This is a genomic window from Gordonia cholesterolivorans (assembly GCF_039531975.1).
Lineage (GTDB): Bacteria > Actinomycetota > Actinomycetes > Mycobacteriales > Mycobacteriaceae > Gordonia > Gordonia sihwensis.
Window position 1 is genome coordinate 1 of record NZ_BAAARB010000003.1, and the last position, 57,366, is coordinate 57,366.

The 57,366-nt window shown below is 68.4% G+C and carries 50 protein-coding genes, 3 tRNA genes and 1 other RNA gene (1 of these 54 only partly in view); 22 read left to right on the forward strand and 32 right to left on the reverse strand.

From position 1 onward, the window contains the following. Positions 1 to 633: 633 nt before the first annotated feature. From ABFX36_RS03345 to pgm, 3 genes are all read right to left on the reverse strand, one after another. Positions 634 to 706, reverse strand: a tRNA-Ala gene (locus ABFX36_RS03345). 110 nt (positions 707 to 816) lie between these two features. After that, positions 817 to 1,545 (reverse strand): DsbA family protein, encoded by a 729-nt coding sequence (locus ABFX36_RS03350; protein ID WP_222111166.1) that lies wholly within the window; start codon positions 1,543 to 1,545, stop codon positions 817 to 819. A 30-nt stretch (positions 1,546 to 1,575) separates the two neighbouring features. Beyond that, positions 1,576 to 3,216, reverse strand: coding sequence for a phosphoglucomutase (alpha-D-glucose-1,6-bisphosphate-dependent) (pgm, locus tag ABFX36_RS03355; RefSeq protein ID WP_346074901.1), 1,641 nt, complete (start codon positions 3,214 to 3,216; stop codon positions 1,576 to 1,578). A 42-nt stretch (positions 3,217 to 3,258) separates the two neighbouring features. Here pgm and ABFX36_RS03360 point away from each other — a divergent pair, with 42 nt between their 5' ends. Continuing rightward, on the forward strand, positions 3,259 to 3,918 hold the full coding sequence (locus ABFX36_RS03360; protein WP_062367800.1) for an alpha/beta hydrolase: 660 nt from the start codon (positions 3,259 to 3,261) through the stop codon (positions 3,916 to 3,918). A gap of 33 nt (positions 3,919 to 3,951) precedes the next feature. Further along, positions 3,952 to 4,308 carry a DUF488 domain-containing protein gene (locus ABFX36_RS03365; protein WP_062367801.1) on the forward strand — a complete coding sequence of 119 codons (357 nt, stop codon included), beginning with the start codon at positions 3,952 to 3,954 and terminating at the stop codon, positions 4,306 to 4,308. Between the two features lie 33 nt (positions 4,309 to 4,341). Here the strand turns inward: ABFX36_RS03365 and ABFX36_RS03370 are convergent, their stop codons facing one another. Next, complete coding sequence (locus ABFX36_RS03370; protein WP_045538586.1) at positions 4,342 to 5,109, reverse strand: SDR family NAD(P)-dependent oxidoreductase; 768 nt, start codon at positions 5,107 to 5,109, stop codon at positions 4,342 to 4,344. 19 nt (positions 5,110 to 5,128) lie between these two features. Continuing rightward, a complete protein-coding gene (locus ABFX36_RS03375; protein ID WP_006898296.1) occupies positions 5,129 to 5,707 on the reverse strand; it encodes a TetR/AcrR family transcriptional regulator in 579 nt (192 codons plus the stop codon). A gap of 148 nt (positions 5,708 to 5,855) precedes the next feature. On the opposite strand from ABFX36_RS03375, the gene ABFX36_RS03380 reads away from it, so the two are divergent. Both ABFX36_RS03380 and ABFX36_RS03385 read left to right on the forward strand, forming a co-directional pair. Next, positions 5,856 to 7,502, forward strand: coding sequence for a long-chain fatty acid--CoA ligase (locus ABFX36_RS03380; RefSeq protein WP_346074905.1), 1,647 nt, complete (start codon positions 5,856 to 5,858; stop codon positions 7,500 to 7,502). Positions 7,503 to 7,597: 95 nt separating this feature from the next. After that, positions 7,598 to 8,620, forward strand: a complete 1,023-nt coding sequence (locus tag ABFX36_RS03385) for an alpha/beta hydrolase family protein (protein ID WP_231875756.1) — start codon at positions 7,598 to 7,600, stop codon at positions 8,618 to 8,620. Between the two features lie 195 nt (positions 8,621 to 8,815). On the opposite strand, the gene ABFX36_RS03390 is transcribed toward ABFX36_RS03385, so the two are convergent. The 11 genes from ABFX36_RS03390 to ABFX36_RS03440 all read right to left on the reverse strand — a co-directional run bounded on the left by ABFX36_RS03390 (position 8,816) and on the right by ABFX36_RS03440 (position 17,612). Next, on the reverse strand, positions 8,816 to 10,552 hold the full coding sequence (locus ABFX36_RS03390; RefSeq protein WP_346074907.1) for a penicillin-binding transpeptidase domain-containing protein: 1,737 nt from the start codon (positions 10,550 to 10,552) through the stop codon (positions 8,816 to 8,818). A gap of 105 nt (positions 10,553 to 10,657) precedes the next feature. Beyond that, entirely contained in the window at positions 10,658 to 11,179 is a 522-nt protein-coding gene (locus ABFX36_RS03395) for a hypothetical protein (RefSeq protein WP_346074909.1), read from the reverse strand. An 81-nt stretch (positions 11,180 to 11,260) separates the two neighbouring features. Continuing rightward, positions 11,261 to 11,633: a transfer-messenger RNA gene (ssrA, locus tag ABFX36_RS03400) on the reverse strand. Between the two features lie 95 nt (positions 11,634 to 11,728). Continuing rightward, on the reverse strand, positions 11,729 to 12,484 hold the full coding sequence (locus ABFX36_RS03405) for an alpha-amylase family protein (protein ID WP_062367803.1): 756 nt from the start codon (positions 12,482 to 12,484) through the stop codon (positions 11,729 to 11,731). Between the two features lie 3 nt (positions 12,485 to 12,487). Beyond that, positions 12,488 to 12,961, reverse strand: a complete 474-nt coding sequence (gene smpB, locus ABFX36_RS03410; protein WP_006898290.1) for an SsrA-binding protein SmpB — start codon at positions 12,959 to 12,961, stop codon at positions 12,488 to 12,490. 29 nt (positions 12,962 to 12,990) lie between these two features. After that, positions 12,991 to 13,896: a permease-like cell division protein FtsX gene (gene ftsX, locus ABFX36_RS03415; protein WP_006898289.1), complete on the reverse strand. Its 906-nt coding sequence runs from the start codon at positions 13,894 to 13,896 to the stop codon at positions 12,991 to 12,993. Positions 13,897 to 13,934: 38 nt separating this feature from the next. Then, on the reverse strand, positions 13,935 to 14,621 hold the full coding sequence (gene ftsE, locus ABFX36_RS03420; protein ID WP_006898288.1) for a cell division ATP-binding protein FtsE: 687 nt from the start codon (positions 14,619 to 14,621) through the stop codon (positions 13,935 to 13,937). Positions 14,622 to 14,649: 28 nt separating this feature from the next. Further along, positions 14,650 to 15,153, reverse strand: a complete 504-nt coding sequence (locus ABFX36_RS03425; RefSeq protein ID WP_006898287.1) for an Rv3103c transmembrane domain-containing protein — start codon at positions 15,151 to 15,153, stop codon at positions 14,650 to 14,652. Further along, positions 15,143 to 16,072 carry a mechanosensitive ion channel family protein gene (locus ABFX36_RS03430; protein WP_045538593.1) on the reverse strand — a complete coding sequence of 310 codons (930 nt, stop codon included), beginning with the start codon at positions 16,070 to 16,072 and terminating at the stop codon, positions 15,143 to 15,145. Before ABFX36_RS03430 ends, ABFX36_RS03425 begins: the two co-directional genes overlap by 11 nt. Before the next feature lie 25 nt (positions 16,073 to 16,097). Continuing rightward, the gene (gene prfB, locus ABFX36_RS03435; protein ID WP_006898285.1) at positions 16,098 to 17,210 is read right to left on the reverse strand and encodes a peptide chain release factor 2; all 1,113 of its coding nucleotides are present in this window, start codon (positions 17,208 to 17,210) and stop codon (positions 16,098 to 16,100) included. 42 nt (positions 17,211 to 17,252) lie between these two features. Next, positions 17,253 to 17,612 carry a hypothetical protein gene (locus tag ABFX36_RS03440; protein WP_051999706.1) on the reverse strand — a complete coding sequence of 120 codons (360 nt, stop codon included), beginning with the start codon at positions 17,610 to 17,612 and terminating at the stop codon, positions 17,253 to 17,255. 129 nt (positions 17,613 to 17,741) lie between these two features. Here ABFX36_RS03440 and hisN point away from each other — a divergent pair, with 129 nt between their 5' ends. Together hisN and ABFX36_RS03450 are read left to right on the forward strand one after the other, a co-directional pair. Next, on the forward strand, positions 17,742 to 18,500 hold the full coding sequence (gene hisN / locus ABFX36_RS03445; RefSeq protein ID WP_346075156.1) for a histidinol-phosphatase: 759 nt from the start codon (positions 17,742 to 17,744) through the stop codon (positions 18,498 to 18,500). Between the two features lie 114 nt (positions 18,501 to 18,614). Further along, positions 18,615 to 18,968, forward strand: a complete 354-nt coding sequence (locus ABFX36_RS03450; protein ID WP_346074915.1) for a VOC family protein — start codon at positions 18,615 to 18,617, stop codon at positions 18,966 to 18,968. 32 nt (positions 18,969 to 19,000) lie between these two features. On the opposite strand, the gene ABFX36_RS03455 is transcribed toward ABFX36_RS03450, so the two are convergent. Beyond that, positions 19,001 to 19,660 carry an MBL fold metallo-hydrolase gene (locus tag ABFX36_RS03455; protein ID WP_006898281.1) on the reverse strand — a complete coding sequence of 220 codons (660 nt, stop codon included), beginning with the start codon at positions 19,658 to 19,660 and terminating at the stop codon, positions 19,001 to 19,003. Positions 19,661 to 19,778: 118 nt separating this feature from the next. Here ABFX36_RS03455 and ABFX36_RS03460 point away from each other — a divergent pair, with 118 nt between their 5' ends. From ABFX36_RS03460 to ABFX36_RS03480, 5 genes are all read left to right on the forward strand, one after another. Further along, entirely contained in the window at positions 19,779 to 21,146 is a 1,368-nt protein-coding gene (locus ABFX36_RS03460) for an acyl-CoA dehydrogenase family protein (RefSeq protein WP_045538594.1), read from the forward strand. Between the two features lie 29 nt (positions 21,147 to 21,175). After that, positions 21,176 to 22,396, forward strand: a complete 1,221-nt coding sequence (locus tag ABFX36_RS03465) for an acyl-CoA dehydrogenase family protein (protein WP_006898279.1) — start codon at positions 21,176 to 21,178, stop codon at positions 22,394 to 22,396. A gap of 501 nt (positions 22,397 to 22,897) precedes the next feature. After that, positions 22,898 to 24,283 carry a lipase family protein gene (locus ABFX36_RS03470; protein ID WP_346074919.1) on the forward strand — a complete coding sequence of 462 codons (1,386 nt, stop codon included), beginning with the start codon at positions 22,898 to 22,900 and terminating at the stop codon, positions 24,281 to 24,283. A 37-nt stretch (positions 24,284 to 24,320) separates the two neighbouring features. Beyond that, positions 24,321 to 24,944 carry a TetR/AcrR family transcriptional regulator gene (locus ABFX36_RS03475; protein WP_062367805.1) on the forward strand — a complete coding sequence of 208 codons (624 nt, stop codon included), beginning with the start codon at positions 24,321 to 24,323 and terminating at the stop codon, positions 24,942 to 24,944. Positions 24,945 to 24,998: 54 nt separating this feature from the next. Further along, the gene (locus tag ABFX36_RS03480; protein ID WP_346074922.1) at positions 24,999 to 26,717 is read left to right on the forward strand and encodes a lipase family protein; all 1,719 of its coding nucleotides are present in this window, start codon (positions 24,999 to 25,001) and stop codon (positions 26,715 to 26,717) included. Here the strand turns inward: ABFX36_RS03480 and ABFX36_RS03485 are convergent, their stop codons facing one another. After that, complete coding sequence (locus tag ABFX36_RS03485) at positions 26,718 to 28,595, reverse strand: propionyl-CoA synthetase (RefSeq protein WP_222111170.1); 1,878 nt, start codon at positions 28,593 to 28,595, stop codon at positions 26,718 to 26,720. Positions 28,596 to 28,861: 266 nt separating this feature from the next. Between ABFX36_RS03485 and ABFX36_RS03490 the strand changes: the two genes are divergently transcribed. Both ABFX36_RS03490 and ABFX36_RS03495 read left to right on the forward strand, forming a co-directional pair. Further along, positions 28,862 to 29,185 (forward strand): transglycosylase family protein, encoded by a 324-nt coding sequence (locus tag ABFX36_RS03490; RefSeq protein WP_006895487.1) that lies wholly within the window; start codon positions 28,862 to 28,864, stop codon positions 29,183 to 29,185. 142 nt (positions 29,186 to 29,327) lie between these two features. Further along, positions 29,328 to 30,695, forward strand: coding sequence for an MBL fold metallo-hydrolase RNA specificity domain-containing protein (locus ABFX36_RS03495; RefSeq protein ID WP_045538993.1), 1,368 nt, complete (start codon positions 29,328 to 29,330; stop codon positions 30,693 to 30,695). A 37-nt stretch (positions 30,696 to 30,732) separates the two neighbouring features. On the opposite strand, the gene ABFX36_RS03500 is transcribed toward ABFX36_RS03495, so the two are convergent. Then, the gene (locus tag ABFX36_RS03500) at positions 30,733 to 31,167 is read right to left on the reverse strand and encodes a hypothetical protein (RefSeq protein WP_346074927.1); all 435 of its coding nucleotides are present in this window, start codon (positions 31,165 to 31,167) and stop codon (positions 30,733 to 30,735) included. 83 nt (positions 31,168 to 31,250) lie between these two features. On the opposite strand from ABFX36_RS03500, the gene ABFX36_RS03505 reads away from it, so the two are divergent. Both ABFX36_RS03505 and ABFX36_RS03510 read left to right on the forward strand, forming a co-directional pair. Next, a complete protein-coding gene (locus tag ABFX36_RS03505; RefSeq protein WP_045538995.1) occupies positions 31,251 to 31,958 on the forward strand; it encodes a DsbA family protein in 708 nt (235 codons plus the stop codon). Between the two features lie 15 nt (positions 31,959 to 31,973). Beyond that, on the forward strand, positions 31,974 to 32,804 hold the full coding sequence (locus tag ABFX36_RS03510; RefSeq protein ID WP_346074930.1) for a cytochrome c biogenesis CcdA family protein: 831 nt from the start codon (positions 31,974 to 31,976) through the stop codon (positions 32,802 to 32,804). Positions 32,805 to 32,828: 24 nt separating this feature from the next. Here ABFX36_RS03510 and ABFX36_RS03515 read toward each other — a convergent pair whose 3' ends face one another. From ABFX36_RS03515 to ABFX36_RS03530, 4 genes are all read right to left on the reverse strand, one after another. Then, complete coding sequence (locus tag ABFX36_RS03515; protein ID WP_006895496.1) at positions 32,829 to 33,404, reverse strand: TetR/AcrR family transcriptional regulator; 576 nt, start codon at positions 33,402 to 33,404, stop codon at positions 32,829 to 32,831. Between the two features lie 70 nt (positions 33,405 to 33,474). After that, positions 33,475 to 33,548, reverse strand: a tRNA-Met gene (locus tag ABFX36_RS03520). A gap of 224 nt (positions 33,549 to 33,772) precedes the next feature. Further along, positions 33,773 to 33,846 (reverse strand) — tRNA-Met (locus tag ABFX36_RS03525). 86 nt (positions 33,847 to 33,932) lie between these two features. After that, on the reverse strand, positions 33,933 to 35,180 hold the full coding sequence (locus ABFX36_RS03530; RefSeq protein WP_062368004.1) for an MCE family protein: 1,248 nt from the start codon (positions 35,178 to 35,180) through the stop codon (positions 33,933 to 33,935). A 215-nt stretch (positions 35,181 to 35,395) separates the two neighbouring features. On the opposite strand from ABFX36_RS03530, the gene ABFX36_RS03535 reads away from it, so the two are divergent. Further along, positions 35,396 to 35,686 carry a hypothetical protein gene (locus ABFX36_RS03535; protein ID WP_006895498.1) on the forward strand — a complete coding sequence of 97 codons (291 nt, stop codon included), beginning with the start codon at positions 35,396 to 35,398 and terminating at the stop codon, positions 35,684 to 35,686. 81 nt (positions 35,687 to 35,767) lie between these two features. On the opposite strand, the gene ABFX36_RS03540 is transcribed toward ABFX36_RS03535, so the two are convergent. Further along, a complete protein-coding gene (locus tag ABFX36_RS03540) occupies positions 35,768 to 38,758 on the reverse strand; it encodes a UPF0182 family protein (protein ID WP_156479471.1) in 2,991 nt (996 codons plus the stop codon). A 131-nt stretch (positions 38,759 to 38,889) separates the two neighbouring features. Between ABFX36_RS03540 and ABFX36_RS03545 the strand changes: the two genes are divergently transcribed. Beyond that, entirely contained in the window at positions 38,890 to 39,456 is a 567-nt protein-coding gene (locus tag ABFX36_RS03545) for a PPA1309 family protein (protein WP_006895500.1), read from the forward strand. A gap of 19 nt (positions 39,457 to 39,475) precedes the next feature. On the opposite strand, the gene ABFX36_RS03550 is transcribed toward ABFX36_RS03545, so the two are convergent. After that, positions 39,476 to 40,516: a YlbL family protein gene (locus tag ABFX36_RS03550; RefSeq protein ID WP_346074936.1), complete on the reverse strand. Its 1,041-nt coding sequence runs from the start codon at positions 40,514 to 40,516 to the stop codon at positions 39,476 to 39,478. A 185-nt stretch (positions 40,517 to 40,701) separates the two neighbouring features. On the opposite strand from ABFX36_RS03550, the gene ABFX36_RS03555 reads away from it, so the two are divergent. From ABFX36_RS03555 to ABFX36_RS03565, 3 genes are all read left to right on the forward strand, one after another. Further along, on the forward strand, positions 40,702 to 42,147 hold the full coding sequence (locus tag ABFX36_RS03555) for a zinc-dependent metalloprotease (protein WP_045539002.1): 1,446 nt from the start codon (positions 40,702 to 40,704) through the stop codon (positions 42,145 to 42,147). Between the two features lie 69 nt (positions 42,148 to 42,216). Continuing rightward, a complete protein-coding gene (locus ABFX36_RS03560; protein ID WP_006895503.1) occupies positions 42,217 to 43,131 on the forward strand; it encodes a hypothetical protein in 915 nt (304 codons plus the stop codon). Then, a complete protein-coding gene (locus ABFX36_RS03565) occupies positions 43,128 to 44,444 on the forward strand; it encodes an ABC1 kinase family protein (protein WP_006895504.1) in 1,317 nt (438 codons plus the stop codon). Before ABFX36_RS03560 ends, ABFX36_RS03565 begins: the two co-directional genes overlap by 4 nt. Before the next feature lie 15 nt (positions 44,445 to 44,459). Here ABFX36_RS03565 and ABFX36_RS03570 read toward each other — a convergent pair whose 3' ends face one another. The 7 genes from ABFX36_RS03570 to ABFX36_RS03600 form a co-directional block, all read right to left on the reverse strand. Next, positions 44,460 to 44,726: a WhiB family transcriptional regulator gene (locus ABFX36_RS03570; RefSeq protein WP_006895505.1), complete on the reverse strand. Its 267-nt coding sequence runs from the start codon at positions 44,724 to 44,726 to the stop codon at positions 44,460 to 44,462. 346 nt (positions 44,727 to 45,072) lie between these two features. Next, positions 45,073 to 47,121 carry an ATP-dependent helicase gene (locus ABFX36_RS03575; protein ID WP_346074941.1) on the reverse strand — a complete coding sequence of 683 codons (2,049 nt, stop codon included), beginning with the start codon at positions 47,119 to 47,121 and terminating at the stop codon, positions 45,073 to 45,075. A gap of 111 nt (positions 47,122 to 47,232) precedes the next feature. After that, a complete protein-coding gene (locus ABFX36_RS03580; RefSeq protein WP_006895507.1) occupies positions 47,233 to 47,493 on the reverse strand; it encodes a mycoredoxin in 261 nt (86 codons plus the stop codon). Positions 47,494 to 47,538: 45 nt separating this feature from the next. Next, positions 47,539 to 48,453 carry an NAD(+) diphosphatase gene (gene nudC, locus ABFX36_RS03585; protein WP_346074944.1) on the reverse strand — a complete coding sequence of 305 codons (915 nt, stop codon included), beginning with the start codon at positions 48,451 to 48,453 and terminating at the stop codon, positions 47,539 to 47,541. Next, positions 48,453 to 49,517 carry a potassium channel family protein gene (locus ABFX36_RS03590; protein ID WP_006895509.1) on the reverse strand — a complete coding sequence of 355 codons (1,065 nt, stop codon included), beginning with the start codon at positions 49,515 to 49,517 and terminating at the stop codon, positions 48,453 to 48,455. Before ABFX36_RS03590 ends, nudC begins: the two co-directional genes overlap by 1 nt. A gap of 96 nt (positions 49,518 to 49,613) precedes the next feature. Beyond that, positions 49,614 to 52,991: an ATP-dependent helicase gene (locus ABFX36_RS03595; protein WP_346074947.1), complete on the reverse strand. Its 3,378-nt coding sequence runs from the start codon at positions 52,989 to 52,991 to the stop codon at positions 49,614 to 49,616. Further along, positions 52,984 to 56,340, reverse strand: a complete 3,357-nt coding sequence (locus ABFX36_RS03600; RefSeq protein ID WP_346074949.1) for an ATP-dependent helicase — start codon at positions 56,338 to 56,340, stop codon at positions 52,984 to 52,986. The genes ABFX36_RS03595 and ABFX36_RS03600 overlap by 8 nt, the downstream gene beginning before the upstream one ends. A gap of 63 nt (positions 56,341 to 56,403) precedes the next feature. On the opposite strand from ABFX36_RS03600, the gene ABFX36_RS03605 reads away from it, so the two are divergent. Together ABFX36_RS03605 and ABFX36_RS03610 are read left to right on the forward strand one after the other, a co-directional pair. After that, on the forward strand, positions 56,404 to 57,213 hold the full coding sequence (locus ABFX36_RS03605; protein WP_346074952.1) for an alpha/beta hydrolase: 810 nt from the start codon (positions 56,404 to 56,406) through the stop codon (positions 57,211 to 57,213). 2 nt (positions 57,214 to 57,215) lie between these two features. Continuing rightward, positions 57,216 to 57,366, forward strand: the start of a protein-coding gene (locus ABFX36_RS03610) for an MGMT family protein (RefSeq protein ID WP_346074954.1). The gene runs 176 nt beyond the window's last position; the window shows 151 of its 327 coding nt (coding positions 1-151); it begins with the start codon at positions 57,216 to 57,218; its stop codon lies beyond the right edge, outside the window.

Sequence of the window (57,366 nt, forward strand, 5' to 3'; positions counted from 1 at the left end):
TCTTCACCAGAAAGGTGCTCCTTGCCCTGCTTGTGATTGTCGTTTCGCAACAACAATTATTGCAGCTCAGAGCACCTTTCTTCATGAAAACGGCAGGTCAGGCGAATTCAGCGATGAAAGCCCGAGGTTAGTGCGTCCTAACCGTGTCCTGCGGCGGCAGGCCACGCGCCGATGCCCGAGGACGTGCAAGTCCCGGTAGATGAGACACCGAGCGACGCGAAAGCCACCCGCGCACAATGTCTTTCACACTGGCATGTGGGGATCAGGGGTTCGAGTCCCCTTAGCTCCACAAGATCGGAGGGCGACTACACTGCCATCCCGGACCGGCGATCCGTCCGGCCTCGCAAGGCGGTGACCCGACTTCTCGACCACGCCGAGGCAGAGGGGCCCGCGTTGCGTGACGTCGAGGGTAGATAGTCGGTCCTGTTCGGTGGTCTCCAGTCGTCGTCTGGCACGGCCACAGCGAGCGAATGACCATCGCCGCCCACGGCGGGTGTCCGACGACCGGCACAAGGCCGCCGCCGAGATATTTTCCAAGGCCGTAGGCGATAGCTAGGCAATCCGGCGGGGTAGGCAACGACCCCACCAACGACGAAACCCACTCTGACCGAGGTCAGAGCGGGTTTCCTACGGTGGAGCTAAGGGGACTCGAACCCCTGACCCCCACACTGCCAGTGTGGTGCGCTACCAGCTGCGCCATAGCCCCGTGTTCACTTGTGCGCACCGGATCGTTCGCCTCTCCGAGTGCGCTAGCTAAGTTACCGCACGCGCATCACCCGGCCAAATCCGCTGGTCGGCGGCACTTGCCGGCCGGCACTACCCAGTGGGCTTCTGGCCCGCGATGATCTTGTCGAGCCATGCGGTGCCGTCCATGATGTTCTCCACCTGCTTGCCGGCCAGCAGGACAGTCGGGGTGGCGACCTGCCCCTCGGTGGAGTTGCTCAGCTGTTGCTTCGACGCGTCCGACATCGCCCGTGCCTCGTCGACCAGTCGTCCGGAGGCGATACAGTCTCGCGTCGCCGCACCGGCGCCGTCGGCGGCGGCGAGGTCGGCGATCTGCTGATTCGTCAGGTCGTCTCCCGACTTCTCGAACAGCTGCGAGTGCAGCTTCCAGAAGACGTCGCGGCCGTCGTTGCGCGCGACGCACAGGACCGCACCGGCCGACCGCGAGGAGTAGTCGCCCGACCCGGAATCCTTGTCGAGGAAGTTCAGCATGTGATAGCGCACGCGAACCTTGCCGTCGACGACCGCCTGCTGGATCGCGGCGCCCGACTGCTGCTCGAACTTCTTGCAGTGCTCGCAGTGGAAGTCCTCGAACACGTCGATGGTCTCCGGAGCCGCCTTCTCTCCGACGATGAACGAGGCGTTCTCGGCGAGGACCTTGTCGTCGACCGGCGGATACGTCTTGTGCGTCATCCAGATGAAGCCACCGATCACCAGCGCGGCGACCACCAGCAGTCCGATCCCGATGAACAGATACGACGACGGGCCGGCGGACTGCGGCTGGTAGTCGGGGTTCTCGCGGGGCTTGTCACCGTTCGTCACGATGTCGACCTTAGCGGGACCCGTCCAGGATCAGCCGAGCACCGAATCGACCAGCGACTGCGCCTCCGACTGCACCTCGGCGAGATGGTCGGCGCCGCGGAACGACTCCGCGTAGATCTTGTACACGTCCTCGGTCCCCGACGGACGCGCCGCGAACCAGGCGTTCTCCGTGGTCACCTTGAGTCCCCCGATCGGCGCACCGTTGCCCGGCGCCTCGGTGAGAATGGCGGCGATGGGCTCGCCGGCCAGTGCATCGGCGTGCACCTGGTCGGCCGACAGCGCCGCCAGCCGCGCCTTCTGCTCTCGATCGGCCGGCGCATCGATGCGCGCATACGCGGATTCACCGTACTCCTCGGCCAGTTCGCGGTACCGCTGTGACGGAGTGCGCCCGGTGACGGCCAGGATCTCGCAGGCGAGCAGATCCATGATGAGTCCGTCCTTGTCCGTCGACCACGGGCGGCCGGCCACCGTCAGGAAAGAGGCTCCGGCACTCTCCTCACCGCCGAATGCGATGGTGCCATCGAGCAGACCGTCGACGAAGTACTTGAATCCGACGGGCACCTCGACGAGCGTGCGGCCCAGCCCCGCGGCCACCCGATCGATCAGGGACGACGAGACGAGGGTCTTGCCCACTGCCGCCGCCTCGCTCCATTCCTCACGGTGAGTGAACAGATAGTCGATCGCCACCGCCAGGTAGTGGTTCGGGTTCATCAGCCCGGCGTCGGCGGTGACGATGCCGTGCCGGTCGGCGTCCGCGTCGTTGCCGGTGGCGATGTCGTACGACTCTCGCGCCGCGATCAGCGAGGCCATCGCATTGGGTGAGCTGCAGTCCATCCGGATCTTGCCGTCGGTGTCGAGCGTCATGAAACCGAACGCCGGGTCGGTCTTCGGGTTCACCACGGTCATCGAGTCGAGACGGTAGTAGTCCTTGATCTCGCCCCAGTAGGCCACCGATGCCCCGCCGAGTGGGTCGGCGCCGATCCGGACGTCGGCGGCGCGGATCGCGTCCATGTCGACCACCTCGCCGAGCGCCGTGACGTACTCGCCCAGGAAGGGGTAGTCGATCACCCGCTCCGACCGCCGCGCTCGCTCGAAGGGCACCCGCCGGACGCCCGACAGCCCGTCCGCCAGCAGTTCGTTCGCCCGGGCCGCGATCGCCGAGGTGATGTCGGTGTCGGCCGGTCCGCCGCTGGGTGGGTTGTACTTGAATCCGCCGTCGGCGGGCGGGTTGTGCGACGGCGTGACGACGATCCCGTCGGCCACCGCCCCGAGTTCCTCCGAGTTGAACCGCAGGATGGCGCGCGACACCGCGGGCGTCGGCGTGAACTCGTCACCGTCGGCGGTGAACACGGTGACCTCGTTGCCGACGAGCACCTCCAGCGCCGACCGCCACGCGGGCATCGACAGCGCGTGCGTGTCGAAGCCGATGAACACCGGCCCCGTGACGCCCGCCTTCCGCCGGTGTTCGACGATGGCCTGCGTCATCGCCAGCACGTGCGCCTCGTTGAACGCGCCGTCCAGACTCGATCCGCGATGCCCGGACGTGCCGAAGACCACTCGCTGGTCGGGGTTCGCGGGGTCGGGGGTGATGTCGTAGTAGGCGCGTTCGACGGCTGCCACGTCGATGAGGTCGTCTGCGGTCGCGGGCGTTCCTGCTCTCGGGTGTGCCATGCCGTCGATTCTGCCACCGGTTTCTCCGGATAGTCTGGGCGAATGCTGCAGTTGGCGAACATGCTGTTGACACCGGTGCGCGCCGCCGTCCGCGATCCGGAACTGGCCGTTCTCGTGCTCCCCGGCGGAACCGATTTCAGCTACCGGCCCTTCTCCCGAGCTCAGGGCTCGGCGCTGCGGATGTACCCGTTCACCGCGTCGATCCAGATGCGTTTCGGCACGCGGGTCCGCGTCCGTCAGGCGCAGTACCGGGTCTACGGCTGGAACGGCGGACAGGCCAGCCCGATGCCCCACGCCCGGGCCGCTCTCGACCGTCTCGCGGCCGACTACCCGGGCGTCCCGATCGCCGTCATCGGCCATTCGATGGGCGGCCGGATCGCCGCGCAGTTGGGCGACGACGAGCGGGTCACCGACATCCTCGCCCTCGCGCCGTGGTGGCAGTTCGCCGACTGGCGGCAGATCCACCCCGGCGCACGGGTTCGCGCCGTGCACGGGGAGGCCGACACCGTCACGCGGGCCCGGCGCACCGCGAAAGGCATCGCCGAGCTCGCGGCCCGCGGACTCGACGCCGAATACCTCGCGGTGCCCGACGGCGGCCATCCGATGCTCGACCACATCGGGCTCTGGCAGGGCAGCGCCCTGCGGTTCGTCGCCGACGCACTGGCCGCCGACCGTCGCTCGGTCGCGGGCACGACGGCGTAACGTCGGAATCACCACCGGCGAAAGGACACCCACGTGACCGTCTCCATCGCCCGCGTCTACGACGCCCCCGACGACCACCGCGTCTTCGTCGACCGACTGTGGCCGCGCGGAGTGCACAAGGACGACCCTCGCATCGGCCGCTGGCTCAAAGAGGTGGCCCCGTCGAACGATCTGCGCAAGTGGTATCACGCGCACCCCGACGAGTACGACGCGTTCTCCGCACGCTATCGAGCGGAATTGGACGAGCCGGGACCGCAGGCCGACGCGCTCGCCGAACTGGTGCGCCTCGGAACCGACGGCGACCTGGAGCTCGCGACGGCCACCAAGGACCCGTCCACCAGTCACGTCCCGACGATCGTCGCGGCGCTCGCCGACCACGGCGTCCGCTGAGCGAGCGCTGGCCCGCCGAGTCTGGCCGGACCGTCAGTTCGTCAGCATCCCACCGTCCACGGGCAGCGTGAGACCCGAGATGTAACTGCTGGCGTCCGACGCGAGGAAGACCAGCGCGGAGTCGAGTTCCCCCGGATTCCCGATCCGGCCGAACAGCGTGCGCGGAACCACGTACTCGTCCAGGACGCCCTCGGCGAACTCGCCGGTCATCTCCGACTCGAAGTAGCCCGGCGCCAGCGCGTTCACCCGGATGCCCTTGCGGGGAGTCCACTGTTGCGCGAGGTCGCGGGTGAGACCGATGACCGCGGACTTGCTGGCCGAGTACGCGGCCTGCGGCATCAGCACCGAGGTGAGTCCCAGCACGCTCGCGAGGTTGACGATCGAACTGCCCGGCCGCATCACCCGGGCACACGCCTGGGCCATCCAGTACGAGCCGTTGACGTTGATCTCCATCACCCGGCGGAAGTCCTCGGGCTTCTCGCGCAGCGCCGGCGCGGACCAGCCGACGCCGGCATTGTTGACGAGCACATCGACGCGCCCGAACTCGGCCATCGCCGCGTCGACCGCGGCGGTGCACTGCTCGGGGTCGGAGACGTCGGTGGTGACGGCGAGCGCACGCCGTCCCATACCCTCGATCGCGGCCTCGGTGTCGGCGAGGCGGTCCGCGCGCCGCGCGGCCAGGACCACGTCGGCGCCGACGTCGGCGAGCGCCTTCGCGAAGCCGACGCCGAGTCCGCTGGACGCGCCGGTCACGAGGGCGACCCTGCCGTCGAGACGGAAGGTGTCGAGGATTGTCGACATGGCTGTGATCTCCTTGCTCTCAGGTGATTTCGTTCGGGTCGTCGGATAGCAGTCCGACGCCGAGAATGGCGGCACAGGCCTGCGACGCCTTCGCCGCGTCCGGCTCGCGACCGGTGATGAGATTGGTGTAGACGAACGTCTCGGTGATGCGGACGAGGATGAGTGCCAGATCGTCGATCGGCAGCGGCGAGGACATCTCCCCCGCATCGATCTCCGCCTGCACCAGTTCGCGGATCTTGCCGACGATGCGCGGCTGGACGCCACCGGCGTGCGTGGTCATCAGTCGGAGCGCCCGCTCGGGCTCCCGTCGCAGAAACGTTCCGAAATGCACCGAGCCGTTGACGATGGCGGCGAACTCCCCCATCGTTCTCGCGATCTTCTCCGCTCCGCGACCAGGTGCGCGCCGTGCGGCGGCGGCGATCGTCGGCTCGGTGATCGACCAGATGACCTCGGCCAACAAGCCGTCGCGCCCACCCCATCGACGGTAGAGTGTGGTCCGGTTCACACCCACTGTCTGAGCCAGTTCCCCGACCTCGATCCCGCCGTCCGCGATGAAGACCTCACGCGCCGCGTCGAGGACGACCTCCGGATCGATCACCGTCAATCTCCCGCCTCTGCATCATTCGAACGAAATGATGCATAATTTGACTGTAGTTCGGGGAACAATCGATCACGAGAGTGAACCGATTCACATCATCGACATTCCGGTGGCACTGCGCGTGCGAACAGCGTGAAGGAGACAGCACATGGTCCAGACGACGATGCAGCACGGAGATCTGTTGATCTCGGGGTTGGTCGAGTACAGCCGTCGAGTGTTCCCCGAGGCGAAGGTGATCACCTGGACCGGAGAGGGCACCCGTGAGGCCTCGTTCGCCGACATCGGCGACCAGGGCGCACAGATCGCCAACGCGCTGACCAAGCTGGGCGTCGCCAGGGGCGATCGGGTCGCGACCTTCATGTGGAACAACACCGAGCATCAGGCGCTGTACGCGGGCGTGCCGTCGATGGGCGCCGTTCTGCACACCCTGAACCTGCGACTCTCGCCCGAGCAGGCCGTATTCATCATCAATCACGCCGACGACAAGGTGATCTTCGTCGACGCGTCCGTCGCGCCGATGCTGTCGCAGTATCTGACCGGCACACCCAATGTGAAGCACGTCGTCGTGGCGAACGGCCCCGTCGAGTCGCTGACCGCACCCGAAGGCGTCACCGTGCACGCCTACGACGATTTGATCGCCGGCGAGCCGACGACCTACGACTGGCCGAAGCTCGACGAGACCGACGCCGCCGTCATGTGTTACACCTCGGGTACCACCGGCGACCCGAAGGGAGTCGTCTACTCGCACCGCAGCATCTACCTGCATTCGCTCCTCGGGACGTCGACGAGCGGCATGGGTCTGTCGAATCACGACACGATGCTCGCGATCGTCCCGATGTTCCACGTCATGTCGTGGGGGCTGCCGTACGCGGCGATGATGGCCGGCGCGACCCTGGTGATGCCCGACCGCTTCCTGCAGCCGGAGCCGCTGCTGGCGATGATGGTCGAGACCCGCCCGACGCTCGCCGCCGCGGTGCCGACCATCTGGCAGGGTGTGTCGGCACTGCTCGATGCGAAGCCGCAGGACATCACCCACCTGCGCGAGGTGGTCGTCGGCGGTGCGGCGGTCCCGCCGTCGATGATCACCAAGTTCGACGGTTACGGCGTCAAGATCGTGCACGCCTGGGGCATGACCGAGACCTCCCCGCTGGGGACCATCTCCCGGCCCCCGGCCGGCGTCGAGGACGAGGACGCCGCATTCGCCTATCGGGTCACCCAGGGCCGCTTCCCCGCTCCGGTCGCCGCACGGATCGTCGGCGACGACGGCCAGGAGCAGCCGTGGGACGGCGAGGCTCGCGGTGAACTGGAGGTGTCCGGCCCGTGGATCACCGGCTCGTACTACCAGCCCGACGGCAACGTCGCCGATCCGTCGAAGTTCGACGACGGCTGGCTGCGCACCGGCGACGTCGCGACCATCACACCCGACGGGTACATGACGATCGTCGACCGCGCCAAAGACATCATCAAGACCGGAGGCGAGTGGATCTCGTCGGTGGAACTGGAGAACGTGATCGCGTCGAATCCGGCGGTGGTGGAAGCGACCGTCATCGGCGTCCCGGACGCCAAGTGGGACGAGCGGCCGTTCGTGCTCGCGGTGGTCCGCGATGAAGCGGACGCCGACGTGGAGGCGCACCGCAAGTTCCTCGAGGACCGCATCCCGCGCTGGCAGATCCCCGAGCGGTGGTCGTTCGTCACCGAGGTTCCCAAGACCTCGGTCGGCAAGTTCGACAAGAAGCGCGTCCGTCAGCACTACGCCGACGGCGACTACACGGTGCTCGGCGAGCCCGACGCGTAGACGCCGCCCGCAGGCCACCCGCTCTCGAAGGCCCGACCGTCCACGCGACGGTCGGCCCTTCGAGTGCGCGGCGACCGCCGTCTAGACTCGCCTGAGTGAGCCGCAGGAAGAAGCTGGCGTTGGCGGCGCTCGGCACGATCGCAGCGCTCGTCCTCGGCGGTACCGTGTGGATCCTGGTGGCGGGCGATTTCGCGATCCACGAGGAACGGGTCACGATCGAAGGTCCCCGCGGCGAACTGCACGCGGTGCTCGCGACGCCTGTCAACAGCGAGGGACCGCACGGGCTCGTGGTGTTCGTCCACGGTGACGGACCGGCGAACGCCAGTCGCGACGACACCTACAAGCCGCTCTGGGACGCGTACGCGAAGGCCGGATTCGCAACGCTGTCGTGGGACAAACCGGGGGTCGGCGGCGCGCCCGGAGACTGGCTCGACCAATCGATGCACGACCGTGAGACGGAGGTCGAGGCCGCTGTCTCGTGGGCCTACACGCGCCCCGACATCGATACCACCCGCATCGGCGTCTGGGGCGACGGACAGGCCGGATGGGTGGTGCCCGAGGTGCTCGCGGCGCGCAATGACGTGCGATTCGCCGTCCTGGTGGGGCCGGCGGTCAACTGGCTCCGGCAGCACGAGTTCGCGCTGCGGTCCGACCTGTCCGCACACGGCGCCCCGGCTCCGGAGGCGTCGGCGGAACTGGCACGCCGGGCCCAGCGGGTGCGCCTGTTGGAAGAGGGTGCCGGGTACGCCGCGTACCGGCGTTCCGGGATCGATCCGGAGCCGATGCCCCCCGCGCAGTGGGGGTTCGCCGAACGCAACCTCCGGTCGGATGCGACGGCGTCCCTGCCGCGCATCGCAGTTCCGCTCCTATTGGTGCTCGGGGGCGACGACCGCACCGTCGACGTGGACGAGACCGAGTCCGTCTACCGCCGCACCGTCCGGCCGGATCTGCTGACCGTGAAGCGGTTCGACGACGCCACGCACAGCATCACGCGGGAGGGAATCGAGTACCGAGACGATTTCCGTGTCGCGGCACGCACCAGGTTCGCGCCGTCTTCGGTGTACGCACCGGGCTATTTGGACGCGCTGCGCGTCTTCGCGAAACGGCATTCGCAATGACCACGTAAAGTGGGGATGTAAGCCTCGAATCCCCTTAGAAAGGCGAGATACCTATGGACGCAGCACTGTGGACGGCAATCGTTGAGCATCCTCACGTGTTCGAGCTTCTGAAGACCGTCTTCTCCGGCGTTCAGTAAGCGCCGCTCCGATTCGACGAAGTGCCCCGCCCACGGCGGGGCACTTCGCTTCTCCGGGTCAGGGCAGATCCGCTTTCGCCGCCCGCAGGAACTCGCCGCTCACCTGCACCGCGGGCGCCGAGCTGTCACCGCCGACGACGAGGGTCGCGAAGGCGAGGTCGCCGTCGATGCCGGCGAACCAGCCGTGCGAGTGGGTGTTGTCGCCGAACTCGGCCGTCCCCGTCTTGCCTCCGAGCCCCGGAATGTCGCGCAGGGCGGTCGCCGTGCCGGAACTGACGGTCTCGCGCATCATCGTCCGGAGTGCGGCGGCCGCCGACGCCGAGATCTCCGACGGCCGTGCACTCTCCCCGGTGGCGCGTCCCTGGATCAACGTGGGCGTGACGGTGTGACGCGCGGCGAGGCTCGCTTCCGCGAGCGCCATGCCGAACGGCGAGGCGGTGACCGTGCCCTGCCCGATCCCGTTCTCGACCTTCGCCGCAGTGGTCTTCGCTGCGGGGACCGCGCCTGTCACGCTGGTGAGCCCGGGGATCGTGTAATCGACGCCGAGCCCGAGCGAGCGCGCAGTGTCGGTGAGCGCGGTATCGGACAACTCGGCCGACAGCGCCGCCATCGTCGTATTGCACGAGCGCGAGAACGCGGTGTGCAGCGGCACGGCACCGAGATCGAACTCGTTCTCGTTCGGAATGACGCGATCGCCGATCCGCTTCTTTCCGGGACACGGCAGTATCGCATCGGGCTTCGTGACGCCGGCATCGAGTGCGGCCAGCGTGGTGACCGTCTTGAACGTGGAGCCCGGCGGGTACAGACCGCTCAACGCCACCGGCCCCTGCCGGTCGGCTCCCTCGTTCTGCGCCACCGCCAGGATCCCTCCGGTCGACGGCCGGATCGCGACCAGCATCGTCGGGCGACGCGAAGTGGCGACCGCGGCATTCGCCGCACGCTGGAGGGTGACGTCGAGAGTGGTCTCCACCCGCTCGGGAGTCCGGCCGTCGAATGTCTTCACGCGCCCGATCGGGTTCCCCTCGGCGTCGGCGATCGCCACGGTGGCGCCGGCCGCCGCGTCGATCGATTTCCGCCACTGCTCCTCGAGGCCGGCGACCGCGGGAGAGCGCAGGTCCTTCGACGCGGTGAGCAGGCGTCCCTCCTTGCGGACTGTGACGCCGGGAATGGAAGCGAGGTCCCCGGCCTTCTTCGCGTCCGCGGCGCGCAGTGTCACGATCGTGGTCGGTTCCTTCTTTCCTTTGACGTCTGCGCGAACGGATGCTGCGGTGACCGTCGGCGCCACCGGCCGCAGTCGCGCGGCGAGTGCCTCCGCAGACCCGGACCGATCCGGGGCGAGCGAGACCACCGTGACCTCCTGCCAGGTGAGGAGGTCGCGACCGGACCGGTCGACGACCGGGACGTCGTAGGTCTTGTCATCGCTGTAGAGCAGACGAGCGCCGGGCTTGAGGTCTCGATGAATCAGCTGCGGCGTCCAGCGGACTTTGCCGCCCGTCTCCGCGACCGATGTGGTGTAGTCGACGGTCCGGCCGTGCGGCAGCGACCACGACCAGTTCAGTTCGTCGTCGTCCTCGCCGCCGACACTCACGTGAACCTTGGCCTCGCCCATCCCGTCGAAGCTGGCTGTGAACGCCTTCTCTGCCGACGCCGGATCGTCGGTCACCGAGGCGGCGGCGGTCATGTCGCGGCCGTTCAGCGCGTCCGCCAGCCGCTGAGCCGGCGACGGGTCACTTCCGCACGCTGTAGCGAGCGCGACGAGCAGGATGAGGACGACGCCCACGGCGATTCTGCGCATCTCTCAAGTCAACCGAGACACGGGCCGGCAGAGCAACTCACGAGCAGCCACCGCACTGTCTTCTCGACCACACCGTCGCCGACCTGCAAGAACACGACGTCCCCGTCAGGCGGATCCTCCGCCGGTCGAGTCCGCTCCTCGTCCGGCCTGCGCCGCGGCCCCGGCCCGATTCCCATACGCACCGAGCTGTGTACCGAGACCGCGAACAGCCACGGCGGTCAGTATCAGGGCGAATACCGACAGCGACGAGAGTTGCACTGCGCCTGCGGCCCCAGTCCGGTGGTAGAGACCCCCCAGGACCAGTACACCTCCGACGACCGGCGCCGCGACCGCGATCACGCCGACGAGCAGACGGCGACTGAGCACGGCCTGCACCACTCCCGCATCCACCGTGACTGCCAGTGCGATCAGCGAGATCAGCATCAGCGCATTCGGTGCGGCGGTGTCGACGTTCCTCGTCGCGATCGCATCGGTGAGCGGCGTGTACGCGGTCCATCCACCGCCGACCCGCAGGAAGCCGACGAAATCGCGCGATGTCCCGGCGACCGGCTCTCCCATCTCTCCCACGAGACGAGCGACGACGAATACCCACCAGCTCGCGGTCCCGATCCACTTCGTGATCTGCATCAACGCAGCCTAGCGATCTGCCGGATATGAGCTGCCGGATATGAGTAAGGCCCCCGGTCGGTGACGACCGGGGGCCTTACCTCGTGGAGCCGCCGGGAATTGAACCCGGGTCCTCCGTCACTTCAGTGGGGCTTCTCCGTGTGCAGTCCGCTGTGTCTCTACTCGGATCTCCCGGTCTCGCGAACAAGCCGGGATGACGATCCCAGTCGCTTTTGGATGTCCTGCCGACGCCTGCGACCGGCGGCGACAGTGAGTTCCCTAGCTGATGCCGGCATCCGGTTCCGGGAACTTAGAACCGGGCCGACAGACTAGCCTCGCTGATCAGGCAGCGAGAGCGTAGTCGCGCTGATTGGAATCGGCGCTTAATTGGTTGCTGCGACGCTTACGGTGGTCTCTAGCCTGCACCGACACGCTTCCCCCACCTCGATGCACGTAGTCGAAACCGATCGGCCCCGAGGGGGTGCCCTCCAGATTTTGGCGGACACCTAATCATAACCAACGGAGACGACAGAATCATCCCGGTATTCGTCGCGACGTCATTCGGGTCGCTCAGCCGATCCGCAGCAGTGCCGCGTCGCCCGCTCCTACCCGAATGGTGAGTTCCCCGTCCTCGGCCTTGATGCGGCGTCCGGACCAGACCTCACGCGCCGGAACCACGTCGTCGCCGGCCAGGCCGAGATCGGCGATCGGGATCGACATGTCACGGCCGACGGGTCCGGTGTTGGTGAACGACACCAGCAGTCCCCGCTCACCGATCGCCCGCGAGTACGTCTCGGGATCGCCGTTCACCTCGGCGCCCGGTGCCGCACGGCGATCGCGGACCAACTCACCGATCTCCGGGTTCCGGAGCATCTCGACCGTGCCACGGGGCACGGCGGGCAGATCTCCGGTCACCACCAGGGGCTCGGCCCTCATCACCCGCCGCGTCACCGCCGTCCGGAGCCCGGACGGAGTAGCGGCCGCGGCGTCGACGGCCGTGCGTCGCTGCGCGGACGGGAGCGGATGCATGTGCAGTCCGAGCGAGGCCAGATCGGCGCGAACGCCCGAGTCGGCGTCGATCCGGGCGCGATCCTCGTCATTGCAATCGATGAACAACTCGCGGAACCCCACGTCGCGCAGACCGGTGCGCACCACAGCGTCGGCTTGAGCCCGCACCCGATCTGGCGCGCACGAATGGTCGGCGACGAGCCAGCCCACCTCGGGAACCGCTTGCGCCTGCGGTGCCCGGTCGGCGCAGCCCGCGGCCGTGAGCGCCGCGACCACAAGCGTCAGCGCGATGCCGGAGAGTCTGCGCGGAACCGCCAACCGCTACATTCCCTTGACGCGCCGGCCGAGAGTCCGCTCCACCTCGCGTTTGGCGGTCCGCTCGGCGATGTCGCGGCGCTTGTCGTGCGCCTGCTTGCCCTTGGCGAGCGCCAGCTCCACCTTTGCGTAACCGTCGGAGAAGTACATCGACAGTGGAACCAGCGTCAGATTTCCGTCGCGCAGCTTGCCGATGAGCCCGTCGATCTCACGACGGTGCATCAGCAATTTGCGCTTGCGTCGGGGGGCGTGGTTGGTCCAGGTGCCGCTGCCGTATTCGGCGATGTGCACGGCGTTGAGCCATACCTCGCCGTCGTCGATCGTCGCGAAGGCGTCGACCAGTGACGCCTTGCCCTCGCGCAGCGCCTTGACCTCGGTCCCCTGGAGAACCATCCCCGCCTCGAAGGTCTCGAGAATCGTGTAGTTGTGCCGAGCCTTCCGGTTCGTCGCGATCACCGACTTACCCTTATCCCTGGGCACGGCAGACCTCCGAATTCTTCATGTAGTCGTCATTCACGGACATAGACGCGCAAGGTGCCGTACGCGGTGACGCCGGCGAGCACGATGCCCGACAACAGCAGCCACGGCGACACGAACCACACGTCCGCCGACGTGATGCGCGCCAGGATGTTCACACCGTAGAGGTCTTCGAGCGCTTTGTCGAAGAAGAATATCTTCGCCAGGAACAGCCCGCCGATGGCCAGCAGCGCTCCGACCACCGCGGCGATCACCGCCTCCAGCAGGAAGGGCAGCTGGGTGTACCACCTGGTGGCGCCGACCAGCCGCATGATCGACACCTCCGTCCGTCTCGTATAGGCCGCGATCTGCACGGTGTTGACGATCAGCAGGATCGCGGCCACGGCCAGGACCGCGGCGATGGCGAAGGCCGCGTTGCGAGCCCCGTCGAGCACGCTGAAGATACGTTTGACCAGGTCACGTTGATCGAGGACTCCGTCGACGCCCTCGGCCCGCGAGTACTTGTCGAGCACCGCGCCGAAGCGGTCGGGATCGGCCATCCGCACGCGCAGCGCTCCCTGGTACGCCTCCTTGCGGATGAAGTCGGCGAGCTCGGGCGAGTCCTTCTCCCACGACTCCTTGGCCGTCTTGTACGCCTGCTCCTGGCTGATGAACGTCACCGACGCCACTCCCGGCTCCGACTCCAGGTCGGTGCGCAGTGTGGTGCACGGAGCCTCGAGGCAGTTCGGATCCTTCGCGGTGACCGCGTCGTTGATGAAGAACTGCATCTCGACGCGGTCGAGGAAGATCTTCTGGCTCTTGTTGGCCATCTGGATCACGAGCAGACCGCCGCCGAGCATGCCGAGGGTGATCGCCGTGGTGAGCACCATCGCGACGGTCATGGTGATGTTGCGGCGGAAGCCGTTGAAGACCTCGCCGAAGATGAAGTTCAAGCGCATGTGATGCCTTTGGTTTCCCGCCTGTGGAAGGTCAAGTGTCAGCCGATGCCGTAGACGCCGTGCTCGTCGTTGCGCACCAGGGTCCCGTTGTCGAACTCCACCACGCGGCGCCGCATCGCGTCGACGATGTGGCGGTCGTGAGTGGCCATGACGACGGTGGTGCCGCCGCGATTGACACGGTCGAGAACCTCGACGATCTCCTCGCTGGTCTCCGGGTCGAGGTTTCCGGTGGGCTCGTCGGCCAGGAGCAGGGCCGGACGATTGACGATGGCTCGCGCGATCGCCACCCGCTGCATCTCACCACCGGACAGCTCGTGCGGCATCCGGTCCGACTTGCCCGAGAGACCCACATACTCCAGGGTCTCGGGTACCGCCTCCCGGATCGTGGACGCGGGCTTGCCGATCACTTCGAGCGCGAAGGCCACGTTGTCGGCCACCGTCTTCTGCTGCAGCAGGCGGAAGTCCTGAAAGACGCAGCCGATGGACTGACGGAGCTTCGGGACCTCCCGGCTGCGGAGCTTGTTCACGTGGAAATCCCCCACGTACACGTCGCCGGACGTCGGCTTGTCCTCCTTGAGCAGCAGCCGGAAGAAGGTCGACTTACCGGAACCCGACGGACCGATCAGGAAGGCGAATTCCCCCTTCTCGACCTCCAGCGACAGATCGTCCAGCGCGGGGCGAGAAGACGCTGCGTATTGCATCGTCACATTCGTCAGCTTGATCACGGTAGCCAAGTGTACTGACCGGTCAGGACTACTCGCCCGCACTGGCTCCGGGCTGGGAGGTCGGCTGCACGGTTCCATTCGGCGCCTGCGGCAGTTGCTGCTGCTGTTGCTCCCCGGCCGGCGTGCTCGGCGTGGCCCGCCCGGTCTGACGGCCGGTGCCCTCGGTGCCCCGTCCGGTCTCCGTGGTGGGAGTCTCGGTCTGCGTCGGTTCGGTCGACGACTCGACGGTCGAGGACGTGGGGGTCTGCGAGGTGTAGCTGGGCTGCGACGTCGTCGGCTCGACAGGCTGCTGCACCTGCGTGCCCTGCGGGACCCTCGGCTCGGTGGCGTAGTGCTCGGAACTGAACCCGTAGAAGCCGAGCAGCGCGAACCATATGAGGATCAGGACGACGGTGGTCGTCCGAATGCGCGTGTGATAGACGTGCCGCATGCGCCGCGCGAGTTTCACGATCGCCGACGGCTCGGGAGCTGCGGCGGCCTCGGCGACGGTCGTGTGAGCGGCGGTGTCGGCCGGCCGTTCCTCAGTGCTCATCGCTCACCCCGCCTCCGGTCTGGGCGGCCTCGTCCCCGGCGGTCTTGACCGCCGACTGCTGCTGCACCGATTGGACGAAGATCCCGTGGCGCGCGAGGCCGTAGATGATGTCGCCGCGCAGCGCGCGGCCGATCTCGAACTGCTGGCCGGGAAGCGTCCGCGCCACCATCCGGACGGTCGCCGAGTCGAGTTCGAGGTTGGTGATGCCCAGCGGGGTCGGCGCGTCGAGCAGCAACCGGTTCCACCGCGGGTTGTCGTAGAAGGTCTGTCCCACCTCGCGCAGGACCGTGTTGACCTCGTTGATGTCGGCGTCGAGCGGCACCGGCACGTCGACCACCGACCGCGCCCAGTCCTTCGACAGGTTCGCGGCCTTGATCATCTGACCGTTCGGCACGATGAGCAGTTCGCCGTCCGTGTTCCGGAGTCGGGTGACGCGGAGCGTCACATCCTCGACGGTGCCCTCGGCTTCGAGGCCGCCGGTCACCGAGAGGTTGACGACGTCGCCGTAGCCGTACTGATGCTCGGCGATGATGAAGAAGCCGGCCAGCAGATCCTGCACCACGCGCTGCGCGCCGAAGCCCAGCGCCGCACCGACCACCGCGCTCAGCCCCACGAGGCTGCTCTTCGCGACCCACATCCCCAGGATGTGCATCGTGACCGCGGCAACGGTGAGCGCTACCAACGTCCAGGTCACGACGTCCACCAGTGCCCGCCGGTGCTTCATGTCCTCGGACTGCACGATGTCGTCGCTGGACTCGAACTGCCGCAGCACCCGCTTGCTGTACCGGCCGGCACCCCATCGGAAGAACCGGATGACCAGGATCCCGCCGATGATCCAGAGCAGGATGCCGACGAAGTCGACTGCGAGCCACTTCTCCCAGGACTGCAGCCAGCTCGGCAGCCCGAGCCGATCTACCAGGTAGGTGGGAACGGAATCGATACGATCACTCGCCTTCGTTCATCCGCCAGCGGATGCCCGCTTCGATGAACTGATCGAGATCACCGTCGAGCACCGCAGACGGGTTGTTGCTTTCCACGTTCGTTCGCAGGTCCTTCACCATCTGGTAGGGGTGAAGCACGTACGAGCGCATCTGATTGCCCCAGCTGGCGCCGGTGTCGCTCTTGAGCGCGTCCATCTGCGCACGCTCCTCCAGACGCTTGCGTTCGAGGAGTTTGGCCTGCAGCACGCGCATCGCGGCGACCTTGTTCTGCAGCTGGCTCTTCTCATTCTGACATGTCACGACGATGCCCGTCGGGACGTGCGTCAGCCGCACCGCGGAGTCGGTGGTGTTGACCGACTGTCCGCCCGGGCCGGACGAGCGGTACACGTCCACCCGCACGTCGTTCTCGTCGATGTCGATGTGGTCGGTGGTCTCGACCACCGGCAACACCTCGACCTCGGCGAACGAGGTCTGCCTGCGGCCCTGGTTGTCGAACGGACTGATCCGCACCAGGCGGTGGGTGCCCTGCTCCACCGACAGCGTTCCGTACATGTACGGCGCCTTGACGGCGAAGGTCGCGGACTTGAGGCCCGCTTCCTCCGCGTACGAGGTGTCGTACACCTCGACCGGATGCCCGTGCTGCTCGGCCCACCGGATGTACATGCGCATCAGCATCTGCGCCCAGTCCGCCGCATCCACTCCGCCCGCACCGGAGCGGATGTTCACCAGCGCCTCGCGGGGGTCGTACTCGCCCGCGAGCATGGTCTTGACCTCCATGGCCTCGATGTCGCGGCGCAGGTCCGCTCGCTCGGTCTCCGCGTCCTCGAGAGCCGCGACGGCCGAGTCGCCCTCCTCCGCCTCCGCGAGCTCGTACAGCACCGGGAGATCGTCGAGGCGCGACCGGAGCTCGCTGACCCGGCGGAGTTCGGACTGCGCGTGCGACAGCTCGGAGGTGACGCTCTGCGCGTGCTCCTGGTCGTTCCACAGGTCGGGGTCGGAAGCCTGCATCTCGAGCTCGTCGATTCGGCGACGGAGCTCGTCGAGGTCCATCACCTTCTCGACGGTCGTCAGGGTGGCGTCGAGCGATTCGAGATCAGCGGAGACATCGGGGTGCACGAGGAACCAGGTTACCCTCTGGCCGCGGACGCCCGACCGCGGTCAGTCGCCGAGCACGCCGAACCGCCACGTGGAGTCGACCTTGCCGGGCCGGTACACCACGGGCATCGACGCGCCCACCGTCGGCGCGACGTCGTCGGCGCCGAGCACCTGAGTGCCGTACACCTCGGTGGGAGCGATCTGCGGGCCGATGATGGTGCCGCTGATGGTGCAGTACCGGCTCCCGTTCTTGTCGGGCTCGTTCTGCCTGCCGAGCCCGGTCACCGTGAGCGTGCCCTCCACATAGCCGGAGGCCGCGTCGACGCCGCCTCCGAACATCCGGCGCCCACGGCGCTGCATCAGCATCGCGACGAGCGACGTCGCGACGATCAGGATGAACACGACGCTGATCCACACAGGCATGGCCCGAGAGTACCGCCGGACGGCATCGGGAAGAGACGGATGTCGCACGGCCGGACGCATCGGCCACCGGTGCTAGCCTCGGATGCCGTGGCTACCCTCTCGGACGCCGGTCACGGCGCAGATCTTCAGATGGCACTCGATCTGGCCGATGCAGCCGACGACCTCACGCTCTCCCGCTTCGGCGCCCTCGATCTGCACGTCGACTCGAAGCCCGATCTCACCCCGGTGTCGGACGCCGACCTCGCGTGCGAACGGATGATCCGCGACCGCATCGCCCAGGCCCGACCCGCCGACGCCGTGCTCGGCGAGGAGTTCGGCGGCGACCCGCTGCTCACCGGGCGGCAATGGGTGGTGGATCCGATCGACGGCACCAAGAACTTCGTCCGCGGCGTTCCCGTCTGGGCCACGCTCATCGCCCTGCTCGTGGACGGCGTGCCGTCGGTCGGCGTGGTGAGTGCGCCTGCGTTGAACCGGCGCTGGTGGGCGGCGGCGGGCGGCGGCGCCTTCGCGTCGCTCGACGGCGGCGAGCCCAGGCCGATCTCGGTGTCGAAGGTCGACGACCTCGGCTCGGCGTCGTTGGCCTTCTCCAGCCTGTCCGGCTGGGCCGACCGCGGCATCCGCGACCGATTCATCGCGCTCACCGACAGCGTCTGGCGCGTGCGCGGCTACGGCGACTTCTTCAACTACTGCCTCGTCGCCGAGGGCGCAGTGGACATCGCCGCCGAACCGGAGGTCTCCCTGTGGGATCTCGCGGCACTCGATGTCCTGGTACGCGAGGCGGGCGGCGAGTTCACCGATCTGGGCGGCAGGCCCGGCCCGGGCGGCGGAAGCGCCGTGGCCACGAACGGTCTGCTGCAGCGGGAGACTCTGGCAGCCCTGGGGACGTGATCCTCCGCGCGTGACTCCGCATTCGCGCCGGAATACTCCTGCGGCACAAGGAAGTCGCCGGTAGCCTCCGCGATGGAGCGACATTCCGCTCCGAGAACTGAATGCGGAGGCGCCATGAGCAACGAAGTGAAGATGATCGTCCTGTCGACCGACGATCTCGACGAATCGATCAAGTTCTACAGCGAGACGCTGGGAATGGCTCTGAAGTTCCGCGACGGCGCACACTTCGCCGCCCTCGACGGCGGCGGAGTCGCCGTCGCACTCGCGACGGCCGTCGACCACCCGATCCACGGTCAGGTGGTGGTCGGCATCAAGACCGACGACGTCGACGCGGCCGCGAAAGCCGTCGAAGCGAGCGGCGGCGGCATCGTCACCCAGGCGTACAACGACGCGCACGAGCGGCGTGCGGTGGTCTACGACAACAAGGGCAACGGGCTGGTCTTCTACAGTCCGTTGCCGAAACAGTGACCACGCGGCGGTGATTCAGGCTGCGGCGGCGGTCACAGTTCGACGGGCACCCCGGACTCCAGCACGGAGAACTCGGTGCCCGTCGGCTTCATCTCGTCGATCCGCGCATTGTGAATGGCACGGCCGGCATCGGACAGGACGGCCTGGTGGATCGGGAAGGCCCGCCGCGGCGCGACCGCGCGCAGGTAGTCGACGGGCTCGCTGAGCTTGAGCCACGGCGCGGCCGCGGGCAGGGCCAGAACGTCGATCCGCTCGAACGGGATGTACAGGCTGTCGCCGGGGTGCATGAAGGCGCCGGGACGGTCGGCGGCGTCCACCACGTACGCGATGTTGTCGACCACCGGCAGATCCGGGTGGATCACGGCGTGTCTGCCGCCGGTGCCGCGGACGGTCAGCGCACCGATTCGCGTCTGCTCCCCCGCCGCCATCACCGACCACTGGCCGGCGTCCCGCTTCTCGTTCAGTTGGGCCGCGGTCTGCGGATCGGCGTAACGGACCGCCTGCGGATTGGCGTCGACCAGCGCGGGCAGCCGCGCCGGATCCGCATGGTCGGGGTGCTGATGGGTGATGAGAATCGCGTCCAGCCCGGTCAGCGTCTCGAATCCCGACGAGAGGTTTCCGGGGTCGAAGAGCACCCGGGTGCGATCGATCTCGAGCAGTACGCAGGAGTGGCCGAAATGGGTGATGCGCATGGCTCCGACGATAGTCGTGCCGGAGTCGTGACAACCTTCTTACCGAGGAGTAAGGTAACTCCTTACTACGGAGTAAGAACTCCATCGCGACAATCCGCTTCGAGAATCTGGTGAGGAAATGACCACGAACACCGAACCCCGCGACACCTCGTCCGTCGGCGCGCAGCCGCACAAGCGCACTCCGATCGGTGCGGCCATGCGCCTGCTCACGACCATCACGGGCTCCGACATCGCCGAGAAGTACCACCTGCGCGAGCCGATCAACCGGGTGGCCTTCCACGCCACCAAGACCGGATTCAAGACCCTCGGAGCGGCCAACCGCGCGTTCACCCAGGTCGCGAGCAGCGGAAAGCCGGAGCGTCCGGTCACCTCGTCGAAGGGCTTCTTCAACCTCAACCCCGACGAAGAGCAGGAGATGATCGCGGAGACCGTCCGCGACTTCTCCACCGAGATCCTGCGGCCGGCGGCATACGACGCCGACAACGCCGCCACCACTCCCGAGGACATCCTGAAGCGCTCGGCGGAACTCGGCATCACGATGATCAACGTTCCGGAGGCCTTCGACGGAGCCGCCACCGAACGCGGTGTGGTCACCAACGCGCTCGTCGCCGAGGCCATGGCGTACGGCGACATGGGACTGGCCCTGCCCCTTCTGGCGCCGAGCGGCGTCGCGACCACCCTGACCAACTTCGGCAGCGACGGCCAGCAGCGCACCTACCTTCCCGACTTCGCGGGCGAGAACGTACCGTCGTCCGCGGTCGTCATCGCCGAGCCGCGCCCGCTGTTCGACGCCTTCGACCTGCAGACCAAGGCCAAGCGCGTGCCGAGCGGGTTCCGCCTCTCCGGCGTGAAGTCGTTCGTCCCCGCGGCAGGCAGCGCGGAACTGTTCATCGTCGGCGCGCAGCTCGACGGCCGTCCGGCCCTGTTCATCGTCGAGTCCGACAGCCAGGGTCTGGTGATCGAAGCCGATCCGGGCATGGGCCTGCGCGCAGCCGGAATGGGGCGGCTGCTGCTCGACGACGTGGCCGTTCCCGCCACGGCTCTCCTCGGCGAGGTCGAGGGAGACGACGCGGCGGCCGCGTACCGCGACGTGGTGCGCCTGTCGCGCCTGGGCTGGTCGGCACTGGCCGCCGGCACCGCGAAGGCGATGCTCGACTACGTGATCCCCTACGTCAACGAGCGCGAGGCCTTCGGCGAGCCGATCTCGAACCGCCAGGCGGTGGCGTTCATGGTCGCGAACATGGCGACCGAACTCGACGGCCTGCGACTGGTGACCCTCCGCGGCGCCTCGCGTGCGGAGCAGGGTCTGTCGTTCGCCCGCGAGGCGGCGCTGGCGCGCAAGCTCACCATCGATAAGGGCCTTCAGATCGGCCTCGACGGCGTGCAGCTGCTCGGCGGCCACGGCTTCACCAAGGAGCACCCGGTGGAGCGGTGGTACCGCGACCTGCGCGGCGCGGGCATCGGCGAGGGCATCGTCGTTCTCTGACGGCGAGACGAGTTTCAGGAGTCGACATCATGGCAATCAATCTCGAACTGCCCAAGAAGCTGCAGCCCACGGTGGAGCAGGCGCGCGATGCGGCGCTGGAGATCTTCCGGCCCATCTCGCGCAAGTACGACCTCGCCGAGCACGAGTACCCGGTGGAGCTGGACACTCTGGCGAACCTCTACAACGGTCTCGCCGCCGCCGGCCAGGCCGGTGCGGGCGCCGCGGGTGGTCGCGGCGACGCCAACAAGCAGCGACCGGAGGGCTACAACGCCAACGGCGGCAACATGCAGTCGGTCCTCAACGCCATGTGGGCGTCGTACGGCGACGTGGGGCTCATGCTCTCGATCCCGTATCAGGGACTGGGCAACGCGGCCATCGCCGCTGTCGCCACCGACGAACAGATCGAGAGCTTCGGCGGCGAGGTCTGGGCGTCGATGGCCATCACCGAGCCGAGCTTCGGTTCCGACTCGGCCGCGGTGACCACCACCGCGACGCGCGACGGCGACGAGTACGTCATCAACGGCGAGAAGATCTTCGTGACCGCGGGTTCGCGCGCCACCCACATCGTGGTGTGGGCCTCGGTGGACCGCAGCCTGGGGCGCGCGGCCATCAAGAGCTTCGTCGTCCCTCGGGACAACCCGGGCGTCACCATCGTCCGGCTCGAACACAAGCTCGGCATCCGCGCGTCCGACACCGCCGTGATCCGCTTCGAGGACTGCCGGATTCCCGCCACCAACCTGCTCGGTTCGCCGGAGGTGGACGTCAAGAAGGGCTTCGGCGGGGTCATGCAGACCTTCGACAACACGCGGCCGATGGTCGCCGCGATGGCTGTCGGCGTCGCGCGCGCCGCACTCGAGGAACTCCGCAAGCTCCTCGAGGAGGCCGGCCTCGAAATCGACTACGACCGTCCGGCCGCCGACCAGCCGGCCGCGGTGGCGGAGTTCATCCGCATGGAGTCCGACTACGAGGCCGCATACCTGCTCGCGATCCGCGCCGCGTGGATGGCCGACAACAAGATGCCGAACTCGCTGGAGGCGTCGATGTCGAAGGCCAAGGCGGGCCGCACCGGCACCGACGTCACCAACAAGGCCGTCGAACTCGCGTCCACCTACGGCTACTCCGAGCGCACCCTGCTCGAGAAGTGGGCGCGCGACTCGAAGATCCTCGACATCTTCGAGGGAACGCAGCAGATTCAGCAGCTGATCATCGCCCGGCGCATTCTCGGGAAGAGCAGTGCCGAACTGAAGTGATCAGGCCGAGCCCGTAGGCTCTGGATTCCCGTCGCACGATCAGGGGCGGGGGATTCACGCCGCGGCGTCCTCATCGAGGGCTCCGAGCGAATCCCCCGCCCCTGACCCGTCCCCAGGCCGCCCCCGCGACCCCGCCGGCCCCTCGACTAGGCACCGCCCCGCCGGCTCGTCGAGTAAGCACCACCCTGCAGGTCCGTCGAGTAAGCACCACCCTGCAGGACCGTCGAGTAAGCACCACCCTGCAGGTCCGTCGAGTAAGCGGAGGAACGAAGTGACGATGCGCATCGAGACCGCCTACCCACACACGTCCACCCACCACTCCACCCTGCAGGACCGTCGAGTAAGCGGAGGAACGAAGTGACGACGCGCATCGAGACCGCCCACCGACCTCTCACCCGCCCCGGTGACCTCCCACTTCCCGACGATCCATTGTGATCTGGGCAACCCCCGTGTACTCTCAGCGAAACTTTTGAAATAAGAACGTTTCACACGGGGGTCGAATTGAGAACACGCACATTCCTCGCCGCTGCGCTGAGCGCCGTGGCCGTCGTCGCGACAGCGGCGGGGACACCGGTCGCGCCCGCCCACGCCGACCCGGCCGTGACGCAGGCGCCGCTCGTTCCACTGCCACAAGAGCTCGACCCCGCCTTCTACCGACCTCCGGCCCGGGAAGTCGCCGCCGCCGCTCCGGGTGAGATCTTGCGTGCCCGGCGGATCACCCCCGCGAACTTCGGAGTCGCTCCCATCAACGTGGACGCGTGGCAGCTCACCTTCCGGTCCACCGACACCCGCGGCCGGGCGATCCCCGCGGTCACCACGATCCTCAAGCCGCGCGGCACCACGACCGGCCCGCGCAAGGTCGTCTCCATGCAGATCGCCGAGGATTCGACCGCCGGCTACTGCGCGACGTCGTACGCCGTCCAGCACCTCAACGCCGGCCCCCTTCTGGGTCAGGTGGTCGCTCCCGCCGAACTGCTCATCGCCCAGGGCTTTCTGAACCAGGGGTACGCGGTGGTGCTTCCTGACCACGAAGGCCCCAACCACGCTTACGGCGCCGGTCCACTCGGTGCCCGCATCACCCTCGACAGTCTCCGTGCCGCCAAGCGATTCGCGCCGTCGTCGATCACCGATGCCTCACCCATCGGCCTGTACGGCTATTCCGGCGGCGCCATCGTCACCGGGCACACCGCTGAACTCAAGAAGACGTACGCCCCCGAACTGAACATCGTGGGCGCCGCAGAAGGGGGAGTCCCCGCGGATCTCGAGGTGGTCCTCAAAGCCGCGCAGAGCAACGTGACCAGCGGCCTCGTGCTCGGCGCGGTGGTCGGACTCACCCGCGAGTACGACTACTTCCGCACCTTCATGAACTCTCACCTCGACCCGCTCGGCCGGGCGGTGCTGGCACTCAAGGGTCCCCTCTGCGTGCAGTATCAGGCGGCGACCTTCCCGTTCCTGAACAACATCGGGTTCATCCGCGCACCGGGCGGCGCGCTGCGGGCACCCGCCGTGCGTCGGGTCTTCGACGACACCCGGATGGGCAAGAGCCTGCCCGACATGCCCATGTACATGTGGAACTCCGCCCTCGACGAGATCATCCCCGTGGGCCAGGTGGATCGGCTCGTCGGTCAGTACTGCCGCCGCCCGGGTGCTCAGGTGACCTACACCCGCGACCACCTGTCGGAACATCTCATCGCCGAGGTCTCCGGTGCGCCGCTGGCACTGTTGTGGCTGAAGGATCGGCTCGACGGCAAGCCGGCCGCACAGGGTTGCCGGACCAGTGACGACCTCACCATGACGTCGCGGCCGCGATGGTGGCCGACGTTCTCGGCAGCGGTGGGCGCCGGGCTGGCGGCGCTGTTCGGCAAACCTCTGGGCGCGGAGCGCTAGCGGCATCCGGTCCGGGCTCGACCGCTAGCCTGGACCGGTGACCGAACCCAGGCTCTATCGCGGCCAGTCGATGCACGACCGTCGCCGAGATCGGCGTCGACGCTTCTGTGATTCGGCGATCGCGCTGTTCGGCACCGACGGCTACGCGGCGACGTCCGTGTCAGCGGTCTGTCGGCACGCCGCTCTGTCATCCCGACAGTTCTACGAGGAGTTCGGCGACCGCGAGCATCTGCTCCGCACGGTCTACGACGAGACCGAGGACGCGGCGAGCACGGCCGTCATCGAAGCCGTCGAACGGTCACTCGAGACCGCCGCGGAGATCGAGGCGGTGTTCGACGCAGGGATCCGGGCATTCGTCGAATTCTTCGGCGCGGACCCTCGGCTCACCCGAATCTGCTTCGTCGAGGCAGTGGGTGTGAGCGCGGAGTTCGAGGAACACCGCGCCGAGCGCCGGACCCGGTGGGGTGCCTCGCTCGACGCGATCAGCGCGGCGGGCGCCGAGCGCGGATTGCTCACCGCGAGGCCCGACCCGCTGCTGTGGACCGGCTTCATCGGCGCGGTGAACGCCGTGATCGTCGAGCAGGTGCGATCAGCCGACCTGACCACCGAGGACACCCTCCGGGTGATGCGCACGCTGCTCCGACCCGGTGTTCTGGGCTGAGCGGGCTCGCGTCGAAACCTCTCCGCGCCGCACAGTGCCTCCTACGCTGATGAGATGACCACTGCCGCCAGAGCCGGGCGCCTGCTCCTCGCTCTGGCATCCATCGCCGTCGGCGTCCTGCTGGTGCTCCGCCCGTTCGCGAGCGTGCCGTGGACCGCCGCCGCACTGGCGATCGGCTTGATCGTGGCCGGACTCGTCGACCTCATCGAACCCCAGACTCGCCGGGAACCGCTCCGGCTCGCCGTCGCAGTCCTGCTGCCGCTGGTCGGTGCCGTGCTGCTGATCTGGCGGAGTCTGTCGATCTTCGGTATCGCGGTGGCCGCGGCGATCGCACTCGCGGTGTGGGGCGTGGGCCGATGGGTGCGCGCCGCGCGCCGCGGCCCCGCGTGGTTCGCCGACGTGCTGTTCGGCGCAGCCGGTATCGCCACCGCTGTGCTCGCCGTGTCGTGGCCGGGTGTGAGCATCTTCATCGTCGTCGAGGCCGTCGGGCTGGCGCTGGTGTGGCGCGGTGCGGCCGAGCTGCTCGTCGGCATCCGCGGCCGGACCGCCGCGGCCGAACCCGGCCGGGAGCGGACCGCGAGAATCGCGCTGCGGACGGCCGCGGCAGCGGTCGCGACGATCGTCGCCGTGCCGCTGGTGATCGCGACATTCGTCGTCCGCGGCACCGCTGAGGAACCCGGCCCGTTCTATCGAGCCGAGCTTCCCGCCGGCGTGCGGCCGGGGACCCTGTTGAAGTCGGAGCCGACCGCCGCGGGCATCCCGCCGGGCGCTCACGCATGGCGCATCCTCTACTCCACCCTGCGCGGCGACCGGCCCGCACTGGCGAGCGGTCTCGTCGTCGTTCCGGACGGTCCCGGTCCGCACTCGCTGATCGCGTGGGCCCACGGGACGTCCGGCGTCGCCGAGAACTGCGCCCCGTCGATGACCTCGACACCGCTGGCACACCTGCCGGGCCTGAACGAAGTGGTCGGGCGGGGCTGGGCGCTGGTGGCCGCCGACTACATCGGGATGGGTACTCCGGGACCGTCGCCGTATGTGATCGGCCGGGGTGAGGCGCGCTCGGTACTGGACTCGATCCGGGCCGCCCGCGCGCTGCCCGGGGCGTCATTGACTCGGTCGACGGTGGTGTGGGGCCATTCCCAGGGCGGACACGCTGCACTGTGGACCGAACTGCTGGCTCCGTCGTACGCACCCGACGCCGGCGTGATCGCCACCGCGGCGCTCGCACCGGCATCGAATCTGCGGGCTCTCGCCTCCGGGCTGGAGACGATGGCGGGCGGCGCGTTGCTGGCGTCCTATGTGATGGACGCGTACACCCGCACCTACCCGGACGTCCGCTACGCCGACTACATCAAGACGCAGGCCCGCCTCCCGATGCGCGGAATGGCGGCGCGCTGTCTGTGGTCGCCCACGATGCCCGTCTCGCTCGCCGAGGCGCTCATTCTCGGCCACGACTTCTACACGCGCACCCCGACGTCCGGTCCGCTGGGCGCACGACTCGCCGAGAACACGCCGAGCGCGCGGCTGCCGCGGCCCACGCTCATCGCCCAGGGACTGTCGGACGAGGTGATCGCGCCGGCGTCGCAGAACGAGTACGTCACCGACCAATGCGCCGCGGGCAGCGATCTCGAATACCGCACCTACCCGGGGCTCGGGCACATGACGCTCATCGACGACGACTCGCCCGCCGTCGGGTCGCTCATCGCCTGGACGCAGGACCGTTTCGCGGGTGCGGCCCCGACACCGAACTGCCCGGCACCGCATCCGGCGTGATCAGTGCCCGAGTTGATCCACCAGGGCCTCGAGCACTGAGAGGTCCTCGATGGTCGAGGGCACCGCGTACTCCTCACCGTCCACGATCTGCCGCATGGTCTTACGCAGGATCTTGCCCGACCGGGTCTTCGGCAGAGCCTGGACGACCGTGACGTCGCGGAAGGTGGCGACGGCGCCGATCTCGTCGCGGACCATCTGCACCAGTTCGGCGCGGAGACGGTCCTCGTCGATGTCGGCACCGGCCTTGAGCACCACGTATCCGCTCGGCCGCTGTCCCTTGAGGTCGTCGTGAATGCCGACCACCGCGCACTCCGCGACGGCCGGATGCGCGGCGACCACCGCTTCGATGCTCCCGGTGGAGAGCCGGTGCCCGGCGACATTGATGACGTCATCCGATCGTCCCAGCACGTAGACGTACCCGTTCTCATCGATGTAGCCGGAGTCGCCGGTCAGGTAGTAGCCGGGGAACGCCTTGAGGTATGAGGAACGGAACCGCTCCTCGTCGCCCCACAGCCCCGCGAGCGTGCCGGGCGGCATCGGCAGCTTCACGACGATGTTGCCCTCGGCGTTGGGTCCGAGACGGCGGCCATCGGCGTCGACGACCTGCACGTCGTACCCGGGGACCGGGACCGTGGCAGTCCCGGGCTTGAGCGGCATGGGTTCGAGTCCACGCAGATTGGCCACTATCGCCCAGCCGGTCTCGGTCTGCCACCAGTGGTCCACCACCGGGACGCCGAGCTTCTCCGAGGCCCATTCGAACGTGTCGGGATCGAGTCGCTCGCCCGCCGCGAAGAGGGTCTTGAACCGCGACATGTCGTACTGGGCCAGTTCAGCGGCCTCGGGATCGGCCTTGCGGATCGCGCGGATCGCCGTCGGAGCGGTGAACAGCGCCGACGCTCCGTGTTCGGAGATGACGCGCCAGAACGCCCCCGCGTCGGGTGTCCCGACCGGCTTGCCCTCGTACATCACCGTCGTCGCTCCGAGCAGCAACGGACCGTAGACGATGTACGAGTGGCCCACCACCCAGCCGACGTCGGAGGCCGTCCACCACACGTCGTCGGGCGACACCCCGTACACGTTGCGCATCGACCAGTGCAGCGCCACCGCGTGACCGCCGTTGTCGCGCACCACGCCCTTGGGCTTCCCCGTGGTTCCCGACGTGTACAGGATGTAGAGCGGGTCGGTCGCGGCCACCTCGACGGCGTCGGCCGGGCGCGCGGTCGCCATCTGCTGGTCCCAGTCGAGCCACCCGTAGTCCCCCGCCGATCCGGCCACCTGCGGTCGGTCCTTCACGATCACCGTCTCCGGCGCCGACACCGCGATCGCCAGCGCATCCCGCACCATCGGCAGATACTCGACGGTCCGGCCCGGCTCCAGTCCACCCGACGCGGTGACGATCGCGACCGGCTCGGCGTCGTCGATGCGCGTGGCCAACTCCGGTGCGGCGAACCCGCCGAACACCACCGAGTGCACGGCTCCGATCCGCGCGCAGGCGAGCATCGCGATCGCGGCCTCCGGGATCATCGGCATGTAGACGATGACGCGATCGCCCTTGGCCACGCCCTGCGCGGCGAGCACTCCCGCGAAGCGGGACACCTCGGCGAGCAGTTCGGCATAGGTGTACGTCCGCTTCTCGCCCACCATTGCGGAGTCCCAGACGAGCGCGTCACGATCGCCGCGGCCCGCCGAGACATGACGGTCGAGCGCGTTCGCCGAGGTATTGAGCGTGGCATCGGGGAACCATCGGTAGATCGGCGGCTGGGAATCGTCGAGAGCCTTGGTCGGCGGACTGATCCAGTCGATGCCCGCCGCCGCGTCGAGCCAGAATCCGTCGGGATCGTCGATGCTGCGGGCGAAGACTTCTGCGTAGGTGGCCATTGGACAACGGTAGCAATCCGGTGACCGGAGTCACTTCTGCAGCGTGGACTCGGTCACACTTGGTCTCGGATTTATCACGGAAAGATAACAGCGGAATCCTCGCTCCCACCTGGGATCTTGCTGAGAATTACACGCTTGCAAGAGCAAGCGGATTGTGTCTCCGACCACAGCTTCGCGGTGTGACCTCACGTTTTTCACGACGTAGCGTCTCTTCCGTCCACGAACGCAGCCCGTTTTCGAGGGCTGCGCCCAAGGAGGAATGCCTGATGAGCCTTACCAAGCTCGCAACCCGCGCCGCGATCGCCGGCGCCCTGACCATCGCCCCGCTGACCCTGGCCGCCGGCGTCGCCTCGGCCGACACCGGCCACAACTGGGACGCGGTCGCTCAGTGCGAGAGCGGCGGCGACTGGTCGATCAACACCGGCAACGGCTACTACGGCGGTCTGCAGTTCTCGCAGTCCACCTGGGAGGCCAACGGCGGCACCGGCAGCGCGAACAACGCGTCCCGCGAGGAGCAGATCCGCGTCGCGGAGAACGTGCTCGCCACCCAGGGCCCCGGCGCCTGGCCGGTCTGCGGCGCGTACCTCTAAGTACGCCCGCACCCCTCAACCGGGGAACCGCGCTCTCCGACGAGGCCGGTCGCTGTCGCAGCGACCGGCCTCGCGGTGTCGCCCGACCCACGCGGCCGGCACGGCCTAGGCTCGGGTGAAGGCGATCAGAGGAGGCCACCGGATGTCGACGCTCTCGTTCACCAGCCTCGGAGCGGCGGGAACCGTCACCGGTTCCAAGCATCTCCTCGAGCGCGACGGGAGGATGATCCTCGTCGACTGCGGGCTCTTCCAGGGCATCAAGAACCTGCGCGAGACCAACTGGCGCTCGCTGCCGGTGGATCCGCAGGCACTCGATGCGGTGATCGTCACCCACGCTCATCTCGACCACACCGGATACCTGCCGCGCCTGATCCGCGACGGCTTCCGCGGTCCGATCTATTCGACCCCCGCCACGCGCGACGTGGCCGACATCATCCTCCGCGACTCCGCCCATCTGCAGGAACGCGACGCGATGCTGGCCAACAAGCACCGGGCCACGCGGCACTCCCCGGCACGGCCGCTCTACGACGTCACCGACGTCGAACAGACCATAGCCCAGTTCCACACGCGCGCCACGGACAAGTCGTTCTCCCCCACCCGCGAGGTCCGAGCGCTGTTCCGCGGCGCCGGCCACATCCTCGGCGCCGCCACCGTCGAGGTGGAGTGGGGCGGCGTCACCGTCGCGTTCAGCGGCGACCTCGGCCGGTACGACGACCCCCTGATGTTCAATCCCGAGCCGGTACCCCGGGCCGACTACCTCGTGTGCGAGTCCACCTACGGCGATCGCGTGCGAGACCACGCGGACCCGGCCGCCGAACTACTGCGCATCATCACCGAGACAGTCGACCGCGGCGGCACCGTCGTGATCCCCGCGTTCGCGGTCGGTCGGACGCAGACGATCCTCTATCACCTCTGGACTCTGCAGCGGGACGGGCTGCTGCCCCGGGTGCCGGTCTACGTCGACAGCCCGATGGCGATCAACGCAGGCGAACTGATGCGCTCGCATCCGGCGGCGCATCGGCTCGACGCGGCACACGTCGACGAGATGTTCGCGATCGCCGAGTACGTCCGCGACCCCGAACGTTCCAAACAGATCTCCGCCGACCACGGCCCGAAGGTCATTCTCTCCGCGAGCGGGATGGCGACCGGCGGCCGCGTCCTGCACCATCTGGCCGCATTCGTCGGCGGCTCACAGAACACGGTGGTCCTGGTCGGCTATCAGGCGGTCGGCACCCGCGGGCGGTCGCTGGCCGACGGGGCACGCTTCCTCAAGCTGTACGGCGAGTGGCTGCCGGTGCACGCTCGGGTGGAGAACCTGCACATGCTCTCGGCGCACGCCGACTCCGACGAGCTCATCCGATGGATGCGTGGCTTCGACGAGGCGCCGCGCCGGACGTTCCTGGTTCACGGCGAACCCAACGCCACGGAGTCGATGCGGCATCGGATCGACCACGATCTCGGCTGGCGGACCACCGTCGGACACCAGAACCAGACGTTCGATCTGATCTGACGCGCCGCCGATCGCACCGGAACGCCACTCGGGACACTCAGCCCCAGGTGCCGGCCTGCTCGACGATGAAGCCCGCGAGAATCACCGCGCTGCCGCCCACCTCGCCGATGATCAGCGCGACCATCGACGCGGTCAGCGACGGCGACGCCGGGTGGAACTGGTTGGTGGTGTCGCGTCGCAGTCCGTGCAGGCAGTAGGACGCGATCGCACCGACGAAGAAGACGAGGACGACGATCAGCGCGACCATGTTGACCGCCGTCGACCACGCGCTGAACTGCGCGAACGCAGCCAGCAAGGCGGTGGCGAAGGAGTACATGAGTGCGGCGCGGTGAGCGATGTCGACGTACACGTGTGCCTGTCCGGTCTCGCTCCGCATGATGGCGGCGTACTTCCACACGCCGAGCAACAGCGCCCACAGAAAGATGACACCCGCGGCGATCAGCGCCACCTGAGCGGTGAGAGCCAGATTCATCGCACAAGTCTCGCAGATCGCCCGGGCCCGGCCGCGCCCCGTCTCCCGGCGCCGAGCCCCCGCGTCGTTGCTATGGTGCACGCATGGCCCCTGACCGCACATCGCTCCGCCGGTCGCGGCTGGTGCCGATCGTCGCGGTGCTGGCGGGCATCGCCGCGATCGCCTTCGTGGTGATCCGTTCCTCGCACGGGGTCGACGGCTCCGCCGACCGGGCAGGCAGTGCCGCATCGACGCCGGTCCGCTCGGAATGGGAGGACCGTGATCCGACCGATCCGATGACCTTCGGTCCGGTCGACGCACCCGTCGGTCTCGTGGTCTTCACCGACTACCAGTGCCCGTACTGCGCGAAGTGGTCGCACGACACGCTCCCGGCACTCCTGCCCTATGCCGACGCCGGCGATCTGCGCATCGAACTCCGGGACATGAACATCTTCGGCGATGAGTCCGAACGCGCCGCCCGCGCCGCCTACTCCGCGGCGCTCCAGGGGCATCTGCGCGAGTTCCATGCCGCTCTGTTCGCCGACGGCCGGCCGCGCCCGAAGAGCGCGCTCTCCGACGACGCACTGCTCGCCCTCGCCGGCGAGTTGAGGCTCGACACCGGCCGCTTCCGCACCGACTACGAGTCGCGCACCGTCTTGTCGGCGGTACGGAACAAGGCGAGTGACGGCTTCACCGCGGGCACTTATTCCACGCCCGCCTTCATCCTCGGCGGCCAGCCGATCCTCGGGGCGCAGCCGACGAAGGTCTTCACCGACAAGCTGCGGAGCGAACTCGACGCCGCCGGACGCTGAGGTGACCGTGCAGCCATGAATGTGGGACTCGCAGCCGCCTTCGTCGGCGGCGCGCTCAGTCTGCTGAGCCCGTGCAGTGCTCTGCTCCTGCCCGTCTTCTTCGCATCGACCGCCGGTTCCGGGCCGCGGCTGGTGATCCATTCGCTGGTCTTCTACCTCGGCCTCGTCGCGACGTTGGTACCCGTCGGGATCGGCGTCGGTGCGCTGGGTCGGTTGTTCGCCGAGCATCGTTCGGCGGTGGTCGCCCTCACCTCCGCGGTACTCGTGGCGTTCGGCCTGCTGGCGATGTTCGGCCGGGGGTTCGACATCGCCGGCCGGGTGCCCGGAATCGAGGGATTGCGGGGCGCCGCGCAACGCCGGACGGGCCTGGTCCGCTGCCTGCTTCTCGGAGCGGCCTCCGGTGCCGCTGGATTCTGCACCGGCCCGATCCTCGGCGCCGTCCTCACGCTGGCCGCGGCTCAGGGGGCGATCGCGGGCGCCGGCGTCCTGTTGGCGGTCTACGGAGCCGGCATCGTCGCGCCGATGTTCACGATCGCTCTCGTGTGGCAGCGGTTCGGCGAACGCGGCCGCGCGCTGCTGCGCGGTCGCGAGTTCACCTTCCTCGGCCGGTCGTGGCACAGCACTTCGGTGCTCACCGGCCTGCTGCTCATCGCGGCGGGCTGCGCGTACTGGATCACCGACGGCTTCGTCGGGCTGGCCGATCCCGAGGCCGGCTCCGGCGTCGCCGACCGGCTCCAGACCGCCGCCGAGGCACTCGCCCGCCCGGACGTCGACATCGCGCTCATCATCGCCGTCGTGACGTCGGTCGTGGTGTGGTGGTGGCGGGGGCAGCGGCAACCCGACTGAACCGCATGCACGTCGCGGCCGCGGTCAGACGTTGCCGCGGGCGATCACCGTCACCGCCGAATCCAATTGGTCGAACAGGTCGTCATAGGTGATGACGCCCATCCCCGCCTCCAGCAGAGCACCGGAGAAGGTGAACATGAGTGTTCGCAAGACCGCCGGGTCCACATCCTCGCCCAGGGCGCGCGTGAACAGTCCGTACCAGTGGGTGCCGATCTCGACGCGGATCCGCGCCACGTCCGGATCGACGGCGAGCAGACTCTTGGTGGCCGCCTCGGCGACCGTGGGCGACGCTCCGACCACGTCGGCGATGTACCGGACGGTCTGGTGCAGGCGGTCGGCGGCCTCGCCCGACAGCTCCGGCTCCGGGGCCTGCGCCACCTGCCGCCAGAACAGGGACGCGAACAGGTGGTCCTTCGACGAGAAGTAGGTGTACGCGGTCGCCGGCGAGACATTCGCTCCGGCGGCGATGAGCCGAAGCGTCAGATCCTCGTAGGCCGACTCCTCGAGCAGCGACAGGCCCGCGTCGAGAAGCCTTCCCACCGTCTCCAGTTGTCGCGCGTTGAGACCGCGGCGAGGAAGGGTGGAACCGAGACTGTGCATGCGTCCAGCCTAATGCCGCGTGAAATGCGAGGAGACCCGCACCTTCACGGTGCGGGTCTCCTCGGTTCGGTAGCGGGGGCAGGATTTGAACCTACGACCTCTGGGTTATGAGCCCAGCGAGCTACCGAGCTGCTCCACCCCGCGTCGGTAAGATTCGACTTCCAGGACGATGATGTTGAATCCTGGCCGTCGAACTCGTACTCGTCCACTGTACCCGATCCCCGAGACCGCCTCGACCACCCGCCCCCGCGGCGGAGTCGAGTCGCGTCGAGGGGTTGAAGGGGGCTGAAGGGTTGAAGCCCGACTACCGTGGCCGCACCCGGGATGCAAGAAGACCCGCACCGTGACGGTGCGGGTCTTCCTTCTAGTAGCGGGGGCAGGATTTGAACCTACGACCTCTGGGTTATGAGCCCAGCGAGCTACCGAGCTGCTCCACCCCGCGTTGCATCGACTACGTTACACACGCCGCGACAGCGAAGGCAAATCGATGAAATCCCAAGGTGATCGACGCCACCGGCAGGGCTCGGCTCAGCGCGGATGCACGCCCATCAGCGCCGCCAGCTGGGTGGCGAGCGGATTGAGATTGAGCTTGTCGGGGTCCTTCTTGGCGTTGCCGTCCCACGGCTGCGCGATGTTCGGATTCGCCAGCGGTGCCCGCGCGGCGCCACGCACGGAGGTCGGATTTCCGGCGGGCACGGTGCACCCGACCTCGGTGTTGAACGGGAAGTCGTCGTAGTTGATGTCGAAGTCGGGCTTCTCACGCTTGATCCGCGCGATCATCGCCTGCGTCGACTCGTAGCCGCGAGTACAGCTCGGCGGATTGCCGGTCTCCAGGACGATGCCGAAACGGATCGATCCGTCGGGCGACGAGGTGGCGTGACTGCTGGCCGACAGGCTCGACAGCATCGCGAAGGTCATGCCGGTGACGTAGGACGCCGGCGCGATCTCGTGGACCGTGCCGCCGAGCTGCCCGATCAGCTTGGTGGTGTCGGCCCCGTTCTCGTCGAGGAACTCCGACAGCGCAGAGGCCGCACGGGGCCCGTCGGTCAGAATGCGCCGCACAGCCGGATCGGACGAGGCGAGCTGCGCCGACACCTTGTCGAGTCCGCGCGACCATTCGAGGATCTCGTCGGACTGCTCGTCCTGAGTCTTGAGCACGACGTTCGAGTTCTTGATGAGGCCGATCGTGTCGTCGAGACTCTTGAGTCCATCCTTCGACAGGGTGTCCAGCGAATCGACCAGTCGCGACAGATCCTCCCCCTTGCCGTTGAACGCCCTGCCGAGTTCGCGAACGACGGATTGGAGCGAATCGACCGGAATCGTCTTGGTGAGGTCGATGGCCGACGAGACGACGTCCTGCACCGCCGGAGGCAGTTCGACCTCAGAGATCTCCGAGCCGTCGCGCAGATACGGACCGGCGCCCGACGGCGGCTGGAGGTCGAGGAACTGCTCCCCGATCGCGGACCGGTTGGCGACCGCCGCCACCGACGACGCCGGAATCGACGACCGGCCGGAATCGAGGGTCAGCTCCACATCGACACCACCGGGGACGATGCGCATATCGCTGACGCGACCGGCGGGGACCCCGCGATACGTCACCTCGGCTTCGGGGAAGATGCCACCGCTGTCTGGCATGTGCACCACCACGCGATAGCCGCTGAGTCCGAGCGCCTGGTCCATTCGCGCGAACCGGATGCCCGCGAAGATCGACGCACCGACACCCAGCAGAATCACGACGACCAGCTGCAGTTTCACCAGACGGCTCAGGGGTGGCATTCGCGACCTTCCTACACGACTGACGGAATCCCGACGATCCGACCTGCCGAGCGTAAGTCGGTTGCACCTGCAACGACGACTCCTGGACACCGTATGTGACAAACGAGCTAGCCAGATTCTTCATGTGATATTTGTCACCTCGTGAGCTATGGTGAGGGTAGATAGAGGGTGCTCTACCAGGGCATTCATCATCAGACGAGCTAGGAGGATCAGTCATGGCGAATCACTCGATCAGAAGGAGCGGCCACGGCAACCACTGGATGGGCCTGGTGGCCTTCGTCCTGTTGATGGTCGGCGGCGCCTTCTCAGCACTGTGGGTCATCACCTTGGCCGACCTCCCCGACAACAAGCCCACCAACATCACCTACGGAGTGCTCGCACTCGGCTGCCTGATCTTCTCCGCGATGATCTTCACCTTCCTCGTCAGGCGGCTGCATCACTCGCCGGTGATGCCCGACAACACACCCGACGAGATCGCCCGCTATCTGGCCAAAGTGCGTCCCTGATCCTGGACGCGGGGCCCTGCCGAGCAGAATGCCGGCCGATCGGATTCCCGATCGGCCGGCATTCCTGCGAATATGCGCGGCTCAGTTGCCGAGGGCCTCGTACTGATTGACGGCCTTGTTGAGCCGGTCGAGGGCGTCGCCGTAGGCCTTGAAGTCGCCGCTCGACTGCGCCTTGCGCATCTCCTCGAGCGCCTCGCCGAGCTCCTTCACCACCGCGTCGCGCGCGGCGTCGTCGCCGCCGCTACTCGACGGCTGCTGGGTGTTCGGCGCGGGCTTCTGCGGCGCAGGCGTGCTCGACCCTCCCTCGATCTCCGGCTCCGTCGCCGCACTCGGATCGATGCCGACCTGGCGGAGTGCCTCGGCCACGGTCGGCGCATAGCCGGCGTTCGCCTTCTCCTTGCCCGCCGCCGCGTTGTAGTACGTGAGTACGCGGTAGAGCTTCGGGATCGCCGAGTCCCCGGTCTTGGCCTGGTTGTACATCGGCTGCACGTAGAGGATTCCGTTGTCGCCGACAGGCAGTGCGAGCAGATTTCCGTAGGTCACCAGGCTGGAGTTCTCCACGAGCTGACGGTCACGGGTGCTCGACGGGCTGTTCTTCATCGCCTCGGTCGCCTGCTGCGGACCCACCGACTGGGTCGTGGTCGGCAACGTCTTGACCGTGATCTTGCCGTATCCGTCCGGGTCGGATGCCGCCGTCATGTACGCCGCGAGGTTCGGCCGCGCGAGCGCGGTCATCACCGATGTCAGCTGGAACTGCGAGAGCGCCTCGTTGCCCGGCGCCGACGCGGTGAAGTAGTACGGCGGCTGCGGAGCGGTGCTCTTGTCGACGGTCGGGTCCGCGGGAACGGTCCAGAAGTTGCTCGACTTGAAGAACGTGGTGCCGTCGTTGACGTGGTACTTCGTGAGCAGCTCGCGCTGCAGCTTGAAGATGTCCTCCGGGTAACGCAGGTGGGCGCGCAGGTCGGGCCGCTTGTCGAGTTCCGACTTGGGCTTGACCGTGCCGGGGAACGCCTTCATCCATGTCTTGAGCACCGGATCGGTGTCATCGGACTGGTACAGCTCGACCTTGCCGGTGTAGGCGTCGACGGTTGCCTTCACCGAGTTGCGCACATACGAGACCTCGCGGTCGGGCTGAGCGCGCCCGGTCGGCCCGGCGTCGGACTGACGGGAGTCGGCCGTCGCCGCCTGCAAGGCCATGCGCTGCGCGTAGGGATAGTTGTCGAGGGTCGTGTAGCCGTCGACGATCCACTTGATCGAGCCGTCGGCCATGACCGCAGGGTAGGTCTTGGAGTCGGTGGTCAGCCACGGCGCCACCTTCTTGACCCGGTCGCGCGGATCGCGGTCGTACAGGATCCGCGACTGGTCGCCGACCGCGCTGGACAGGATGAAGTTGCGCTCGCCGTACTTGAGCGCGTACAGCAGACGCGTACCCCAGTTGCTGAGGGGAACGCCGGAATCGGCGCGGTAGCGGTAGTTCTCGTTGTCCCCGTCGTACTCGCGGCCCTCGTCCGAGCCGCCCGTACCCACGATGGCGTAGTCGGGGTTCACCTTCGCGATCATCTCGCCGAAGTAGATGCGCGGCTCACGAACTTTGATCGGTGCGGTCGCCTTGTACTCGGGTGTATTCACCGTGTTGACGTCGGAGACCAGGAACACCGGGAGTCCGCCGGAGTCGGAATTGGTGTCGCCGTTGGGTGCCTCGTCGACCTTGTTGGCCTGCGCGGCGATGAACCCGTTGCCGTGAGTGAACACGGTGTGCTTGTTGAGCCAGTTGTTCTGGTTGCCGCTCAGGCGCGACGGATCGAGTTCGCGCGCGGCGACGATGAAGTCGCGCTGCTGGGTCTCGCCGTCCTGGGTGACCGGGTAGCGGTCCACCGCCAACTGCGAGGGGAAGCCGTAGACGTTCTTGAGCGCCTGCCGCTGCGAGAACGCGGTCGACATCACCGCCGGGTCGAGGATGCGGATGTTCGAGAGCGTCGCCGCGTCGGAGTTGACGGTGGCCGGATTCGCCGGACTGCGCGCCCAGTCGTTGTCGTAGACGACGTCCTTGCCGTTGCGGATCCGGTAGGCCTCGGTGGTCGCCGCGATGTTGCGTTCGATGTACTCGGCTTCCTTCGTGTCGGCGCTGGGCTTGACGGCGAACTGTTCCATCGCCGCCGGCCACGCGACGCCGATCACCAGCGCCGAGAGCAGCATCAGCACCGCGGCCAGCGCCGGGATGCGCAGGTCGCGCAGGGCGATCGCGGCGAAGAATGCGATGGCGCAGACGATCGCGATCGCCATCAGGATCAGCTTCGACGGCAGCACGTAGTTGATGTCGGTGTAGGTGGCGCCGGTGAAGATGTCGCCGCGCCGGTCACTGCTGAGCAGGTCGTATCGGTCGAACCAGTAACCGATGGCCTTCGCGATCATGAACAGTCCGGCGATCACGGCCAACTGGATGCGTGCCGCCCGCGTCAACGATCCGCGACGTCCGCCGCCGCCGAGCCGCAGTCCGCCGAAGACGTAGTGCGTGATCAGGTTCCCGATGAACGCGATGACGAGCGAGATGAAGATGATGTCGAGCATCATCCGGAAGAACGGCAGCGAGAACGAGTAGAACCCGATGTCGAGGCCGAACTGAGGATCCTTGATCCCGAAGGGTTCGCGATTGATGAACATCTGAACCGTGGCCCAGGAGCCCTGGGCGATGAGACCCGCCACGATGCCGATGAACACCGACGGCACCAGAACCGACAGCTTGGGCCGCATGCCCACCGCCGTCCGGTAGCGCGCCAGCGGGTCGGTGGGGCTCGCCAGCATCACGAAGTCCGGACGTGCACGGTAGGCCGCGAAGATGCCGCCGAAGACGATCGCCGAGACCACGACCGCGACCACCAGGAAGGTCACCAGACGCGTCGTGAGCATGGTGGACATCACCTCGGAGTACCCGAGGTCGGAGTACCAGAGCCAGTCGGTGATCAGTGAGACCACTCGCGGACCCACCAACAGCAGGATCAGCAGTCCGACACCGATCCCGATCAGGATCTTCGCCCTCCGGGACAACGTCGGCCGTCCGCCCGATCCGGTCATGCTCACCACTTGTATAAGCTCCCTGATTCGTCTCTGCTCGCGCGCGTGCGACAGCAATGCCGACCAGCTTACCGATTCGCCCGAGTCGGCTCCGTTCTCCGCCGCAACCGTCCAGGCTGCACAATGGGCGCGTGACGTCTTCCGATGATTCCGCAGGCGCCGGCTTCTCCCAAGCCGATCTCGGCAATGCCCTCGCCCAGTGCCTCGCCTACGCCTCCGACTTGCCCTGGGGCTCGGCGCCGACACTGTTCGCCCTGGTACCGACCGCGGTGCTCGCGTCCCAGGCGCCGGGCCTCGTCGATCCCGGCGACGACTCCGCTCTGAGCCCGGTGGTGCAGGAGACCAGCACCGCCGACCTCGAAGAGCTGCTGACCACCGTCGCGTGGCCGGAGCAAGTGGTGGGCTCGGCGGTCGTCACCGAGATCACCCTGCTGCCGCCCGACGCCGAGGCCGATCTCGACGCGGCGCTGGAACCGCTGCTGGCCGATCCCGACGCCGCCGACGAGGCGGCGCGGCGAGCCGCTCACAGCCATCCCGAGCGGAAGACGGCACGGCTCGCGGCGGGGGTGCTCCGCACCGGGCAGCGGGTGGCGCTGCTCGCGCTCCGAGAGGGCGAGCAGCAGTCGGGGGATCTGCAGACTCACCCGGACATCGCACCGAATCTGCTCGACGCTCTCGCCGAGACTCTGCACGGCTGACCGATTCAGCAGTGCCGATTCAGCAGTGCGGGCGGGCCTTGTCGGTGCCGAGGGTGTCGAGCGCGTTCACCGCGTCGGTCAGCGTGTCGACCTTGACCAGTTCGATGCCGTCGGGCGCATCGGACTTCGCGGCATCGCAGTTGCCGGCCGGAACCAGGAACACCGTCGCTCCGGCGTCTCGGGCCGCCTTGATCTTGTGCGGGATGCCGCCGATGGTGCCGACCTTGCCGTTCGGGTCGATGGTGCCGGTGCCCGCGACGAACTGACCGTGTGAGAGGTCGCCGGGCGTCAGGTGGTCGATCACCGAGAGGGTCAGCATCAGACCTGCCGACGGTCCGCCGATGTCGCCGACGTTGAACACGATGTTGATATTCGGGTCCGCTGCCATCATCTGCGGCGTCACCCCGAGGAAGGCCTTGGCGGGATCGTCCGGGCGGGCCCCGAGCTTGACTTGTTGGGTCAGTCGCTGCGGTCCGCGCTGGACCGTCAGTTCCACCTCGTCGCCGGGCTTGTGCCGGGCGAGGACGTCGGCGAGTGCCTTGGGCCCGTCGATCGCGACGCCGTCGAGGGTGAGGATGCGGTCGCGCGGAGCGAGCTTGCCATCGGCCGGCCCCTTGCTCGCGACGGCGCCGACGCCGATCGCGACCGGCTTGTGCAGGTAGTTCAGCGAGGCCATCGTCGCGTTGGTCTCCGAGCCGCTCATCTGCTCGGTGTTCTGCTGCTGCACCTGTTCCACCGTTTGGTCGGGCGGGTAGTACAGCTCACGCGGCTGCAGTTCGTACGTACCCGAGGCCCACATTCCGAGCGCCTGGAACAGCGAGAGTCCGTCGCGGAGCGAGACCGTGGTGAGGTTGAGATTGCCCTTCGGGTCCGGGTCCACCGCTCCGGTCACTTCGACGACGGGCTTGCCCTCCACGTCGCCGAGCGTGTTGACCGTCGGGCCGGGCCCGAGCGCCACATACGGCACCCGAAGCGTCATGCCTGCGATGACGAACGCCAGGAGGACTACCACGCCGACGGTGATCGTGGCGATACGGCGATGGGCGGGCTTGATGGTCACCCGGCCCAGGGTAATGCAGCCCGATTCGCGGAGCCCGCAGGTGACCGGGCGAGCGCAGCGCCGGGAGATGTGCCGGGCGAGCGAAGCGACGGGAGATGACACAGGCGAGCGAAGCGACGGGAGATCACACAGGCGAGCGCAGCGACGGGAGATGTGCCGAGCTTCGGCCCGGTACCGTTGAAGGTATGAATGATCTGCCCTTCGGGTTCTCGTCGTCGAACGACCGGGACAAGAACGACCCGGACAAGAACAACGGTGGCCAGAGCGGCGGCGGCACGCCGGGCGGCGACCCGTCGAACCCCTTCGGATTCCCGCTGGGCGAAGGCGGCGCGGTCGATCCCTCGCAGCTGGGTCAGTTGTTCAGTCAACTCGGGAACATGTTCAGCGGCATGGGCGCGGGCATGGCCGGCGGCGGCTCCGGTCCCGTCAACTACGACGTGGCCGCGAACCTGGCGCGCAGGCAGATCGGCTCGTTCACTCCGATGCTCGAGAAGGAGCACCAGGCGGTGGCGGACGCGGTCCGGCTGGCGGAGGTCTGGCTCGATGAGCAGACCGCGATGCCCGCGGGGATCCGTTCGACGGCGGCGTGGACGCCCGTGGACTGGCTGGAGAACACGCTGCCGACGTGGCGGACGCTGTGCGATCCGATCGCCGAGCAGATGTCGAAGACGATGGACGCCGGTCTGCCCGAGGAGGCGAAGGCTTTCGCCGGCCCGATGATGGCGATGATCGGCCAGCTCAGCGGCACGATGTACGGGACCCAGCTGGGTCAGGGACTGGGGCAGTTGGCCGGGGGCGTATTGACCTCCACCGACATCGGCCTGCCCTTGGCGCCGGACGGTCTCGGGGTGCTGCTTCCCGAGGCGATCGCGCGATTCGCCGAGGGACTCGATCTGCCCGCGCAGGAGATCGTCGTCTTCCTCGCGGCGCGGGAAGCCGCGCACGTGCGATTGTTCGCGCACGTTCCGTGGCTCAAGCAGCGATTGCTGGCGACCGTGGAGGAGTACGCCCGCGGCATCCGCATCGACCTCGGCGGACTGCAGAATCTGGCGACGGAGATCGACCCGCAGGAGTTGTTCTCCAATCCGGGCAAGCTCGAGGAGTTGATGGGTTCGGCCGCCTCATTCGAACCGGAGACGACCCCGGCGCAGCAGGCGGCGCTCAGCCGTCTGGAGACGCTGCTCGCACTCGTCGAGGGCTGGGTGGAGCTGGTGGTGTCGAATGCGCTCGGAGACCGGATTCCGAGCACGGCCGCGCTCAGTGAGACGATGCGCAGGCGCCGCGCGTCCGGCGGTCCCGCCGAGCAGACCTTCGCGACGTTGATCGGTCTGGATCTGCGTCCGCGCAAACTGCGTGAGGCGGCCGCCCTGTGGCGGGCGCTCACCGAGGCGTCGGACATCGCGACGCGCGACGGTGTGTGGGGCCATCCGGACCTGCTTCCCGACGCCGACGACCTCGACAATCCGGCGGGTTTCATCGACCGAATCGTCGGAGGCGACGTCTCCGGTATCGACGACGCCATCGCCGAGTTGGAGCGCCAGTTCACTGCCGAGAGCGGCGACGGTGACGCCGAGCCAGGCGACGACGGCCGAGCTTCCGGCGGCGACGGCGAGGGTTCCGACCAGCGCTGATTCCAGAGCTCGTCGAACCTGTGGAATTCGGGTTCGCCGAGAACCGGCTGCGCTGCCAGCGTGGTCGTCATGCCCGCACGCGACGCGCTCCCGGTTCTCACGTCCGGCACACCGGTCCTCATCCGCCCCGACGGCCGGCTGCACATCGGCTCCGACCCGCTGACCGCGCTCACGGTGGAACTCGGTCGCGGAGTGTCGACGGCTGCGGTCGCGGCGCTTCTGCAACGCCTCCGGACGCCGCAGCGCTACCGCCATCTGCGCCGTGATCTGCGGTCGTCTGGTCTCTCGGCGTCGAGGTTCTGGGAGATGCTCGACCGGCTGGTCGCCGCGGGCAAGGCGGTGGAGTCCGAAACTGTTGCATCCGCACGCCTCGCCATCGGCATCGTCGGTCACGGCGAAATCGCCAGGCTGCTGCTGTCCGGGTTGCCGCTCGACGGACACCGGACCGAGGTCTGCGATCCGCGCGGTCCGCTCGGCGGTCCCGGGCCCCGGCCGCAGCTGGTGGTTCTCGCCGACCAGCCGGTTCCCGACCCGGCCGTGTACGAGCCGCTGATGTCTGCGCGGATCCCCCACCTCGCGGTGCACATCCACGACGACGTGGGGGTCGTCGGGCCGCTGGTGCTGCCGGGAGCCACCAGCTGCCTGCGGTGCCTCGAGCTGCACCGCACCGACGTCGATCCCGGATGGCCGGTGCTCGCCGCCACCCTGCAGGGGGTCGCCGGCGCCGGCGGGACCGCGACCCGTCTGGCGACGGTGGCGATGGCGCACGCGCAGATCGGCGAGATCGGCGCGGCACTGCGAGCCGCGGATCCGGCGCCGCCGGCGGTGGCCGGAAAGCGGCTCGAGTTCCGGCCGCTGCCGTGCGGGATGACGCTCGCCCCGGCACCGGTGCATCCGCGCTGCGAATGCTTCGTGCGATGCGGCGGTGCACCGGGCGAAACGGTTTCCACTATCCTCGATCACGCGGCGAAAGGACACCATTGAGCGAGATCACACGCGGCCAGGGTCGTCGCAACGCGAAACTGGCCGCACTCCCCCTGGGCATGGCCGGGCGCGCTGCCGCCGGGTTCGGCAAGCGGATCGCGGGCAAGAGCCGAGAAGAAGTCAACGCCGAGTTGATGAACAAGACCGCCGAGCAATTGTTCGCGGTCCTGGGGGAACTCAAGGGCGGGGCCATGAAGGTGGGACAGGCGCTCTCGATCATGGAGGCCGCGATCCCCGACGAATTCGGTGAGCCCTTCCGGGAAGCGCTGACCAAGCTGCAGGCGGAAGCGCCGCCGCTTCCCGCCAAATCCGTGCACAAGGTGCTCGATCAGCAGCTCGGCACCCGCTGGCCCGAACGATTCCGCGAGTTCAGCGACGAGCCCGCCGCCTCCGCCAGCATCGGCCAGGTTCACAAGGCCGTGTGGTCCGATGGCCGCGAGGTCGCGGTGAAGGTCCAGTATCCGGGCGCCGACCATGCCCTGAAGGCCGATCTGAAGACCCTGAGCCGCATGTCGGGACTGATTCAGAAGCTCTCGCCCGGCACTGACGTCAAGGCGATGGTGGACGAGCTCATCGACCGGACCGAGGACGAACTCGACTACATCACCGAAGCCGACAACCAGCGGGCGTTCGCCCGCGCCTTCGACGGCGATCCGGATTTCCTGGTTCCGAAGGTGGTGGCGAGTGCGCCGAAGGTCGTGGTCTCGGAGTGGATCGACGGCACCCGGCTGTCGAAGCTGATCGTCGAGGGCACGCAGGAGCAGCGCAACGACGCCGCCACCAAGATGACGACCTTTGAGATCAGCTCGCCTGCGCGTGTGGGAATGCTGCACGGTGATCCGCACCCCGGAAACTTCTACGTTCTCGACGACGGGCGTTTCGGGATCCTCGATTTCGGTGCCGTCGGGCACTACCCGGACGGGCTGCCTGCGAACACGGGCCCGATTCTGGCCCTCGCGCGTGACAGGCGGTACGACGAACTGCGCGAGGAAATGGTGGCCGCCAACTTCATTCAGGCTTCGCACGCCGACCGCGTGAGCCCGGAGGACCTCGCCAACTACCTGCAGCCGTACGTGGATCCGCTGTACAGCGACACCTTCCATTTCACGCGCAAGTGGCTGCAGCGCGCGGCGGGGATGGCCACCGACATCAACGGCGACGTCTACAAGACGTCGCGGAATCTGAATGTTCCACGCGAGTACGTGATGGTCTTCCGTGTCCTCATCGGATGTGTCGGGATCGCCGCTCAACTCGACGCGGAGGCACCGTATCGCGCGATTCTGAACGAATGGGTGCCCGGCCTCGCGAGCTGAGCGGCAACGCGACGATCATGCGACGGCCGCGTTCTTCCGCGGACGGCCACGGGGCCGCTTCCGCGCGATGACGACACCGCGCTCGAAGATCTCCCCACCCCAGACTCCCCACGGCTCTTCGCGCTCCATCGCGCTCTCGAGGCATTGGGTCCGCAGTGGGCATTGTCGGCACAGGCTCTTCGCCTCCTCCAGGAGGTCCGGTCGGTCGGCGAACCACAGGTCGGCGTCGTAGTCGGTGGACTGGCAGGGCAGTTCTATTCGGGGAATGGTCAAGGTAGACAAAGTAGGTCGGCTTTCGTTCGCAGATGCTGGTCTGATGAACCCGGGCCTACTCGTGGTGGTGCGATGAGAAAGGCCACGGGGTTCGCTATCGCGATTCGCCGTGGCCTCGAAGGTTCCGCTGGTCTCTAGGAGTGAGACATTCGGTAGGACGTCGGATCGCCGTCCACGGGGGCCACTGGGAATCGCCGGCGCGCTCGCGCCATGGGCGCTGCCGCTGCAGCGAGATGTACTGTCTGCCAGTTCACTGGTCGATTCCCTTCTCTCGTGCGGCTCCGGACGGCACAGAGGATCTCCGCACCGCGTGATGTACTTCTGTACTGTATGCGCGCCGCCAACGGCGCACAACTTATTTTCTACCTGCGGTTTCGCCGCGTCGGCGCCCGGGGAGGGCGGCATCGATCACGTCAAGGATCCGCGCCCCGATCACGTCTGCCCGCTCCGCTCCGAAGCCGCGCACCTTCGCCAGCTCGTCGATCGAAGTCGGCACCGCAGTGGCGATCGAGCGGATCATCGACACGCTCATCACGTTGACCGCCGAGATACCCTCGGACTCGGCGAAGTCCTTGCGCCAGGCGGTCAGCGCGGCGAGGACGTCGGGATCGGGGTCGCGGCGCTCGGGCAGCGGATCGAGGTCGGCGGCCGGATTCGGCACCAGTGCCTCGAGGAATCGGGAACGCCGACGCTTGGCGCCCCGCCCCTCGCCTCTCGAAAGACTCCACGACAGGTGGAGGTGTTCACGTGCCCGCGTGACACCCACATAGAAGAGCCTGCGCTCCTCTTCGACCTCTTCGGTGGTCTTGGACGCACGCCCGAGCGGCATCGATCCCTCATGCAGTCCGGTCAGGAACACCGCATCCCATTCGAGGCCCTTGGCCGCGTGCATCGACGACAGCGTGACGCCCGCACCGACCGGCGCGTGTCGCATCCGCGACCGCTCTTCGAGCCTTGCCACCAGTCCGGCGAAGTCCAGTTCTGGTGACTCCCCGGCGATCGACTCCACGATCTCCATCAGACGCAGCAGCTGTTGCCATCGCGCACGCGCGTTGGCGCCCTTCGGCTCGGACTCGGTGAGCCCGACGGAGTGCAGCGCATGCCGCACGGCGTCCACCGGCGCCATCGGCGGGGATGCGGCCCCCGCCGCCAGAGACGTCAGGCGCCGCATCCCCGCCACGATCTCGGGCCGCTCGAAGAAGCTCTGCGCGCCGCGGACCTGGTAGTCGATCCCCGCCTCCGACAGCGCCTCCTCGTAGGCCTCGGACTGAGCGTTGACCCGGTAGAGCACCGCGATCTCCGAGGCCGGGACACCGGTGCGGATCAACGACCGGATCTTCGCCACCACTCCGACCACTTCGGAGATCTCGTCGTCGAATCCGGCGAAGACCGGTTCCGGTCCCGACGGCCGTTGGCCCACGAGTTTGAGCCGCGTGCCCGCGATGCGGCCGCGGGCCTTGCCGATGACCGCGTTCGCCAGACTCACCACCTCCGGAGTGGAGCGGTAGTCGCGCTGCAGTCGCACCAGCGTGGCCTCCGGGTACCGGCGGGTGAAGTCGAGCAGGTACGTCGGCGTCGCGCCGGTGAAACTGTAGATGGTCTGATTCGCGTCGCCGACGACGGTGAGGTCGTCGCGTCCGCCGAGCCATGCGTCGAGCAGGTCCTGCTGGATGGGAGTGACGTCCTGGTATTCGTCCACCACGAAGCTGCGGTAGCGGGACCGGAACTCTTCTGCGATCGACGGGTCCGACCGCAGGATCGTGGTGGTGAAGGTGAGCAGATCCTCGAAATCGAGCAGTCGGTCGCCGTTCGGCGCGACTTTGGCCGCCTCATACGCGGAGAACACCTGCGCGACCGTCGCAGGGTCGGCCGGAAGGTCGCGGTGGGTACGTCGCGCCGCCTCCGCATACTGCCCCGGACCCAGACCCGACGACTTCGCCCATTCGATCTCCGACGCCAGATCCCGCAGCAGATCGCGGTCGGCGACGTCGAGGCCCAATTCGCGCGAGACTCTACCGACCATCCGGAACTTGTGCTCCAGCAGTTCCCAGCGCATGTCGCCCATCGCCATCGGCCAGAAGTAGCGGAGCTGGCGCATGGCGGCGGCGTGGAAGGTCTGGGCGGCGATCCGGTTGCCGGGTCCGGCGACGCCGAGCGACTCCAGCCGTTCCCTCATCTCCGCGGCCGCTCGCGCGGTGAACGTGACGGCCAGCACCTGCTCGGGGTTCACCTGACCGGAGTCGACCAGATGCGCTATCCGGCGGGTGATGGTGCGCGTCTTACCGGTACCCGCGCCGGCGAGCACGCAGACGGGTCCTCGGGGCGCGAGAACCGCTTCGAGCTGTTCTGGATCAAGGCCTGAGGTGACTCCGCCTTCCGCCGCTGGATGCCCGATCACTGTCATGCCTACTACGTTCTCATGCCCCTGCGACACTGCTCGTCTCCGCAGTTCAGAGCCGGTTCCTCGGTGTCGTGGGAGCCCGGCCGGCGGCCCGAGCCCCCGCGCTGGGCCGTCCTACAGCCTGCCGAGCCTGCTCATCACCTCGCCGACGGACGGGTTGGTCGCCGTAGACCCGTCGGCGTAGAGAGCGGTCGGAACGACGTGGTTGCCGCCGTTGACGCTGCCGACGAACTCGGCGGCGTCCGGGTCGGCCTCGATGTCGATCTCGGTCCACTCCACGCCGTTGCGTTCCAGACCGGCCTTCAGCCGGTTGCAGAACGGACACCAGGAGGTGGTGTACAGAGTCAGTTCCGGGTTCGCTGCCGCATCACTCATGCCGCAATCTCAGCACATTCCGGGAGTCGTCGGAGGCGCGGGGTATCAGCGCCTCGGTGCCCGAGCCCAACCGGTGATGAGGCTCCGTGCGATCGATACCGATCCCGGCAGCATCAGCCGCGAGCCGGGGTTGTCGGCGCCCCAGTCGTCTTCGCGCGCCAGCGCCTCGAGCACCTCGTCCCGGTGGAACCACTTCGCGTCGCCCAACTCGCCGTCGCGGAAGGTCAGCGGTTCGGCGGGGTCGCCGAGCGCCTCGAAACCCAGCATCAGCGACCTCGGGAACGGCCACGGCTGCGAGCCCAGGTATTGCGGCGAGTGGACCCGGATCCCCGCCTCCTCGAACACCTCGCGCCGAACGCACTGCTCCAGCGACTCTCCCGGCTCGACGAAACCCGCCAGCGTGGAGAACCAACGGTCGGGCCACACGGCCTGCCGGCCGAGAAGGACACGGTCGGCTCCGTCGTGCACGAGCATGATCACCGCCGGGTCCGTGCGCGGATACTCCTCGGCACCCGAACCGCCGTCGCGGCGCAGCCAACCGCCCTGCACGAGATCGAGCGGGCGGCCGTCGACCGGCGAGAACTGCGCGGTGCGGTGCCAGTTCAGCACCCCCAGCGCTGTCGCCAGCAGTCCCGCCTCGTCGGCGGAGAGCAGATGGGCGCCTGTTCGCGGATCGGCCACCGGCTCGTGAACCTCATCCACCCGAACGGCCCACAGATCGCAGTCCGCCACCCCCAGGAAGACCGCTCCCGCGACCGGTTCAGCACCGTAATCCGCGGCCCGCGCCCATCGCAGCGCGCCGCGGTCGGTGACCGGATAGCGGCCGCGGTGGTCCACCGGCAGGACGCGCGCCTGCGCCCATCCCGCAGCGAGACGCTCCGGGTCTTTGCGCACCTGGTCGGCGCGGTCGATCTCCGCCCGCGACAGCAGCGGCGGTTCGACGAGCTCGAACGAGGCCATCAGACCGATCCGCCCTGGCGGACGTACAGCAGTCGGTCGCCGACCTCGATCTCCTCGACGCGTTCGTCTCCGACCCGGTACAGCTTGCCGTCGCGCACCACACCGAGGACCAGATCCTTGGTGTGCGCCGGTGAACCGCCGGTCTCCGACGGTTCCACCTCACGCTCGGCGATCGCATAACCCTCTTCTGGGCTGAGCAGATCCTCCACCACCTCCACCACGGACGGGGTGATGGTGGCGATGCCGAGGAGACGACCGGCGGTCTCCGACGAGACCACGACGGAGTCGGCGCCCGACTGCCGCATCAGGTGGGTGTTCTCGGCCTCGTTGATCGACGCGACGATCTTGGCGCGCGGATTGATCTCGCGTGCGGTCAGCGTCGCCAGCACCGCGGTGTCGTCTCGGTTGGCGGCCACCACGATCGCGGAGGCGTGCTGGACGCCGGCGAGCCGCAGCACGTCGGACTTGGTGGCGTCGCCGCGGACGGTGACCAGACCGTGAGCACTCGCCGATTCGAGCGCGTTCGGGTCCTTGTCGACCACGACGATCTCGGCGGGCTTGACGCCGTCGGCGATCACCGCGTCGATCGCGGTGCGCCCCTTGGTGCCGTAGCCGATGACGATGGTGTGGTTGCGCACCCGATTCCTCCAGCTCTGAATCTTGATCGCCTGCCGCGAACGCTCGGTCAGGACTTCGAGGGTCGTACCGATCAGCACGATCAGGAACAGCACGCGCAGCGGGGTGATGAAGACGATGTTGACCAGTCGTGCCGACTCGGTGATCGGAGTGACGTCGCCGTAACCGGTGGTCGACAGGGTGACCGCCGAATAGTACAGCGCGTCGATATAGCTCATCGGGACGTCACGGGCGTCGTGGTATCCGTCGCGATCCAGATAGACCACCACCGAGCAGACGAGCAGCGCGGTCAAAGCCCACGCCACGCGCCTGCCGATCGCCCGCGCCGGGCTCTTCTCATGCTCCGGGATCCGGACGACGCCGACGAGCGCGTAGTCCGGCTCGTCCACCAGGCCGCCGCCGCGGCGCCGCCGTAACCGCTCACGCACGGGAACTCCACCTCGCCCGCGCCGACTGTGACATCACGCATGGGAGGCTACTGCATGGACCGGACCGCCGACGGTCAGCGGTCACGATGGCAGCGGTCACGATGCGCCCGGGTCGGCGAGGATCCGCGCGAGTTCATCGGGGCCGGGGAGATCGGCCGGTTCCAGAGTGAAGTCGTGCCGCACGTAGACGAAGGCCGCCCGCACCTTCTCTAGGGGGATGCCCGACAGCTGAGACCACGCGACACGGTAGGCGGCCAACTGAACGAACAGTGGCTTGCGCCGCGCCGGCTCGGGTACGGCGCCGGTCTTCCAGTCGACGATCAACGCGCCGTCGCCGTCTGCGAAGACCGCGTCCATCCGCCCGCGGACCACCGTCGATCCGATGACCGTCTCGAAGCCGACCTCCACCTCCAGCGGCGTGCGGTCGGCCCACTCGGAGGCGAGGAACCGGCTGCGCAACAGATCCAGATCGTCCTCGGCGGGTCCGGCTGTCGCGTCGGCGGCTCCCGGAAGCTCGTCGACGTCGAGCAGCCGCGTGGCGCCGAACCTGCGCTCGACCCAGGCGTGAAACGCCGTACCGCGTCGTGCCATGGGGTTGGGGCGATACGGGACGGGCCGCCGGAGACGGGCCGCGAATGCCTCCTGGTCGGAGTCGAGTTCCACCAATTGACTCACCGAGAGGTGTCCCGGCAGTTCCACGTCCACCGTCGTCTCCCCCGCCCGCGCGTGTTCCTCGAGCAGGACGGCCACTTCGCGCTGCCACTCGCGCGCGTCCGCATCCGCCGGCTCGGTATCGGCGACGGCGAATAATGCCCGCTCGGCGCGGGCGGCGTCGACCAGTTCGGCGGCCGCGATCATCGGAGCACGCCGGTCGCCGAGGAGGTCCACCGGCCAGGCGACGCTGATCTGTTGCTCGGTGAGAGGGTTGGCGGCATCCGGTGCGGGCGGCGGCGCATCGACGTCGATGTGCAAGCCCGAGGGTTCCACCTCGTCGGAGGCACGGCCGGCCGCGGCGTCGGCGACGAGTTCGGCCAGCTCGGTGTAGAACTCCGAACCACCGCGCGGCTTGTCTCCCGATTCCGACCAGTGATGCGCGGAGACGAGCAGTGTGTGCTTGGCGCGGGTGAGCGCGACGTACAGCAGGCGACGGTCCTCTTCGAGCCGCCGTCGGCCGATCGCCTCCTTATGCGCGTCGATCGCCGCCTCGAGTTCCTTGCGGTCGCCGACGTCGGTGAGGTCGAGCGGCGGGAAGCCCTCGTCACCATCGCGTGCGAGATCTCCGCGCAACTCCGCGGGCAGTTCCCGCGCCGAGCCGAGCCAGGTGGTCTCCGCCTTTCCACTCGGGAAGATCCGCTCGGCCACGTGCGGCAGCGCCACCACATCCCATTCGAGGCCCTTCGCCGCATGCACGGTCAGGATCTGGACCCGCTGCTGCGCCACTTCCACCTGCCCGGCTTCGAGTCCCTTCTCGACGGTCTCGGCGGCGTCGAGGAAGGCGAGCAACCCGGGGAGAGTCGCCCCCGGACGCTCGGCGTAGTGGGTCACGTACTCGGCGAAGGCGTCGAGGTGTTCACGCCCGGTGACCTCGCCGCGCATCCGGCGCGCACGGATCTGCGCCTCCACCGCCACGCCGATCGTCTGTTCGACGTCGGCCACCAGCTCGGGCAGCGGTTGGCCGATCCGTCGTCGCAATCCGTCGAGCTGCCTGCCGAAGGTCGTGATCCGTTCGTATCCGGCCGCACTGTAGCGGGAGGCGTCGCCCGGGTCGGCGAGCGCATCGCACAGTCCCGCCGAGTCGACGGCCTCGCCCGGCAACGCCGCGTCCAGGGCCTCGTCGAGCGCCTCTCGGCTGGTGACGGCACCGGTGGTCGGCGCACCGATGCCCGCGGCGAGCTCGCGCGCGCGGCGCCACAGTGCGGCGAGGTCCGCCGCCCCCAGCTGCCATCGTGCACCGGTGAGCAGTCGCATCGCGGCGGTGCCGGCCATCGGATCGGCCATCAGTCGCAGCGTCGCAACGATGTCGGTGATCTCCGGAACGTGCAGCAGTCCGCCGATGCCGACCACTTCGGCCGGGATGCCCCGCCGTTCGAGTTCCGCGGCGAGCGGCGCCGAATCCTCGTTGCGTCGCACGAGGATCGCGGTGGTCGGCGGCGCGACCCCGTCCCGCTGAGCGGACGTGTAGTAGTCCTCGATGCGGTCGGCGATCCATGATCGCTCCTCGACGACGGTCTCGGTGAGTGCGAGGCGAACCGTGCCCGCGGGCGCGTCGGGACGGGCTCGCAGGACGCTCACCGGCACGCCTCGGCGTCGTAACTCCTCCGAGGTCCGATTCGCCAAGTAGAGAGCGCCGCGGCAGTTCCGCCAACTGGTCAGCAGCTCCCGGCGATGAGCGTCCCTGCTGTCCGGGCGCGGGAAGTCGCGGGCGAAGCGCGGGAGGTTGGCTGCCGAGGCACCACGCCAGCCGTATATCGACTGGATCGGATCGCCGACGGCCGTGACCGCGATCGCCCGCCTGCCGCCGACCGAATGCCCGCCGAACAACGCCGACAGCAGAATCCGCTGTGAGTGGCCGGTGTCCTGGTACTCGTCCAGCAGAACCGCCTTGATACCGGCGCGCTCGGCGTCGACGACCTCGGGATGCTCCGACACCAGTCGGGCGGCCAGCGACATCTGACTGCCGAAATCAAGCGCACCCTGCGCCGCCATCGCCTCGCGGAGCGCCGACACCAGCGGAATCAACTCCCGGCGTTCGTCGATGACCGCCTGGATGTCGCGGAGCTTCTTGTTGGGTTCGGCGCGCTGCCCCGGCCCCTTCGGGAGGGTGTCGACCAAGCGATACAGGTCGGTACCCGCCGCCCGCAGATCGTCGACGCCGACCAGATGCTCTGCCATCTCCGAATAGAGGCGCAACACCGCCTCCGTTACCGACGCGGGAACCTTCGTGGTCTTCAGCTCACCCGGCCACGACGCGACCACCGAGAACGCCAACTGCCACAGTTCGGTCTCGCTGAGGAGAGTGGCCGTGGGTTCCACGGGCAACAGCAGCCCGTAATCGGCGATGAGACGGCCCGCATAAGCGTGATACGTGCTCACCTCCGCGTCCGCGCTGCGCAACCGGCTCGCCAACTCGCCGCCCGGATCCCATTCGAGCAGAGCCGGGCTCCCCGCGAGCATCGACAGCCGGCGTCGGATTCGGGCGGCGAGCTCGCTCGCCGCCTTGCGGGTGAACGTGAGGCCGAGCACCTCCTCCGGTCCCACGAGCCGGTTCGCCACCAGCCACACCACGCGGGAAGCCATGGTCTCGGTCTTTCCCGCACCCGCGCCGGCCACCACGAGCATCGGCTCCAGCGGAGCCTCGATCACCTCCACCTGTTCCGGGGTCGGCGGCGGCAGTCCCAAGGCGGATGCCAGCGACCGCGCCCCGATCCTCGGCGCCCGCCTCGACCTCTCTTCCCGGACCAACGAATCAGTCATCGATGACCGCCTTCCCCCGCAGCTGCGCGGGGCACGACTGCGACAGCGAACAGTGTCCGCACCCGCTGTTCGGCGTCGCTGCGAAGACCGGTCCCACGCTGGCCCGCGCGGCCTCCCGAACCACCGTGATCCACTCCTCCACCTGCTCCGGCGTCAGCGGCGGCTGCACACGCTCGGCCGCACCGGTGGTCTTGTTCGCATTCGCGACGTACACGAGCCGACCGCCACCGGGGTCAGCGGCAACCCCCGTCGCTGCGCTCGCCCGGTCATTCCCCGTCGCTGCGCTCGCCCGGACCCCTCCCAGCTTCAACGCCAACTGGTAGGACGCCAGCTGCGGGTGGATCTCGGCATCGGCGGCGCGGATCGGCGTCTTACCGGTCTTGACGTCGACCACCACCGGCCGACCCGAGCCGTCGGTCTCCAGCCGGTCGATGCGGCCCACCAACCGCACCGGCAGCAGCGCGTTCCCCTCGTCGTCGACGCCCGCGGGCAGCGTGGCGTCCACCTCCACCTCGACACCGGCCTCGGTGAGCTCGGCCCGGGACAGCCGCAGCCAGTCGCGGAAGTTGGTGAGCATGCCTTCGGCCCGCTCCAACTCGCGCGCGCTGTACCACTGGGCGGGAGACGACACCCTCCCCCAGACCTCGTGCAGTGCCTCGGTGACCTCTGCGCGATCCATGTCGCCCGCCACCGCCTGCACCAGCGTGTGCACCAGAGTTCCGGTGACCGCTTGTTCGGCGTCGCCGTCACGCCCGCCGTGCCGCTCCAGCACCCATCGAAGCGAGCACTTGGTCAAGGCCTCCACGTTGGACGGCGAGAGAATGCGAGGACCGTCGTCCGCCGTCCACAGAGGCTTCTGCGTGCTCGGTCCCATCAGACCGAACCAGTCGGCCGGAGCCGCGCCCGGCACCCCGGCCTGAGCCAGATCGGCGAGCAGCGCCGCCGCCACTCGCGTCCGCTCGTCGGGTCCGCCGTCGGCATCCGCGCCGGACACCACCACCGCCCGCAGTTCGGCGACGAGCGACGGCAGCGACAGCACGCGCCTGACACCGGGATCGATCGGCACTTCCTCGTCGGCGTCTTCGCCGCCGTCTGCGTCGGCGCCGTAGCCGCCGACCGCGTCGGCCAGTTCGGGGACGAACCGCGACGGCGATGCGTCGCCGCTGCCGTCCTCGACCGCCGTCACCAGCAACCGCGACCGTGCCCGGCTGCATGCCACGAGCAGCAGTCGCCGCTCGTCTGCGAGCATCACCGAACCGCGCGCGATGGTGTCGACGGCGTCGGCGCCCACTCCGCTCAACAGGTCGATCAACGCGGGTGTCCCCAGCACGCTGCCCCGGCTGCGCAGCGACGGCCACAGACCGTCGAGCACACCCGGCACCGCGACCACCTCCCATTCGCGGCCGGTCGCGGCGTGTGCCGACACCACCGCGACCGCCTCCGTGCCCGACACCGCGATCCGCGACTCGCGCGGGATCTGGAGTTGGCCGAGGTAATCGACGAAGCCCAATACCCCGGCAGCCGGAAGGTTGTCGGCGAAGGTCCCCGCCGCCTCGAACATGGCGAGCATCGCGTCCAGGTCCCGGTCGGCTTGGTCGCCGCCGCGTCCGCCCCGCAGCGATTGCGCGGTCCACCTCCGCTCGAGTCCGCTGGCCCGCCAGGCGCGCCACAGAGTCTCCTCCACGCCGACGCCTGCCGCCTCCGCCGCTCGCGCGGCGTCCACCGCCTTGCGCACCTGCTTGAGAGCGATCGCCTCGAAGTCCGTGAGACCGGCCAGATAGACGTCCATCAGGTCGGCATCGCCCAGGGCCGCGGCGAGCGAGCTCAACGAATCGGCATCTCGACCGCGCGCTTCGTCGATGCGCCGGATTCCCCTGCGGAGCCGACGCAGACCGGACGGATCGGCGGATCCGACCGGTCCGGTGAGCAACGACACCACCTCGTCGGCGTCCAGCGGCGGCCCGCCCCCAGCCACCCGGAGAATCAACATGAACGCCACGACCGCACGTTGCCGATGGATCGGGACGTCGGTGGCGGGCGTGGCCATCGGCACCCCCGCCGAGGAGAACGCCCGCCGCAGCGCGGGCAGCGCTCTGGGCACCGACCGCACCACGACCGCCATCTCCGACCACGGCACCCCGTCGAAGAGGTGGGCGCGCCGCATCATGTCCGCCACCGCCGTCGCTTCCTTCGCTGCGGACGAGAAGACCCGGACGTCGGCGTGTCCACGGCGGGCCGCGTCATCGCCTCGGTCGGCCGGTTCGGGATAGCCGTGGGGCCGGCTCCCCGGAAGCCGCAGCGCGAGCGCGCGGCCGACCGCGTTCACCGCGGGCGAACCCCGGTAGTCGGTCGTCAACTCCACGTCTCGTTCCGGATCGTCCTCGGTGAGCCCGTCCGCGAACGCCGGATCCGCGCCGCGGAACCCGAACACGGACTGATCGGTGTCCGACGTGACCACCGTCGAGTCGGCGCCGGTCCCGATCAAGCGCACCAGGAACGCAGCCTGGGGGTCGAGGTGTTGGGCGTCGTCGACCAGGACATGACGGATGCGCTGCCGCTGTCCGGCGAGGACCTCGGGGTCGGTGGCGAACGCCGACAGCGCGGAACCGATCAGCTCGGCGGCGTCGACCGCGGTCACACTCGCCTCGGGTGCATCGAGCCCGACCGCCCCGCGCAGCAGCATTCCCTCCTCGTACTGGCGGAAGGCATGTCCCGCGGCCACCCACTCCGGCCGGTTGTGCCGGCGTCCGAGCTCGGCGAGATCGTCCGGTCCCAACCCGCGTTCGGCGGCCCGCATCATCAGGTCGCGCAGGGCCTGCGCGAAACCGTCGGTCGTCAGCGCCGGTCGCAGCCATTCCGGCCAGTACTCGGCACCGTCCTCCACATCGCCGGCGAGCAGTTCGCGCAGGATGACGTCCTGCTCCGATCCGGTGATCAGCCGCGGCGGTGGATTGCCGTGCGCCGACGCCTGCAGCCGCAGCACCGCGAAGGCGTACGAGTGAACCGTCCGCACCAGCGGCTCCCGCAGGGCCCCGCCCAGACTCCCGCCTGCCGAGAGCACACGCCGGGTGATCTCCGACCGCAGCTCACCGGCGGCCCGACGATTCGCCGCCAGCACCAGCACCGACTCCGGGTGTACCTCCGGGTCGAGCAGCCGCGCCACCGCCGCGTCGACGATCAGCGACGTCTTGCCCGTTCCCGGACCGCCGTGCACGCGCCAGGGCCGCCAGGGCCGCGAGGGATCGGCGCGGTGCCGTCCCCCGATCACCGCCGACGCCGACGCCGGCCACGACCGCACGCCGTCCGCCGGGGCGGGCGCGGCGACGAGTCGGGTGCTGGGACGGGTCATGAACCTATGGAAGCACGCGCCTCCGACAGTCCCGGTGGCGGAAGTCCCCATTAGAGTCGAGGCATGCCCGGACCCGCCTCGCCGACGCGCACGCTGCACACGCACCTGTTCGGTACCGACGATCCCGGCGCGCCTGCGGTACTGGCGGTTCACGGCCTCACCGGGCACGGGCGCCGCTGGGAGCAGATGGCCGCCGACCACCTGCCCGGCACCCGGGTGGTGGCGCCCGACCTGCTCGGTCACGGCCGCAGCCCTTGGGAGCCGCCGTGGAGCATCATCGAACACGCCGATGCGCTCGGCGCGGCCCTCGACGCTCATGTCCCCGTCGGGCAGGCAGTCGTCGCGGTGGCCCACTCCTTCGGATGCGCGGTGAGCCTGGCCCTCGCCGAGCGCCGGCCGGATGCGTTTCGCGGCCTCGTCCTGCTCGATCCGGCCCAAGGTCTCGACCCCGAACGGGCCCGGTTCATCGCCGAGACGTCGATGGCGAACTGGGGCTACCAGGACGCCGACGACGCCAGAGCCGCCAAGCGGATGGAGGGCTGGAGTGCGGTGCCCGCCGACGTGCTCGACGCCGAGATCGCCGAACATCTGGTTCCGGCGGCCGGCGGACGCGTGGCCTGGCGAGTGTCGGCCCCGGCCGCCGCGACCGCGTGGAGCGAGATGAGCGGCGCCTTCCGTCTCCCGCCCGCCGGCATCCCGACGCACGTCGTGGTCGCCGAGCGGGTGCAGCCGCCCTTCGTCCGGCAGGAGTTCCTCGCCGCCTGCGCCGCCGAGCGCGCGGACACGGTGACGGTGCACCGCGTCGACACCGAGCACATGATCCCGTTCCTCGTCCCCGACTTCTGCGCCGCGCTGGTGCGCGACCTGCTGTAGCCGTGGCCGCGGTCACCGAGGATCAGGTGGAGGCGGTACGGGCCCTCGTCGCCGCCATCCCACCCGGAGCGGTGAGCACCTACGGCGACCTCGCCGCCGCCGCGGGACTGTCCAGCCCGCGCATCGTCGGGTGGATCATGCGGACCGACTCGG

Excerpts from the sequence above, each read along its gene's own strand:
- pgm (WP_346074901.1), bottom strand. The coding sequence starts at position 3,216 with ATGGCACACCCGAGAGCAGGAACGCCCGCGACCGCAGACGACCTCATC.
- ABFX36_RS03360 (WP_062367800.1), top strand. The coding sequence starts at position 3,259 with ATGCTGCAGTTGGCGAACATGCTGTTGACACCGGTGCGCGCCGCCGTC.
- ABFX36_RS03370 (WP_045538586.1), bottom strand. The coding sequence starts at position 5,109 with ATGTCGACAATCCTCGACACCTTCCGTCTCGACGGCAGGGTCGCCCTC.
- ABFX36_RS03380 (WP_346074905.1), top strand. The coding sequence starts at position 5,856 with ATGGTCCAGACGACGATGCAGCACGGAGATCTGTTGATCTCGGGGTTG.
- ABFX36_RS03390 (WP_346074907.1), bottom strand. The coding sequence starts at position 10,552 with ATGCGCAGAATCGCCGTGGGCGTCGTCCTCATCCTGCTCGTCGCGCTC.
- ABFX36_RS03395 (WP_346074909.1), bottom strand. The coding sequence starts at position 11,179 with ATGCAGATCACGAAGTGGATCGGGACCGCGAGCTGGTGGGTATTCGTC.
- ftsX (WP_006898289.1), bottom strand. The coding sequence starts at position 13,896 with ATGCGCTTGAACTTCATCTTCGGCGAGGTCTTCAACGGCTTCCGCCGC.
- ABFX36_RS03425 (WP_006898287.1), bottom strand. The coding sequence starts at position 15,153 with ATGAGCACTGAGGAACGGCCGGCCGACACCGCCGCTCACACGACCGTC.
- ABFX36_RS03440 (WP_051999706.1), bottom strand. The coding sequence starts at position 17,612 with ATGCCTGTGTGGATCAGCGTCGTGTTCATCCTGATCGTCGCGACGTCG.
- hisN (WP_346075156.1), top strand. The coding sequence starts at position 17,742 with ATGGCACTCGATCTGGCCGATGCAGCCGACGACCTCACGCTCTCCCGC.
- ABFX36_RS03450 (WP_346074915.1), top strand. The coding sequence starts at position 18,615 with ATGAGCAACGAAGTGAAGATGATCGTCCTGTCGACCGACGATCTCGAC.
- ABFX36_RS03455 (WP_006898281.1), bottom strand. The coding sequence starts at position 19,660 with ATGCGCATCACCCATTTCGGCCACTCCTGCGTACTGCTCGAGATCGAT.
- ABFX36_RS03460 (WP_045538594.1), top strand. The coding sequence starts at position 19,779 with ATGACCACGAACACCGAACCCCGCGACACCTCGTCCGTCGGCGCGCAG.
- ABFX36_RS03465 (WP_006898279.1), top strand. The coding sequence starts at position 21,176 with ATGGCAATCAATCTCGAACTGCCCAAGAAGCTGCAGCCCACGGTGGAG.
- ABFX36_RS03480 (WP_346074922.1), top strand. The coding sequence starts at position 24,999 with ATGACCACTGCCGCCAGAGCCGGGCGCCTGCTCCTCGCTCTGGCATCC.
- ABFX36_RS03485 (WP_222111170.1), bottom strand. The coding sequence starts at position 28,595 with ATGGCCACCTACGCAGAAGTCTTCGCCCGCAGCATCGACGATCCCGAC.
- ABFX36_RS03490 (WP_006895487.1), top strand. The coding sequence starts at position 28,862 with ATGAGCCTTACCAAGCTCGCAACCCGCGCCGCGATCGCCGGCGCCCTG.
- ABFX36_RS03495 (WP_045538993.1), top strand. The coding sequence starts at position 29,328 with ATGTCGACGCTCTCGTTCACCAGCCTCGGAGCGGCGGGAACCGTCACC.
- ABFX36_RS03500 (WP_346074927.1), bottom strand. The coding sequence starts at position 31,167 with ATGAATCTGGCTCTCACCGCTCAGGTGGCGCTGATCGCCGCGGGTGTC.
- ABFX36_RS03505 (WP_045538995.1), top strand. The coding sequence starts at position 31,251 with ATGGCCCCTGACCGCACATCGCTCCGCCGGTCGCGGCTGGTGCCGATC.
- ABFX36_RS03510 (WP_346074930.1), top strand. The coding sequence starts at position 31,974 with ATGAATGTGGGACTCGCAGCCGCCTTCGTCGGCGGCGCGCTCAGTCTG.
- ABFX36_RS03515 (WP_006895496.1), bottom strand. The coding sequence starts at position 33,404 with ATGCACAGTCTCGGTTCCACCCTTCCTCGCCGCGGTCTCAACGCGCGA.
- ABFX36_RS03530 (WP_062368004.1), bottom strand. The coding sequence starts at position 35,180 with ATGCCACCCCTGAGCCGTCTGGTGAAACTGCAGCTGGTCGTCGTGATT.
- ABFX36_RS03535 (WP_006895498.1), top strand. The coding sequence starts at position 35,396 with ATGGCGAATCACTCGATCAGAAGGAGCGGCCACGGCAACCACTGGATG.
- ABFX36_RS03540 (WP_156479471.1), bottom strand. The coding sequence starts at position 38,758 with ATGACCGGATCGGGCGGACGGCCGACGTTGTCCCGGAGGGCGAAGATC.
- ABFX36_RS03555 (WP_045539002.1), top strand. The coding sequence starts at position 40,702 with ATGAATGATCTGCCCTTCGGGTTCTCGTCGTCGAACGACCGGGACAAG.
- ABFX36_RS03560 (WP_006895503.1), top strand. The coding sequence starts at position 42,217 with ATGCCCGCACGCGACGCGCTCCCGGTTCTCACGTCCGGCACACCGGTC.
- ABFX36_RS03575 (WP_346074941.1), bottom strand. The coding sequence starts at position 47,121 with ATGACAGTGATCGGGCATCCAGCGGCGGAAGGCGGAGTCACCTCAGGC.
- ABFX36_RS03580 (WP_006895507.1), bottom strand. The coding sequence starts at position 47,493 with ATGAGTGATGCGGCAGCGAACCCGGAACTGACTCTGTACACCACCTCC.
- nudC (WP_346074944.1), bottom strand. The coding sequence starts at position 48,453 with ATGGCCTCGTTCGAGCTCGTCGAACCGCCGCTGCTGTCGCGGGCGGAG.
- ABFX36_RS03595 (WP_346074947.1), bottom strand. The coding sequence starts at position 52,991 with ATGACTGATTCGTTGGTCCGGGAAGAGAGGTCGAGGCGGGCGCCGAGG.
- ABFX36_RS03600 (WP_346074949.1), bottom strand. The coding sequence starts at position 56,340 with ATGACCCGTCCCAGCACCCGACTCGTCGCCGCGCCCGCCCCGGCGGAC.
- ABFX36_RS03605 (WP_346074952.1), top strand. The coding sequence starts at position 56,404 with ATGCCCGGACCCGCCTCGCCGACGCGCACGCTGCACACGCACCTGTTC.